The 43,419-nt window shown below is 43.0% G+C and carries 42 protein-coding genes and 1 pseudogene; 15 read left to right on the top strand and 28 right to left on the bottom strand.

What is annotated here, in order from left to right; genetic code table 11:
* Positions 1-147 (top strand): annotated as a pseudogene (locus tag NI469_RS09715) (IS5/IS1182 family transposase); the annotation flags it as partial.
* A gap of 84 nt (positions 148-231) precedes the next feature.
* On the opposite strand, the gene NI469_RS09710 reads toward NI469_RS09715, so the two are convergent.
* Both NI469_RS09710 and yaaA read right to left on the bottom strand, forming a co-directional pair.
* A complete protein-coding gene (locus NI469_RS09710) occupies positions 232-1,164 on the bottom strand; it encodes an IS5-like element ISAlw1 family transposase (protein WP_004278954.1) in 933 nt (310 codons plus the stop codon).
* Between the two features lie 517 nt (positions 1,165-1,681).
* The gene (yaaA, locus tag NI469_RS09705) at positions 1,682-2,464 is read right to left on the bottom strand and encodes a peroxide stress protein YaaA (protein WP_247144057.1); all 783 of its coding nucleotides are present in this window, start codon (positions 2,462-2,464) and stop codon (positions 1,682-1,684) included.
* A 123-nt stretch (positions 2,465-2,587) separates the two neighbouring features.
* On the opposite strand from yaaA, the gene NI469_RS09700 reads away from it, so the two are divergent.
* Entirely contained in the window at positions 2,588-3,220 is a 633-nt protein-coding gene (locus NI469_RS09700) for an alpha/beta hydrolase (RefSeq protein ID WP_004645565.1), read from the top strand.
* Positions 3,221-3,253: 33 nt separating this feature from the next.
* On the opposite strand, the gene NI469_RS09695 is transcribed toward NI469_RS09700, so the two are convergent.
* The 5 genes from NI469_RS09695 to pheA form a co-directional block, all read right to left on the bottom strand.
* Positions 3,254-3,796, bottom strand: coding sequence for a GNAT family N-acetyltransferase (locus tag NI469_RS09695; protein ID WP_253101652.1), 543 nt, complete (start codon positions 3,794-3,796; stop codon positions 3,254-3,256).
* Entirely contained in the window at positions 3,784-4,146 is a 363-nt protein-coding gene (locus NI469_RS09690) for a hypothetical protein (RefSeq protein WP_253101649.1), read from the bottom strand. Before NI469_RS09690 ends, NI469_RS09695 begins: the two co-directional genes overlap by 13 nt.
* 99 nt (positions 4,147-4,245) lie before the next feature.
* Positions 4,246-6,492 (bottom strand): bifunctional prephenate dehydrogenase/3-phosphoshikimate 1-carboxyvinyltransferase, encoded by a 2,247-nt coding sequence (locus tag NI469_RS09685; protein WP_253174998.1) that lies wholly within the window; start codon positions 6,490-6,492, stop codon positions 4,246-4,248.
* 3 nt (positions 6,493-6,495) lie between these two features.
* Positions 6,496-7,587 carry a histidinol-phosphate transaminase gene (gene hisC, locus NI469_RS09680; protein ID WP_004645569.1) on the bottom strand — a complete coding sequence of 364 codons (1,092 nt, stop codon included), beginning with the start codon at positions 7,585-7,587 and terminating at the stop codon, positions 6,496-6,498.
* A 66-nt stretch (positions 7,588-7,653) separates the two neighbouring features.
* Complete coding sequence (pheA, locus tag NI469_RS09675; RefSeq protein ID WP_004645570.1) at positions 7,654-8,763, bottom strand: prephenate dehydratase; 1,110 nt, start codon at positions 8,761-8,763, stop codon at positions 7,654-7,656.
* Between the two features lie 488 nt (positions 8,764-9,251).
* On the opposite strand from pheA, the gene NI469_RS09670 reads away from it, so the two are divergent.
* Positions 9,252-9,770 (top strand): DJ-1/PfpI family protein, encoded by a 519-nt coding sequence (locus NI469_RS09670; RefSeq protein ID WP_253174997.1) that lies wholly within the window; start codon positions 9,252-9,254, stop codon positions 9,768-9,770.
* Between the two features lie 83 nt (positions 9,771-9,853).
* Here NI469_RS09670 and NI469_RS09665 read toward each other — a convergent pair whose 3' ends face one another.
* Positions 9,854-10,996, bottom strand: coding sequence for an acyl-CoA dehydrogenase family protein (locus NI469_RS09665; protein ID WP_004731607.1), 1,143 nt, complete (start codon positions 10,994-10,996; stop codon positions 9,854-9,856).
* Positions 10,997-11,155: 159 nt separating this feature from the next.
* Positions 11,156-12,499 (bottom strand): dicarboxylate/amino acid:cation symporter, encoded by a 1,344-nt coding sequence (locus NI469_RS09660; RefSeq protein WP_253174996.1) that lies wholly within the window; start codon positions 12,497-12,499, stop codon positions 11,156-11,158.
* 409 nt (positions 12,500-12,908) lie between these two features.
* On the opposite strand from NI469_RS09660, the gene NI469_RS09655 reads away from it, so the two are divergent.
* Entirely contained in the window at positions 12,909-13,910 is a 1,002-nt protein-coding gene (locus NI469_RS09655) for a glycosyl transferase family protein (protein ID WP_253174995.1), read from the top strand.
* 82 nt (positions 13,911-13,992) lie between these two features.
* Here NI469_RS09655 and NI469_RS09650 read toward each other — a convergent pair whose 3' ends face one another.
* Together NI469_RS09650 and NI469_RS09645 are read right to left on the bottom strand one after the other, a co-directional pair.
* Complete coding sequence (locus NI469_RS09650) at positions 13,993-14,265, bottom strand: YeaC family protein (RefSeq protein WP_004278992.1); 273 nt, start codon at positions 14,263-14,265, stop codon at positions 13,993-13,995.
* A gap of 3 nt (positions 14,266-14,268) precedes the next feature.
* Complete coding sequence (locus tag NI469_RS09645; protein ID WP_004645573.1) at positions 14,269-15,207, bottom strand: NAD(+) kinase; 939 nt, start codon at positions 15,205-15,207, stop codon at positions 14,269-14,271.
* A 191-nt stretch (positions 15,208-15,398) separates the two neighbouring features.
* On the opposite strand from NI469_RS09645, the gene mrcB reads away from it, so the two are divergent.
* Positions 15,399-17,789 carry a penicillin-binding protein 1B gene (gene mrcB, locus NI469_RS09640; protein ID WP_253174993.1) on the top strand — a complete coding sequence of 797 codons (2,391 nt, stop codon included), beginning with the start codon at positions 15,399-15,401 and terminating at the stop codon, positions 17,787-17,789.
* A 14-nt stretch (positions 17,790-17,803) separates the two neighbouring features.
* Positions 17,804-18,349, top strand: a complete 546-nt coding sequence (locus NI469_RS09635) for a tetratricopeptide repeat protein (protein ID WP_253174991.1) — start codon at positions 17,804-17,806, stop codon at positions 18,347-18,349.
* A 56-nt stretch (positions 18,350-18,405) separates the two neighbouring features.
* Here the strand turns inward: NI469_RS09635 and NI469_RS09630 are convergent, their stop codons facing one another.
* Entirely contained in the window at positions 18,406-19,305 is a 900-nt protein-coding gene (locus NI469_RS09630) for an NUDIX domain-containing protein (RefSeq protein ID WP_253174989.1), read from the bottom strand.
* 138 nt (positions 19,306-19,443) lie between these two features.
* On the opposite strand from NI469_RS09630, the gene hemP reads away from it, so the two are divergent.
* Positions 19,444-19,614, top strand: coding sequence for a hemin uptake protein HemP (gene hemP, locus NI469_RS09625; RefSeq protein ID WP_004645578.1), 171 nt, complete (start codon positions 19,444-19,446; stop codon positions 19,612-19,614).
* An 87-nt stretch (positions 19,615-19,701) separates the two neighbouring features.
* On the opposite strand, the gene NI469_RS09620 is transcribed toward hemP, so the two are convergent.
* From NI469_RS09620 to tfpB, 4 genes are all read right to left on the bottom strand, one after another.
* A complete protein-coding gene (locus NI469_RS09620; RefSeq protein ID WP_253174987.1) occupies positions 19,702-21,024 on the bottom strand; it encodes a sensor histidine kinase in 1,323 nt (440 codons plus the stop codon).
* 4 nt (positions 21,025-21,028) lie between these two features.
* The gene (locus NI469_RS09615) at positions 21,029-21,694 is read right to left on the bottom strand and encodes a response regulator transcription factor (RefSeq protein WP_253174983.1); all 666 of its coding nucleotides are present in this window, start codon (positions 21,692-21,694) and stop codon (positions 21,029-21,031) included.
* A 135-nt stretch (positions 21,695-21,829) separates the two neighbouring features.
* Positions 21,830-22,195 carry a NirD/YgiW/YdeI family stress tolerance protein gene (locus tag NI469_RS09610; protein WP_004645581.1) on the bottom strand — a complete coding sequence of 122 codons (366 nt, stop codon included), beginning with the start codon at positions 22,193-22,195 and terminating at the stop codon, positions 21,830-21,832.
* 93 nt (positions 22,196-22,288) lie between these two features.
* Positions 22,289-24,046: a type IV pilus assembly ATPase TfpB gene (gene tfpB, locus NI469_RS09605; protein ID WP_253174981.1), complete on the bottom strand. Its 1,758-nt coding sequence runs from the start codon at positions 24,044-24,046 to the stop codon at positions 22,289-22,291.
* A gap of 209 nt (positions 24,047-24,255) precedes the next feature.
* Here tfpB and NI469_RS09600 point away from each other — a divergent pair, with 209 nt between their 5' ends.
* The gene (locus NI469_RS09600; RefSeq protein ID WP_253174979.1) at positions 24,256-25,506 is read left to right on the top strand and encodes an MgtC/SapB family protein; all 1,251 of its coding nucleotides are present in this window, start codon (positions 24,256-24,258) and stop codon (positions 25,504-25,506) included.
* A gap of 1 nt (position 25,507) precedes the next feature.
* Here NI469_RS09600 and tsaA read toward each other — a convergent pair whose 3' ends face one another.
* On the bottom strand, positions 25,508-26,227 hold the full coding sequence (gene tsaA / locus NI469_RS09595; protein WP_253174978.1) for a tRNA (N6-threonylcarbamoyladenosine(37)-N6)-methyltransferase TrmO: 720 nt from the start codon (positions 26,225-26,227) through the stop codon (positions 25,508-25,510).
* Between the two features lie 105 nt (positions 26,228-26,332).
* Here tsaA and NI469_RS09590 point away from each other — a divergent pair, with 105 nt between their 5' ends.
* Positions 26,333-27,112: a ferredoxin--NADP reductase gene (locus NI469_RS09590; RefSeq protein ID WP_004279005.1), complete on the top strand. Its 780-nt coding sequence runs from the start codon at positions 26,333-26,335 to the stop codon at positions 27,110-27,112.
* Positions 27,113-27,176: 64 nt separating this feature from the next.
* Here the strand turns inward: NI469_RS09590 and NI469_RS09585 are convergent, their stop codons facing one another.
* The 3 genes from NI469_RS09585 to NI469_RS09575 form a co-directional block, all read right to left on the bottom strand.
* Entirely contained in the window at positions 27,177-27,359 is a 183-nt protein-coding gene (locus NI469_RS09585) for a YgdI/YgdR family lipoprotein (RefSeq protein ID WP_085064142.1), read from the bottom strand.
* Positions 27,360-27,377: 18 nt separating this feature from the next.
* Positions 27,378-27,629 (bottom strand): hypothetical protein, encoded by a 252-nt coding sequence (locus tag NI469_RS09580; protein WP_071851683.1) that lies wholly within the window; start codon positions 27,627-27,629, stop codon positions 27,378-27,380.
* 171 nt (positions 27,630-27,800) lie between these two features.
* Positions 27,801-28,424: a cation efflux transmembrane domain-containing protein gene (locus tag NI469_RS09575; RefSeq protein ID WP_005247456.1), complete on the bottom strand. Its 624-nt coding sequence runs from the start codon at positions 28,422-28,424 to the stop codon at positions 27,801-27,803.
* 86 nt (positions 28,425-28,510) lie between these two features.
* On the opposite strand from NI469_RS09575, the gene NI469_RS09570 reads away from it, so the two are divergent.
* The 3 genes from NI469_RS09570 to NI469_RS09560 all read left to right on the top strand — a co-directional run bounded on the left by NI469_RS09570 (position 28,511) and on the right by NI469_RS09560 (position 30,721).
* A complete protein-coding gene (locus tag NI469_RS09570) occupies positions 28,511-28,921 on the top strand; it encodes a Cd(II)/Pb(II)-responsive transcriptional regulator (RefSeq protein ID WP_044112990.1) in 411 nt (136 codons plus the stop codon).
* Positions 28,922-29,054: 133 nt separating this feature from the next.
* Positions 29,055-30,464 carry a prephenate-dependent tRNA uridine(34) hydroxylase TrhP gene (gene trhP, locus NI469_RS09565; RefSeq protein WP_253174976.1) on the top strand — a complete coding sequence of 470 codons (1,410 nt, stop codon included), beginning with the start codon at positions 29,055-29,057 and terminating at the stop codon, positions 30,462-30,464.
* 2 nt (positions 30,465-30,466) lie between these two features.
* On the top strand, positions 30,467-30,721 hold the full coding sequence (locus tag NI469_RS09560) for a YfhL family 4Fe-4S dicluster ferredoxin (protein WP_253174974.1): 255 nt from the start codon (positions 30,467-30,469) through the stop codon (positions 30,719-30,721).
* Positions 30,722-30,971: 250 nt separating this feature from the next.
* Here the strand turns inward: NI469_RS09560 and ahpF are convergent, their stop codons facing one another.
* From ahpF to NI469_RS09525, 7 genes are all read right to left on the bottom strand, one after another.
* Complete coding sequence (gene ahpF / locus NI469_RS09555; RefSeq protein ID WP_253174972.1) at positions 30,972-32,537, bottom strand: alkyl hydroperoxide reductase subunit F; 1,566 nt, start codon at positions 32,535-32,537, stop codon at positions 30,972-30,974.
* A gap of 245 nt (positions 32,538-32,782) precedes the next feature.
* Positions 32,783-33,700, bottom strand: coding sequence for a hypothetical protein (locus NI469_RS09550; protein WP_195725805.1), 918 nt, complete (start codon positions 33,698-33,700; stop codon positions 32,783-32,785).
* A gap of 37 nt (positions 33,701-33,737) precedes the next feature.
* Complete coding sequence (locus NI469_RS09545; protein WP_129716469.1) at positions 33,738-34,871, bottom strand: toxic anion resistance protein; 1,134 nt, start codon at positions 34,869-34,871, stop codon at positions 33,738-33,740.
* Positions 34,872-34,887: 16 nt separating this feature from the next.
* Positions 34,888-35,679: a hypothetical protein gene (locus NI469_RS09540; RefSeq protein WP_004279021.1), complete on the bottom strand. Its 792-nt coding sequence runs from the start codon at positions 35,677-35,679 to the stop codon at positions 34,888-34,890.
* 341 nt (positions 35,680-36,020) lie between these two features.
* The gene (gene rnk / locus NI469_RS09535) at positions 36,021-36,425 is read right to left on the bottom strand and encodes a nucleoside diphosphate kinase regulator (protein WP_004279022.1); all 405 of its coding nucleotides are present in this window, start codon (positions 36,423-36,425) and stop codon (positions 36,021-36,023) included.
* 505 nt (positions 36,426-36,930) lie between these two features.
* The gene (glyA, locus tag NI469_RS09530) at positions 36,931-38,181 is read right to left on the bottom strand and encodes a serine hydroxymethyltransferase (protein WP_004279023.1); all 1,251 of its coding nucleotides are present in this window, start codon (positions 38,179-38,181) and stop codon (positions 36,931-36,933) included.
* 154 nt (positions 38,182-38,335) lie between these two features.
* On the bottom strand, positions 38,336-39,580 hold the full coding sequence (locus NI469_RS09525; protein ID WP_253174970.1) for an alpha/beta hydrolase family protein: 1,245 nt from the start codon (positions 39,578-39,580) through the stop codon (positions 38,336-38,338).
* A gap of 331 nt (positions 39,581-39,911) precedes the next feature.
* Here NI469_RS09525 and NI469_RS09520 point away from each other — a divergent pair, with 331 nt between their 5' ends.
* The 3 genes from NI469_RS09520 (at position 39,912) to NI469_RS09510 (ending at position 41,928) form a co-directional block, all read left to right on the top strand.
* A complete protein-coding gene (locus NI469_RS09520) occupies positions 39,912-40,610 on the top strand; it encodes a DUF3820 family protein (RefSeq protein WP_004279026.1) in 699 nt (232 codons plus the stop codon).
* A gap of 101 nt (positions 40,611-40,711) precedes the next feature.
* Entirely contained in the window at positions 40,712-41,377 is a 666-nt protein-coding gene (locus NI469_RS09515) for a hypothetical protein (RefSeq protein WP_004279028.1), read from the top strand.
* Positions 41,378-41,577: 200 nt separating this feature from the next.
* Complete coding sequence (locus tag NI469_RS09510) at positions 41,578-41,928, top strand: hypothetical protein (RefSeq protein ID WP_004731641.1); 351 nt, start codon at positions 41,578-41,580, stop codon at positions 41,926-41,928.
* Between the two features lie 252 nt (positions 41,929-42,180).
* Here the strand turns inward: NI469_RS09510 and NI469_RS09505 are convergent, their stop codons facing one another.
* The gene (locus NI469_RS09505) at positions 42,181-42,399 is read right to left on the bottom strand and encodes a hypothetical protein (protein ID WP_004645598.1); all 219 of its coding nucleotides are present in this window, start codon (positions 42,397-42,399) and stop codon (positions 42,181-42,183) included.
* Between the last annotated feature and the right edge of the window lie 1,020 nt (positions 42,400-43,419).

Below are 43,419 nucleotides of genomic sequence, written 5' to 3'. Positions count from 1 at the left end.
ATTTAGTTGAAAATATGTTTTGTAGATTAAAGCAATTTAGAGGAATAGCTACTCGATATGACAAGCTCAAAAGAAATTATCAAAGTTCTGTTGCTTTAGCCTGTATATTTTTATGGCTACCTTTATAGGGTTAATTATGAACAGTAAATGTCAACAGACCCTATTAATACTTAATTAATTGGCTTTGTTGCACAAAGATTTAAAATTAAAGCTATTCTGAGCTAGTCAAATTTAAGACACAACTCGGGTATGAGGTCGGCCTAATTCCGTAAATTTATTTAATACTGCCACACGTGCATGAATCTCATTGACTTGGCTTTGAAAGTTTCTCGCACTGAGTTTATCCCCCAATAATTTGATGCAATGCATCTTGGTTTCAACCAAACTGCGCCGATGGTAACCTGACCATTTTTTCCATATTATTCTTCCTAAATGCTTAACTGTTCGAAGTAATTCATTTCGCTCTCGCGAATGAACTTTTGTATCTTTCCAAGGTCTCGCATTTTTCCTAGGTGGAATCACTGCATGCGCTTGCCGATCTGCAATGACCTGACGGCATTGTTTTGTGTCATAAGCCCCATCTGTATAGACTGAATCAATCTGTTCATCCAATGGGATTTGATTTAGTAAATCACCAAGGACTTGCGAATCACTCACATTGTTGGTCGTGAGTTGAACTGATCGTATTTGTAGGGTTTCAGCATCTATACCGATATGAAGTTTTCGCCATTGGCGACGATATTCAGGCTGATGTTTCTTGCGTTTCCATTCACCTTCACCTAAAAACTTTAAACCAGTAGAGTCCACAAGTAGATGTAGTCCATCACTACTTTTTTGATAGCCAATTACAAGATCAATATGCTTTTGTCTTCTGCAAATGGTGGAATAATCTGGCGCTGTCCAATCTAAACCACAAAGCTTAATGAGACTTTTCACAAAGCCAGTGACCATACGTAAAGAGAGTCGAAATAAGGATTTAATCATTAAACAGCATTGGATGGCTGTATCTGAATAAGTTTGATTTCGACCATGTTTACCTTTGGGTTGAGCGTACCATTGAGTCTTGGGATCAAACCAAATCGAAATGTTTCCTCGATTAATTAAGGCTTGATTGTATTTGGACCAGTTGATTGTACGGTAGATATTAGGTGGAGGCTTCTTCATTCGGAAATTATATTGCTGAATTAGACCTTACGAACAGCTTTGTGCAACAAAGCCTAATTAATTTATAATTCTTTTTTCAAAAAATCGATCCTATTAAAAATCCTTTTAAAAAAAACTAAATAATTGAATTTAATATATTTTTTAAACCACCTAAAAGAAGTTTATTCAAAATTAAGATATGGAGATAAATGAAATCTAACCTATTCAATAGAAATTATTTCGATTTATTTTATCGGCCTTTTCCAAGAATGCTCAACTTTAATTTTTAGAATAAAATGATCTAAATAAGGGAGATTTTGCTAGGGATTTCAAGATGTTTAGCGATATTTTTTATTTTTAATTACCTTGAAGCTCTACCTGATATTCAAGAATTACAGATTTTATAGTTGTCATGATGCTGTCTATTATTCCCTACTCACATCACATGCATGTACATAGTTCAAGAACCTAACCATAATAACGACATCCCAATATCCGGCATATATATCCTCATGCTGAATACTGGGAATCATCTCATTTATGCACTCAGTTGTTCATCACGTTTGAACACCAGTTCTCCCTTAAGTGAACTGTCTGCATCGAAATAATAGCCATCGCTATTAAAAGCTTTCAACTCTTCGACACAATCAATTTTATTTTCAATCATAAAACGCGCCATGAGACCGCGTGCTTTTTTGGCATAGAAACTAATCACTTTATATTTGCCATTTTTCTGATCCAGAAATACCGGCTTGATAATGTCTGCCTGAATTTTGCACTCGTTGACTGATTTGTAATATTCATCAGAGGCGATATTCACCAGGATTTCAGAATTTGCTGCTGCTAGATCCTGATTAATCAGATCAGTAATGTGATGTGCCCAGAAGTCATATAGGTTATGCCCGCGGGAATTGGCCAATTTGGTTCCCATTTCCAGACGGTACGGCATCATCAAATCCAAGGGACGTAAGAGTCCATATAATCCAGACAACATGCGTAAACGGTCTTGTGCATAGTGCAGATCTTCATGTTTTAAACTATAGGCATCCAGACCTGTATAGACATCGCCTTTAAATGCAAAAATCGCCTGACGGGCATTGGCTAAATTAAAATCCGGTTGCCAGTCATTAAAACGTGCGGTATTTAAAGTGGCAATTTTTTCACTAACACTCATTAAGCTGGAAATTTCTGTTGCAGAAAGTGTGCGACAAACGTTGATCAAGTCCTGTGAATGTTCTAATAATCTCGCTTGAGTAAATTGGTCAGTCGGTAATGGAGTATCGTAATCGAGAGTTTTGGCTGGAGAAATTAAAGCGAGCATGGCAACCTGGTCAAAAAATGATTAATCAAACTATATCAGTCTGCTTATTTTAATTCCAATTCATGTTTTTATTCACCATAATCGTTAAAATGCACGATTCTCCTGTTAATCATCGGTTTTTATATGCCCGAGCAAATTTTTCTTCAAGGGCCTGCGGGTCAGATTGAAGTTTTTGTGGATTATCCTCAGGGTGAAGTGAAAGGATTCGCGGTAGTTTGTCACCCCCATCCATTGCAAGGCGGTACACCACAACATAAGGTTCCGGTTTTACTGGCACAAATGTATCTGGAACGTGGCTGTATTGTGTATCGTCCAAGTTTCCGTGGTTCTGGTCAAAGTGAAGGTATACACGACGAGGGCTTCGGTGAGACGGATGATGTATTAGAAGTCATTCGGTTCGCTCGCAACCAGCATATTGCCCTGCCTTTTTATGCAGGCGGTTTTAGTTTTGGTGCGCATGTCATGGCAAAAAGCTATGCAGCCTTACCGGTAGAACTGCAACCAAAGCAAACCATTTTATGTGGTCTGCCGACTGCAACAGTAGCTGGTATTCGTCATTATGTGACACCAGCCATCAAAGGCGACATTCTGTTCATTCACGGTGAAGCCGATGAAGTGACTTTGCTCTCAGATATGATTGAATGGGCAAAGCCACAACGCCATTTAGTGACCGTATTACCTGGTGCCAACCATTTCTTTACCGGCTATTTAAAGCAATTACGGATCGCAATGACCCGGTACTTAGCGCTTGGCTAAATAAAAAAACCCATCAGATGATGGGTTTTTTTATTAAAAGACAAAATCTTCTGCAAAAATTTCATACATCACAGCCCGATATTTAGGCTTATCGATGTAACGGAGAATTTTTCCACCCAAGCGTTCTGCAATTTTACGGCTAGCCCAGTTTTCTTCTGCTACCGGGTAGCTTAAGACTTGAATCCCTAATGTATTAAAAGCATAGGCCACAACACAATGCACTGCCTCATGTCCATAATGATGACCATGCGCAGTTTCACGAATCCAAATACCGACTTCAGGTATTTCATCATGAAGTCGATGCAAACCACATAGCCCAATAAATTCTTGTGTTTCAATATGACGGATCACAAATACATATTCTTTATAATCAGTCATATTTTCCAGCCAATTTTGCCAGACTGTTGCAAATCCCTGTTCAGATTGTGGTGGGTCCCACGCCATAAAACGTGTCAAACTCGGCGTAATTGAAGCATAAGTTTCTTTGGCATCGGCTGATTTAAAACAATTCAGGATCAAGCGTTGACTTTGCAGTGTAGGCAAAGCTGATTGATTCTGTTGAATTAGCTCTTCCATTCAAACTCGCTAAAGCTTTCCTGCTCTTTTAGAGAGGTTTCCACTGCCTGTGCAAGCTGATTAAGCAAACTTCTTTCGGTGATACGATCCAGCCAGTCCTGTTCTTCTTCAGGATATGAGGCAATTTCACAAACCAGATGCCCTTGTTCATCTCTGGTTTCGCAACTCACAGATAAAGGCAGCGCATGGTCTTCCACGCTGACGGCAACCTGAGCTCCACTTTGGCTTAAGGTCTGAAAACCATATTTGCCTAATTTTTCGGCAAGTAAATGTGCTACATATTCCTGGGTTTCCTGACCATCCCGTGGTGTTTGGCTCTGGGTATTGGCCATGAATTTTAATTTTCGCATCGCTACTTCCAAATGGCTTTTTTCTTATATGGGTTTAGCATAAGCAATATAAACAAAACAGCCAAGCAAAAGCTTGGCTGTTTCACATAATTTTAAAAATTATTCTGACACTTGAATTGGCAATCCTGCGATTGAGGTCAATTCTGTGAAGGTCGGGAAACTGGTTGCGACCGTTTCAGTACCGACAATCTTGATCTGCTCCGAATTACGCAAACCGGCAATCGAAAAACTCATCGCGATACGGTGATCGTGATGCGATTCAATTTCACCACCCGTAAAGATTGGCGACCAGTCACCAGACTTGCCCTTACCTTCAATGATGATGCCATCGTCCGTTGGGGTACAGTCGATGCCCATGGTTTGAAGACCGTCGGCCATCACTTGAATACGATCCGATTCTTTTACGCGAAGCTCGGCAGCACCGGTCAGGATGGTTTGACCTTCGGCACATGCAGCCGCAATGAATAGCGCCGGGAATTCATCAATTGCCAATGGCACCTGATCTTCCGGCATATGAATGCCTTTTAAGGTACGTGTACCACGGATACGAATATCGGCAATCGGTTCACCGCCTGCAATACGCTCGTTTTCAACTGTAATGTCCGCACCCATTTGCTTGAGGATTTCGACCACACCAGTACGGGTCGGGTTAATGCCAACTGCTTCAAGGGTCACATCCGAGTTTTCAGTAATGGCCGCACCGACCATAAAGAAAGCAGCAGAAGAAATATCTGAAGGCACCTGAATATTGGTTCCAACCAGCTTTCCGCCACCTTGCAGTGAAATTCGATTACCTTCGGTTTTCACTTCATAACCAAAGGCACGTAGCATACGTTCAGTATGGTCGCGTGTTGGTTCTGGTTCAGTCACCGAAGTTTCACCTTCTGCCCATAGACCTGCAAGTAAAATCCCTGATTTCACCTGAGCAGAGGCCATTGGCAAATCGTACTGAATCCCTTTCAGGTTTTGGTTGCCGGTGATGGATACAGGTGGCGTACCTCGCTCACCAGTGGTCTGAATTTGCGCACCCATTTCACGTAAAGGCTTGGCGATACGCTCCATTGGACGCTTGGATAAAGATGCGTCACCAGTCATGACTGAATCAAATTTCTGTGCTGCTAGCATACCCGACAGCAAACGCATTGAAGTGCCTGAGTTGCCCATATAAATGGCAGACTGCGGCGCTTTTAAGCCTTGCATGCCAACACCATGAATGGTGACTTCACCATTTTTAGGGCCTTCAATGCTGACTCCCATATCACGGAAAGCTTGCAGTGTCGCTAGAGCATCCTCACCTTCCAAAAAGCCGGTCACATGTGTGGTACCTTCTGCAATCGCACCAAACATGATCGAGCGATGTGACACAGATTTGTCACCTGGCACGGTAAATTTACCCTGAAATTTCTTGGCACCCGGCTGAATGGTAAATTGTTGTGTCACTTTATTTTTCTCCATGAAAGGTTTCTTGGCGAGCATATGGTTGAAATGCTGGCGAGCTGCCTGCGCATGACCCAATAAGCCCATCAATGCGTGGGAATCTTCATCTTCAATCAATTTGCGAATAATCGCGAGCTGCTGTTCAAAGCCATCAACAGCATTCAGAACTGCTTTTTTGTTGGCAAAAAAGATGTCATGCCACATTTGTGGATCGCTAGCGGCAATTCGCGAGAAATCCCGGAAGCCACCGGCAGCATAACGAAATATATCTAAATTGTCTTCACGCTTGGCCAATTGCTCAACCAAGTTGAATGCCATGAGATGCGGAAGATGACTGGTATGCGCCAGCACTTCATCGTGCTTGTCGACATCCATACAAATCACTTCGGCTTTCGCCGCTTGCCACAGCTGAATCAGTTTATCGACGGCCCAGTCTGCACTGCTTGGCAGTGGCGTCAAGATCACCTTGTGATTGGCAAATAAATCAACTTTACCTGCATGCACCCCGGTATGCTCGGCACCTGCAATCGGATGGCCCGGTACAAAACCTTCAGGCAGTTCATCGCCAAAAACCACTTTCGCTGCATCGACCACATTACCTTTGGTACTACCCACATCAGTAATAATGGTATTGGCAGATAAATAAGGCTTGATAGCTTCCAGCACCTTTTGCGTGGCACGTACCGGCAATGCCAGTACCACCAGATCAGCGCCTTTGACCGCCTCTACAGGATCGGCATAGCCTTCGGAAATCAGGCCAAGAGATTTAGCATCTTCCAAAGTCTTTTGTGAACGTGTCGATGCAACAATGTCATTGGCCAAATGCTCGGCTCGAATGACACGCGCCAGACTTGAACCAATCAGTCCAAGCCCGATAAATGCAACTTTTTCAAACAGTGGCTGCGACATGGTTTAAGCTTTTGCCTCTAAACCGAGTACTTTAGCCAATGCGCTCAAGAATTTCGCATTTTCTGCTTCAGTACCAATCGATACCCGAATGTGATTAGAAATACCGACCGGACGCACAATCACCCCTTGCTTGAGCAGACCATTGAAGGTTGCTGATGGGTCTGCCTGTACATCTACCAAGATAAAGTTGGCACGTGAAGGCACATAGTTAAGACCCAAAGCCTTAAAACCAGCTTCAAGTTGCGCCATACCGGCTTTATTCACTTCACGAGAACGCGCGATAAAATCTTCATCTTTCAGTGCAGCCACCGCAGCCACCATCGCAAGATGGTTGACATTAAATGGCTGACGAATACGATTGAGATAATCCGTCACTTCTACTGAAGCCAGAGCAAAACCAACACGTAGTGCAGCCAAACCATAGCACTTCGACAAAGTACGGCTAACGATCAGGTTTGGATATTGCGCGAGGAATTTCAAGCTGTTGAAGTTTTCCGGGAAATATTCCACATAGGCTTCATCCAGAACCACGATGACATTGGCAGGAACTTTTTGCATGAACGCTTCAAATTCAGCTTCTTCAAACCAGGTTCCTGTTGGATTATTCGGGTTTGCAATGAAGACGAGTTTGGTATTGTCCTGAATGGCAGCCGCCATTGCTTCCAAGTCATGCGAAAAGCCTTTAGCTGGTACTTCAATCGCTTGCGCATTAATGGCTTGAGTTACCAATGCATAAACCGCAAAAGCATGCTGGCTATACACCACCGAATCATTTTCTGAAACGAATGCACGGGCAAACATTTCCAGTAAGTCGTTTGAACCATTCCCCAAGGTAATCTGATCATGATTAAAACCAAACTGGGTTTTGATCTGATCTTTCAGGATAAAACCACCACCATCTGGATAACGGCCAATTTCAGCAATTTCCGCAGCGACCGCTTCTTTGACTTTATCTGAACAACCCAGCGGATTTTCATTTGAAGCCAGTTTGACGATATCGGTAAGACCCAACTCGCGCTCAAGTTCACTGATCGGTTTACCCGGTTGATATGGCTTTAATTTTGAGATGCCTGAATTGGCTGGAACAAACGACATTTTAGACTTCCAATTTTAGGTATAAAACAGTGGTCAGCACCCTCGCCCTGACCACGTATAGCTGACTTAAAGTACAGCTGCAGGATATGAACCGAGCACGCGAACTTCTTTAACCAAAGGACGAATTTCTTCAATGGCTGCTTTCACGTGTTCCTGCTCAATATGGCCTTCAAGATCAATGAAGAACACATAAGCCCATTTTTCAGGAAGTGCAGGCCGGGTTTCAATACTGGTCAGGCTGATATTGTGCTTGGCAAACGGCGCCAGAATTTCCAGCAAAGCTCCGGCACGATCATGCGCTGAGATTAGTAATGAAGTCTTGTCATTACCACTTTGCGGCACTTTTTCACGACCAATCACCAGGAAGCGTGTGGTATTTTCCGGATTGTCCTCGATATTGCTATGCATGATTTCGAGGTCATAGATACTCGCGGCAATTTCAGAAGCAATTGCAGCAGAATGCCATTCATTACGAATACGGCGTGCTGCTTCCGCATTGGAACTTAAAGCGACACGTTCCACACCTGGATAATGAGCATCCAGCCACTTACGGCATTGAGCCAAAGTCTGCTGATGCGCATAAATCTGTTTGATGCTGTCTTTACGGGTATTTTCAGAAATCAGGAACTGATGGTGAATCGGTAATTCAACTTCGCCAATCACATTCAGGTTCGATGTTTTAAAACAGTCCAAAGTATGGTTGACCACGCCTTCAGAGGAATTTTCTACCGGCACCAGACCATAATGGGCACTGCCTGCTTCCACGTCACGGAAAACTTCATCAATGGTCGGTAAAGGACGAACCACAGCATCATGGCCAAAGTGCTTGAGTACCGCAGAATGAGTATAGGTCCCGACTGGTCCCAAGAAAGCAATGCTTTGCGGAGCTTCAAGTGCAAGACAGGCCGACATGATTTCACGGAACAGACGTGCCATGGTGGTATCAGACAATGGCCCTTCATTACGTTCCATGACATTACGCAAAACCTGAGCTTCACGTTCTGGACGGTAAAACAGCGGATTCTCTTCTGAGGCAAACTTTGCTTTTGCCACAGCTTCAGCCAAACGTGCCCGACGGTTAATCAATTGCTGAATTTGCTGATCAACAGAATCGATATCTTCACGAATTTTTGCCAAATCAAGAGAAGTCGTGGTGTTTTGATCGTCGTTGATCATTGTTCTGTCGCCCTTCATAAACCTTATCTGTTCAGTATAACAATAGTGAGCTTTCAAATGTTACGCAATATGACATTGGTAGATTAAGTCTTAAAAACATACAGTTGATTTTAACCGTTTATCGCTTTTGGTCATATCTGGTAACATTTACTTCAGCTTTTCTGCTTGATTTACATTATTAAATTGTAAACTTTGCCTGTCCATATTAACTGATTTTAAGGAAGATGAAATATCACTATTTCTTAATCTATATAGCGGTTTTAAACATAAGAAAATTAAAATAATTGCTTTTCAAACGTCATTTTTGAACCATTCATATCTAAGATAGATTTCACAATAAAATGCACACTCTGCAATCCCATTTTTATCGACTTCTCTTTGATTTCACTTATTTTTTTACATTAAATCACTACTCAATTACAAAGCAGAGACGATTTTTTAACCAATCATAGATAGTCTAACTTAAAACAAGCGTTTGGGTGTCAGTCATGCCAAAAAGAATAGCTGTACTTTTGACGAATAATTTTGAAGATCAGGAATATCTTGAACCCGTTGCAGCCTTGCTGGAAGCAAAGCATAGCATCTGTAATATTGAGTTTAATGCAGGAAAAGTGGTCTATGGTCTGCATGGCTGTTCTGCAGTGACGATTGACCGGGACATCGAACAAATCAGTATTGATGATTTTGATGCCTTGCTGATTCCTGGCGGTGAATCTGCAGTTTCTTTATCTACCGATATGCGGGTGCTGCAATTTATCCAGGCTTTTAATCAAGCCAAGAAAACCATCTTTAGTTTATGTGATGCATCATTATTACTGTGTGAAGCAGATGTGCTGAAAAATCGAATTATTGCCAGTATTCGCGCGCATGCCAGTCGCGTACAACGTGCCGGTGGAACGTATTATGATGCAGAACTGGTGAATGACAATAATCAGTTGATTTCATCGCGCCTACCCAATGATTTACCCATTTTTATTCATGAATGTTTGGATGTTTTAAAATCATAAAGTCTTAAAAAATATTTCCCATCTTGGCCATGTTCTCCCCTATAAAAAAGAGTCCTTCGGGACTCTTTTTTATGGTTGAGCTATTAACGCCCTAACAGACCGCGGGCCACAATCTCCTTCATGATTTCATTGGTACCCCCATAAATCCGCTGGATCCGCGCATCAACGAAGAAACGTGAAATTGGATATTCAGTCATATAGCCATAACCCCCAAATAATTGCAGGAGATTGTCCGCGATTTTCATCTGCATATCGGTAGAAAAGCTCTTCAATGCCGCTGCAGTTTCTACATCCAGTTTCCCTTGCATATAAAGCTCAAGATTCTGGTTATAAAATGCTGCGGTCGCCAATTCATCAATTTTCGCTTGCGCAAGCACAAAACGGGTATTCTGGAATTGACCGATCGCCTGACCAAAAGCCTGACGCTCTTTCACATACTGTGTGGTCACATCAATAGATCCACGAATGGCGCCTAGAGCGGTAGCAGCAATGGCGGTACGCTCACGCGGCAATTCCTGCATCAGGTAAGCAAATCCCTGTCCCGGCTGACCCAGTAATTGCTCCTTTGGCACTTTGACATTGTCGAAGAACAGTTCAGACGTATCCTGAGCATGCAGACCAATCTTGTCCAAATTGGTGCCTTTTTTAAAGCCTTCCAGATGGGTATCGACCAGCAACAATGAAACGCCTTTGGCACGGGCTTGCGGATCGGTTTTGACGGCAAGCACCACTAAGTCAGCATGCTGACCATTGGAAATGAAGGTTTTTGAGCCATTTAACAGATAATGTTCATCCTGCAAGATGGCACTAGTACGCATGGCTTGCAAATCTGAACCTGCACCTGGCTCGGTCATGCCAATCGCACCGACCACTTCACCGGTGACCATTTTTGGTAACCAGTATTTTTTCTGTTCTTCAGTACCAATATGCAGGATATACGGTGCTGCAATATCGGAATGACAAGACAGACCTGTGGCGATAGCACTGTATCCGGCACGTGCAGATTCTTCGATCAGCATCAATGAATAATCGGTCGGCACCCCATAGCCACCATATTCTTCTGGAACATCGACACACAAGAAGCCATTTTCACCGAGTGCATTCCAGACTGAACGCGGCATCAGACCTTCACGTTCCCACTGGTCGTAGTACGGTGCGACATGTTCGTTCATAAAGCGTTTAAAATTATCGCGGAATAATTCTAGATCGGCATCGTAGGCAAGCATTCTATTGTCCTTGTTGTTTATCATTTTAGTTTCCTTTTCACAGACTATCGACTTTCCTGCTCCCTGTCATGTGCCGGCATTCATCTTTTTACTAACTTCACAGTCAATAAAAAAGGGAAGCCGAAGCTTCCCTTTTAGACATGAAAGACAGACTCAAAATTAGTGAGCGTTATTGCCTTCTTGTGCCATTTTTTCGTCAATTTCTGCAGGATTTGCTAAAGCATAGTTCAGCTTGTCCATATCTAACTGGCCCACCCATTTCGCAACCACTAAAGTCGCCAAAGAGTTACCGACCAGATTGGTCAAGGCACGAGCTTCAGACATGAAACGATCGATACCGAGAATCAATGCCAGACCTGCAACAGGAATATTCCCTACAGCAGCCAAAGTTGCCGCCATCACAATAAAGCCTGAACCAGTCACGCCTGCCGCACCCTTAGATGAGATCAGAAGTACCAGAAGCAGGGTAATTTGATGAGACAAGTCAAGTTGCGTATTGGTTGCTTGCGCAATAAAGATTGCAGCCATCGTCAAGTAAATCGACGTACCATCCAGGTTAAATGAATAACCAGTTGGAATCACCAGACCTACCACCGACTTCTCTGCACCGGCAAGTTCCAGTTTCTTCAACATACGTGGCAGTACTGATTCTGAAGATGACGTCCCCAGTACAATCAGAAGTTCTTCGCGAATCAGGCGGATCATCTTCATGATGCTGAACCCTGCGAAACGCGCAATTGAGCCCAATACGATGAAAATAAACAGTACGCAGGTAACATAGAAACAAATGATCAACTGTGCCAGCTGAGCAAGAGAACCAATACCATATTTACCAATTGTAAATGCCATCGCACCAAATGCACCAATTGGAGCAAGTTTCATGATCATATTCACGATATTGAAGAACACATGTGAAATCTGGTCGATGAGTTTCAGGACTGGCTTGCCTTGATCACCTAGCTTATGCAGTGCAAAACCAAAAATGATCGCGAACAATAGAACTTGCAGGATTTCGCCTTCTGCAAATGCGCCCACAACCGTATTTGGAATGATGTTCATCAGGAAGTCGATAGTCGATTGTGACTCACCTGAAGCGACATATTTACTGATGCCAGTGGTATCCAGTGAAGCAGGATCAACGTTCATGCCCACACCAGGCTTGACGATGTTAATCACGACCAGACCGATGACCAAAGCAATCGTGGATACGATCTCGAAGTAAAGTAAAGCCACACCACCAGTTTTACCGACTGATTTCATGCTTTCCATACCTGCAATACCGCTCACTACGGTACAGAAAATTACAGGTGCGATAATCATTTTAATCAGACGGATAAATGCATCACCAAGCGGTTTAAGCTGTTCGCCCAAGCCAGGGACATGCTGTTCTACGCCATTGATAATTTGCGTACCACTAGGCGAAAAATGCCCGACCAGAATACCTGCGATAATGGCCACAATCACTTGAAAATACAGTGACTTATAAATTGGTTGTTTCGCCATAATAAATCTACTTGAACGATATCAAAAATAAGAAAGACCATTTTGAGAAATATACTGACCTCTTCATCCCTTCTCAGGATGAACCGGATCAAGTCTCAAAAGGCTCAAGAGAATGTTCAAAAATGATAATCAGCCATGCATTGAATCTGACACTCAAGTATCAGACCAAAGTATTAAATGGGAGAAAGAGATTAAGAAAAATTAAACAGACTCTAAAAATTGCCTAAATTTTACCGAATATTCAGACTAAATGTGCATAACTTATTATGCGCTTGTTTATGTTTTAAACAGAATAGATTAGACATTAGTCGATAATCAGATTTAACTGATTGTTTTACGTATACTGAAATGTTTATGGATTTTCACCCTCTCCCTTGACATTAATATTTTCTGCAAGCTGTAAAAAGTTATGAATACCGAAAGAAATATTTATAAAGATTTCGAACATCCCTTTGCCCAATATGTACGCATTGTGGGTAAAGGGAAAAATGGCGCCCGCTCTCTCTGCTATGATGAAGCCTATCAAGCCTTCAGTATGATTTTGAAAAATGAAGTGCTGGATGTGCAGTTAGGTGCATTCTTGATGTTATTGCGGGTCAAGGAAGAATCTGTAGATGAGTTGGCCGGTTTTGTACAGGCGACACGTGACCAGCTGAGTTTCAAAAAACTGGATGTCGATCTGGACTGGTCTTCATATGCGGGCAAGCGCAAGCATTATCCATGGTTTATTCTGGCAGCCCTGACACTGGCCAAGCATGGTTATAATATTGTGATGCATGGTGCCTCGGGCCATACCATGAACCGCGTTTACACCGAACAGGTGCTGACTTACTTAGGCTATCCAATCTGTCAAAATGATGCCGAGGTTGAACAGCAACTTCTACAACAGCATTTTGCTTACATACCGTTAGAAGTAATTTCTCCGATTCTTGCAGACTTGATTGCGCTGCGTAATGTCATGGGCTTACGCTCCCCAATTCATACCCTGGCGCGTCTGATCAATCCCTTTAATGCCAAAGCGACCCTGCAAGCCATTTTCCATCCAGCATATCGTGGTTCGCATCAGCAAGCAGCTTTCCGCTTGGGCTATAAAAATAGTGCCGTGATTAAAGGTGAAGGGGGCGAATTCGAGCGTAATCCGGATGCCAAAACGCTCATCTGTGGCATTAAAGATGGCCTGCTCTATGAGCATGAATTGCCAAAGCTCACTGACAACCGCAGTCCAATTGAAGAAGAACTGGATCTGGCGCTATTTAAGGCTGTCTGGGACGGTCAGCAAAGCCATGATTATGGCGAGATTGCAGTGATAGAAACTATGGGCATTGCGCTATATACCATGGGCGTGTGTGACAGCTTTGAAGCTGCGATGCAAAAAGCCAAAATCTTATGGGCGAATCGCCACACGGTTTAATCTTGTGCAAAAGAAAAAAGCATTGTTCAGTGAATGAACAATGCTTTTTTTAATTGTATTGCTATTGGCTGGGAATTAAGCCTTAAACAAAACGAATCGGCTTGAATTCAGGTTCATTCTTGTGATGATCATCATCACACTCTTCACCCTCTTCTTTAGTACCGCGATCGATATAACCGCTGCGCTCATTTTCAGGCAGGTTTTTCATTTCCCAGGCATAGACTGCCTGCATACAGGTCTGACGTTGTTCTGGTGTCAAGGCTACACCGTTTGGCCACTTTCCAATTTCGACTGCTGTTCTTAGGCGTTCAACAATCTCAGGATTGAGTACGGCAAGCATTTGTTCAATATTCATGATTTAATCCTGCTTAAAATAATCAAAGTCCTGATTCCACCCCAGTTTGGTTCGACAGGCATTATAAAAGTCATAACCCGGTGGATGCAGAAGATTCAGTTTAAAGGGATGCTTGCGAATATGGACGCTATCACCCACATTCAAAGACACACTGTGTTGTCCATCCGCACTAACCATCGGCAGTACGCGATTTTCACGAATCAGTAATTTAATTTCACTATGTCCACCGACCACAATCGGGCGTGAAGACAAGGTATGCGGATGCATCGGTACCAAGGCAATCGCATCCATACTTGGATGTACAATCGGGCCACCACCAGAAAGCGCATAAGCCGTAGAACCAGTCGGCGTAGAGACTATCAGGCCATCGCTGTGCTGACGATAGACATATTGTCCATCAATATTCAGTTCAAAATCGATCATATGTACCGATTTCCCTGAATGTAGCACCACATCATTCAGGGCAATGGCATCGTAAATCACTTCGCCTTTGGAGCGAATTTCGACTTCGAGTAAAAAGCGTCGCTCAGTCTGAAAGTCACCCTTTAATACTTGATCCAGCTTGAAGATCACTTCGGTCGGCTTGATATCCGTTAAAAAACCCAGACGACCACGGTTAACCCCGATCACTGGGGTATTGTACTTGACCAAGGCACGTGCTGCATGTAATAGCGAGCCGTCGCCGCCCACGACAATCACCAGATCCACCACCTCACCCAACAAGGCACGACTGACGGTTTGGGTATTTTGATAGGGAACAAGTTCAGCTGTCGCTGCATCAAAAACTGGATGTAGGCCTAAATTGAGAAGATGATCGTGAATAAGGCATAAGGTTTCAACCACCGACGATTTATCAGGACGTCCTATTAACCCGATATTTCGAAAGGTCTTATGGGAAATTTGCACCAGTGTCGTCGCTCCGCTACGAATCCTGCTTATCATAACATTAAGCTATACCTGGATGAAAATTTATAACAGTGCTTCATAGGTAGGAAATTATTTGAAATATATTCGAATTAAGGAGAAATTGTGGGGTTTCATTTTAATTTTAAGCGCATTTCTTGATTAAATATTGCAAAATAATGAAAAGCTTCGCATGATTAGCACAATTTCACAGGATCTTATAAGTATTTATGAAATCTGAACGTGGCATGGGGTTTCTTGCCTTAATTTTTTCCATTATCGTCATTTCTATCTTTGTAGCATTTAGTATCTATTTGATTAGATTAGACAATATTGTACGCGACAAGTTTGAAGGTCAGCGCTGGGATATTCCGGCCAAGGTCTTTGCACGTCCGATGGAAGTGTATGTGAATGCCCCAGTCAGCCTGCAGGATTTCCAACAAGAATTAAAATTACTCGGTTATAAAAATTCGGATAGTTATACCAAATCAGGCAGCTTTGTCACCACGGGTAATACCCTGTATGTGCATACACGCGGCTTTGATTTTGGTGACCGGGTTGAACCGGAACAAATATTAAAAGTCAGTTTCAGCGATGAACAGATTGCAGAAGTCAGCGCGACCAAACCCTCTTCAAGCGGGATTGCGCGTTTAGAACCTTTATTAATAGGCGGGATTTATCCGCAGCATAACGAAGACCGTGTGCTGATCAAGCTAAATAAAGTGCCTAAGCCCTTGATCGAAGCGCTGATCGCGACTGAAGACCGCAAGTTCTATGAGCATCATGGGGTTTCACCGCGTGGTATTGCACGTGCCGTGGTCAGCAATATTACCGGTGGTAAACGTCAGGGTGGCTCAACCTTGACCCAGCAATTGGTTAAAAATTTCTATTTAACCCCTGAGCGCACCTTAAAACGTAAAGTGAATGAAGCCTTTATGGCGATGCTGATTGAATTACATTATGACAAGAATGAAATTCTGGAAGCTTATCTGAATGAGGTGAATCTGGGCCAGAATGGTAACTATTCCATTAATGGTTATGGTCTGGCATCGCAGTTTTATTTTGGCCTGCCACTGCGTGAACTGAATATTTCCCAGCAAGCATTTCTGGTGGGTTTAGTCCAAGGTCCGAGTCTATATAACCCATGGCGCAATCCTGAAAGTGCGAAAAAACGCCGTGATATCGTCCTAAATAATATGCTGGTGATGGGCTATCTGACTCAGGAACAATATGAAAAAGAAACCGCACGTCCGTTAAATGTCATTTCAAAACCGACTTTAGGCCCTGCCCGCTTCCCGGATTTTCTGGATATTGTACGTCGTCAATTACGCACAGATTATCAGGAAACCGATCTGACCAATCAGGGTCTGCGAATTTTCACTACTTTAGATCCTTTGGCCCAAACCAGAATTCAGGACAGCTTTAAAGAGACGGTGGCGCGTTTAAGCAAATCCAATCCGGGTCGCCTGAAAGATTTACAGGGTGCGGTATTGGTATCGCATCCGGAAAATGGTGAGCTGGTGGCCGCAGTAGGTTCTACTCAAGATTTTACCGGCTTTAACCGTGCAGTCGATGCCAAGCGTCAAGTCGGTTCCCTGCTAAAACCGGTGATCTACCTGAGTGCCCTGGAATCAAACCGTTATCACTGGGCAAGCCCAATTGAAGACAGTGAAATCAGCATCAAGAGTGATGGCAAAACCTGGACGCCGAAAAACTATAGTGGTCGTGGACATGGTGTCATTCCAATGTCACAAGCCTTATCGCAATCTTATAACCTGTCCACTGTGCGTTTAGCACAAGAATTTGGTCTGTCCACCTTTATTAATCATCTGAAAAAATTTGGTGTGACCTCAGATATTCCATCTTATCCATCGATTTACTTGGGTGCGGTAGATATGTCCCCGATGGAAGTGATGAATATTTACGGCAACTTTGCTACAGGCGGCTTTAAATATCCAACTAAAGCCATCCGCTCTGTGGTGGATGCCAACGGCCGCTCTCTGGATCGTTATAGCCTGAGTGTACAACCGACTATTGATCCTGCTTCCGCTTATGCCCTGAATTATGGCTTACAACAGGTCATGTCGAATGGTACAGGCCGTGCAGCCTATAACAGCTTGCCACGCAGTCTGAATCTTGCCGGTAAGTCCGGTACCACGAATGACAGCCGTGACTCATGGTTTGCCGGATATTCAGGTAATTATATGACCGTGGTCTGGCTCGGTCTGGATGACAACAAAGTCACTGGCTTGACCGGTTCATCGGGTGCCCTGCCCGTTTGGACCAATGTCATGAAACAGTTGCGCCAGAAACCGGTGAATCTGCCACAGCCGAATGAAATCGAATGGCATTGGCTAGATCGTCATACGGGTTTGTTGTCTGCACAAGGCTGTGAAGGCGCCATGTATATCCCGATTTCGCGTCATGCCCTGCCAAATCAGGCGACTGCCTGCGGCATCTCGCATTATGCGACGGAACCTTATGATATTGATTCAGAACCTGCGCCATCTGATGCTGAACAGGATGATATGAGTCGCTACATACAAGAAAGTGAAACAGAAATAGAACGCGATCTTGAGAGCGAAACCCGTATTATCGCCAGTGGAAGTTATAGCCATTAATTGAGTCTATGTTTATGTTAAGAAAAATCCTCCCTGGTTTGCTCATCCTCAGTCTGGTGGGCTGCCAAAGTATATCTGAGCCAGAAAAGCCAGTTACCCCTGCCAAGCCTGCGGTGGAAAAACCTAAGGCAAAAACGCCAGATGGCGTAGTGATTACGCCTTATGACCGTCCTGACATCAAACGTCAGAAAATTGTCATTCCTGAACAGAAGCCGAAAAGCCAAAAGTTTGATGATGGACGTAATCTGCCGGCCTTCAAGAGTCTGATGCAGCAAACCCAGCAGGCCTATACCAAGCAGCAGTTTGCTCAAGCTGAAGCTTCTGCAACTCAGGCACAGCGACTGGCCCCTCAGGCACCGGAAACCTATTTATACTTGGGCATGATCGCCAACCGTAAAAATCAGCCAGCAAGCGCCGATGCTTTTGCCTTACGTGGCCTGAGTTATGCACAATCTAGTGCCATGAAAAAGCAGCTTTGGCAAGTGCGCCTTAAATCTGCTCAGTTGCGGAAAAACGCTAAAGCAATTCAGCAAGCTCAACAGGCACTGAAAAGACTTTAAGATCTTTTTATAGAAACTGACTTACCAATAGAAAGTTTATTTTCTAAATAAAGTGTTTAAATATAGCGAATGCCGGCAATGCCATAAGCATGTTGGCTTTTTGCATAATCGAGCTCATCAGCCTTCATTCCGCCTAAAGCAAAAACCGGAATCTGTACCTGCTCTGCCATTTGCTTGAATTGTTCCCAGCCTAGCGCAGGTGTTTCTGGATGAGTCGCTGTCGCCAGTACCGGACTGAGTAAAGCCGCTTCACAGCCGATCTGTTCTGCATGCATTAAAGCGGTCAGGTCATGACAAGCTGCCAGATAACGATAGCCAGATTTAAGTTCGCCTTGTTTCAAGTCCATCAATTGAGTCTGTTTTAGATGAATCGTGCGAATCGTCTGCTGCTGCAATTCATTCAGTTGTGACCAAAGCTGCTGATTAATGATTAACTTGGAGAGTTGATCTACCGGATATTGCTGTACTTGCATGATCCGTTCAGGCGTTGCTTCCACGCGCCAATACAACATTTGATCTGTATCCAGACTTGATAAGATATCCAGATCTTCAGCAATCTTGATGCGCTGCGGCCATTGCAGCTTTTGAATTATGGACTGATTGGCTTTCGGAAAATTCAGCTGACCAAGTTCTTCCCGGCTGTACCAGCGCCAAGGCTGTTTGATTTCAGCCAGTTGAGCAGGCTGTACTAAAGCATGGAAAATATGCAAATTGACGATGAGATCTTCATATTCATGAGAAATAAAATCAGAGGCATGCCAGCGTTCAATATCAACACCGACCTCTTCAATCACTTCACGGCGGCAAGCTTCGACTGGTAATTCACCCTGTTCAACTTTTCCGCCTGGAAATTCATATTTATTGCCCTGATGCTGCTTGGCCTCACGCCAGCCGACTAGAACCTGATTTTGATGAAATAAAAGCGCAATTGCGACATGAATCGTAGCTTTAGTCATGATGTACAGAACCGTTGAAGTTTTACAGATTGTAAGCAAATTAGAGTTTTTTATAAATTGCTCAATATTTCGTTGACAGACCTATTCGATAATGATTATCATTTAAATCAATCCAAAACACACCACGGAGTCGACGGAATGAACGCCCCATTTAGCTTATTTACCCGTAACAATGATACTCACCATGCTTTGCCAATGCTGCACTCCAACAATCTTTTTGCACTGGGTCGTGAAATCCGGATCATGCATGCCGGCGAAGAATACCGCTTGCGTCTGACCCGCAATAACCGTCTTATTCTGACCAAATAATTAAATCAGTTCTAATAATAACAAACGTGGGAAGCAGCAGTATGAATCAGCGCATACTGCTTTTTAATCTTCTGATCATGAGATTTGCTATTCAAGCTTAAAACTCAATAACACTTTAAGTCCGCCCAGATCCGACGGCGCATAGTCAATTTTAGCTGCATGCAGTGCCATAATTTTCTGGCAAATGGACAGGCCTAAACCTGAACCCTGAGTGCGAGTCCCTAAGGCTCGATAGAAACGCTCACCTAAACGCTCCAGCACCTCAGCGCTCATTCCCTCTCCTGAATTTTCAATCAACAGCTGTATCTGATGCTGCTCAATAACCGTTCGGATCTCGACCTGTCCCTGCGGCGGCGTATAACGGATGGCATTGTCGACCAGATTGCGGATACAGCTAAAAATCAGTTCTGGATTCGCTTCAATCACAGCATCCTCAAGGTTTAGATTCCAATGAATGTCTTTTTCTTCTGCAAAAGGCTGCAAGGCCTGCAAAGCCTCCTGAACCAAATTTTTAAGATTAATCGTTTGCGTTGGTAATTGCTCTGTGCGCTCCGGATCGAGTCGTGCCATCAAGAGTAAATTTTCCAGCACCTGCGTACCGCGGTTGACATCATTCTGGATCAACTGCAATGCCTGAGGTAGTTGTGGATCATCTTGATATTTGCGTTTTAAAACCTGTAGACACATTTGAATCGCAGACAGGGGCGAACGCAGCTCATGTGAAGCATCTGCAGTAAAACGCTGTTCAGCAGCCAGTGATTTCTCCAACCGGCCGAGCATGGCATTCAGCTGACGAATAATCGGTTGCAGTTCAGTGATTTCAGGATCAGGCGTTTTAATGGGACTCAGATCCTGAGCAGTTTTGGAACCAATCGCCTGGGAAATCTTGTTTAATGGTCTTAGCTGGCGTCTGATCGCAACACGCAAAATCAGCCATTGCACTAGCCATAAAATGAATAAAATCCCGGCAAAGCCCAATGTGGTTTGCCAGAGTTCATCGAAACGTACTGAAAGTGGCTGTACGATTTTGACCTGAAGGTCGTCATCTTCTGCAGTCAATATCCGGATAAAACGGCCATTCTCATAATCAAACTGGAAGCCGTTGTTCTGTGCTTTTGGAATGGTATTAATTAATTCATCATCAATCGAAGTAGTCAGTACCTGCTGACCCAGCAACAAGGCATACTGGATATCAAACTGTTCACTGAGTTCATCCACTTGGGCGTCTTTAGTCTGGGTGACATCGCCAAGCAGCAACTCAGAAATCTGCTCCATTAATTCATCATGCAGCTGACTGGCCTGATAACTGGAAATTCCCAATAACAGCAGCCAGGCCAATATTCCGGCCAAGATGGAACTGAACAGCGCATGTTTAATTAGCCGGGTTTGCAGGGAAATAGCAGCCGACATGGGGTTAAGCCTCAGCCTTATGCATGCGATAGCCCAGACCGCGAATGGTCTTGATCATCTGGCTGCCAATTTTTTTACGCAGCTGATAGATAAATACTTCAATGGCATTACTTTCAATTTCATCGCCCCAGGCATACAGCGATTCTTCCAGCTGTTCACGGGTGACGATATGTTCAGGTTGCTGCATCAGCTTGTATAGAATCTGAAATTCTTTCGCAGTGAGATTAATCGCTTGACCCGCTTTCGTCAGGGTTTTGGCTTGAGTGTCCAGACTGAGATCCTGCCAGTGCAGGATATGATTGGGTGTTTGCTGTTTCAGCCTGAGCTGGGCACGAACCCGGGCCGAAAGCTCTTCCAGACTAAACGGTTTGACCAGATAATCATTGGCACCCAGATCCAGCCCTTCGACCCGGTCATCAATACTGTCTTTAGCCGTAATAAAAATCACCGGTGTATCTTGCTGTTGGCTGCGCAAACTTTTTAGAATGTCATCTCCAGTGGCATTCGGCAGGCCACGATCCAGCAGAATACAGTCATATTTATGCTGCTCAATCGCTAGGATCGCATGATCACCACGCTCTACCCGATCAATCACATAACCGTCCATTTCCAGCCAAGTCTGGATACTGTCTGCCTGAGACTGATCATCTTCCGCCAAAAGAATACGCATATTCTGCTCCGTTTGCTTCCTTGTTCTATCTTGCCTTGAAAAAGTTCCAGACTCAAAAAAACCACATGCTTTTTGGTAACTTGCATGTGGTTTTTTGTTGCTATGTTCAAACTGATTTCAGCAAATCAGGCGATATTAGAAGCGAACCTGATCAACCTCAATTTCAACACGTTTTGCCGGTTTATAATCAATGTCGATTTCACCTGTGATGATTACCGGTGTTTTGGCTGAAATCGGTTTGCCTTGCCAAAGTTCGTCATCAATCTCAACCGTAATGGTGCCTGTACTGTCGCGGAACTGGTATTTTTCATCACCGACTGCTTTCACGACATAACCTTTGAGCTGAACTTTGCTGTCATCTTTCATGGCCAGTGCCTGTTTGACTGTAGTCGATTTAGCAAAAGCGGCCTGATTCACAGCCGTGTCACTACTTGCTATCGTAGCTGTCGCGATAGAACCCATCAATGCAGCTGCCAAAACCGTATTTATCATCATTTTCATCGCAGTTACCTCTTTAAAGTCTTGCCTTGTTTCGATGATGCTATTAAAACAGCCAAAGATGAATTGAATCTTAAGATTGCTTCATTTTCAAAATTAATTTAAGGGCACCACTCTCAGGACTTCTTCAAGCGTGGTCACACCTTCCAGAATCTTGCGCGCCCCGGCAATTCTGAGCGGCTCTACGCCTTCTTTTTTCGCCTGCTGACGCAGCTGGTTCAGGTTAGCATCCGCACCAATCAACTGTTTGGTGGTCAGACTCAGTGGCATAAACTCATAAATCCCGATACGGCCTTTATAGCCGGTATGCCGGCATTCTTCACAGCCTACCGCCTTAAAGACAAATTCCGGTCGCGGCAAAGGATAATCCGTAGCTAGATGCTGCCATTCCTGTTCATTCAGGAAGCTTTCCTGTTTGCAGTGCGGACACAGCTTACGTACCAGACGTTGAGCCAGAACACCCAAGATGGTTGCTGCTGTCAAAAATGGCTGTACGCCCAGATCATGCAGACGGGTCAGACTCGACGGCGCATCGTTGGTATGTAAAGTTGAGAGAACCAGGTGACCGGTCAATGCGGCCTGAATCGCCATATTGGCAGTGTCCTGATCACGGATCTCCCCGACCATGATAATGTCCGGATCTTGACGCATCAGTGCGCGCACGCCGTCAGCGAAGCCAAGATCGATACCATTATTGACCTGCATTTGGTTAAAGCTGGGTTCCAGCATCTCGATCGGGTCTTCAATGGTACAGACGTTGACCTGTTCAGTCGCCAGCTGCTTCAAGGTTGAATAAAGCGTAGTAGTTTTACCGGAACCGGTTGGGCCGGTCACCAGAATAATACCATGACTGTGACTGGTGAGATTATTCCAGTCATTGAGCAAATGGCCTTCAAAACCGAGTTGCTGGAAGCTTCTCACCAGCACTTCCGGATCGAAAATACGCATCACCAGTTTTTCACCAAAGGCGGTCGGCAAGGTCGACAGACGCAGTTCAGTTTCCTGTCCTTTAGGTGTCCGGGTTTTCAGACGGCCATCCTGTGGCTTACGTTTTTCCGCCACATTCATCCGGCCCAGAATCTTGATTCGGGAAATGACGGCGGTCAATGTATTGGCCGGCATGTTGTAAATCGTATGCAGCACCCCATCAATCCGGAAACGGATCTTGCCCGTATCTTTACGCGGTTCCATGTGAATATCACTGGCGCCCTGCTCAAAGGCAAATTGCAACACCCAGTCTACCAGTTTGACAATATGCTGGTCATTGGCATCCGGATTCTGTGAGTCACCCAGCTGTAGCAAGGCTTCGACGCCCTTATTTTCCCGGTCATAGGCAGAGGATTTTTGTGAACCACTGACTGCACGACTGACCTGATAATATTCAGTAATATAACGTTGTAATTGTTCTGGATTCAGTAATACCCGTTGTATTTTTTTCGGGGAAATATTTTGCTCGAGATTCGACACCCATTCGGTTTTATAAGGCTGATCCGTGGCGATCAGAACTTTGTCTGCCTGAATTTCTACTGCCAAAATATGGTTGCGCAGTGCATATTCCTGCGACATGACATGGGTCAATGCCTGTACATCAGCTTTAAGCGGATCAATAATATAGAACATCAATCCGGTTTTTTCTGCCAGCCACTGACATAAACGGTTCAGGGTCAAAGTCGTTTGGGGATGGGACTGATCGACCAGATTAAAATTGGCAATCCACTGTAAAGGGTGCCATTTTAATTGTTCACGTTGCCGATGAGTGGTCTGTACCAGCATCCGGTCGCGTTCACTGATTTTACCGTCTTTAAAGAGTTGGTCTAGACACCATGCCGTATCAATTTCAAAGTCAAATTTCATTATTATCAGTCCCCAAACTTGCCTCCACTATAACAAGTTTTTGCAGTTTTTCGCATGCTCCCGACCTATCGAATGTACGTTTCTATTTCAATCTCAAAAAGAAAGTAAAGAATGGATTTGATCACTACTGCAACATTTTTGATCTATGCAAACCTGATCTCATCACATATATTTTTAAATAATCAACTCTTAGCTTGCTGAGGTCACAGATGGATTTGACTGCGGTTCCCCTGCATGCGCATTCTTTTCATGAACTGCTCACGATACTCACCTCGGCATTGGGCTGCGGCCTGCTAATTGGTCTGGAGCGGGAACGGCATAAGCAACGTGAGCAGCAGCCGAGTTTTGCCGGCTTACGTTCCTTTGCGATCTGTGCTTTATTGGGCGCACTGTGTTTCCTTTTTGGAATCGTGATTGCTGTAATAGGTGCTTTGATCGTGGGTGGTATGGTCATTTTATCCATAAAAAATCAACCAGATGATCCGGGCATTACCACAGAGCTTGCATTTGTGATGACCTATTTTGTTGGCGCCATGTGTTTGTGGAATATTCCTCTGGCAGCCGGTCTTTCTGTGCTCTTAACCGGTATTTTGATGGCCAAACATACCATGCACAATATTGCCGGAAAATGGATTAAAGAAGCCGAATTTAGGGATGGACTATTATTACTGGCCTTAATTTTGATTGGTCTGCCGCTGACCCCTGACCGGCCTTTTTGGGGCGAAGTGCTTAACCCTTATCTTATTTTAAAATTACTGACCTTAATTTTAGTGGTACAAGCTTTGGCGCATATTGCGAAACGCTTTTTCTCGACTAAAAATGCCCTGATGCTGTCCTCCATCGCTTCCGGTTTTGTTTCCAGTACGGCGACCATCGCTCAGTTGGGCTTACAGGTCCGTAAAGGTGAAATGGATGCACGATCGAATGCCGGTGCCGCGCTGATGTCCTGTATCTCGACTATTGTGTTGCTATTGATTGTGGTCGGGGGCGTATCCTGGAGCTGGCTTAAAATCCTGCTCTTACCCTCTTTAGTTGCCGTAATCCTTCTGGCAGCCTGTGCGTTTTTATTATTGCGCAAGGCAAAACCTGCGCCGAGCATGGAATCATCAGACAGCCAGATGTTCAGTTTAAAAGAAGCGGTGATTATTGCAGTCACATTAACATTGATTCAGGCTGGAGTTTACGGACTGGAGGTCTGGCTCGGGGATGCCGGCTTACTGGCCGGGACCTTGCTCGCCTCTTTATTCGAGATTCATGCCGCGATGGCCAGTGTCGTCGTTCAAGGCGATCCCTCCAATATACGTCTGATTTATGCCCTGCTTTTAGGTCTGGGTGCTCATGCCCTGGCCAAGTCAGCCAATGCCGCTTTGACCGGTGGCTGGAAGTTTGTCCTTTATTTTGCGCCTGTGCAGATTTTGCATATGGCGGCGTTGATCGGCTTGTTGTGGTGGAACCTATAATCTAGGAAGGAATATGCTGGATAGCAACAATGAGCACTTGCTGAGCATGAATTTTGAAATGGATATCAACATTTGCAAACTTCATCCCATATACCCGTTCTTCATCTTCCTGATATGCAGGTCTTGGATCTAGAGATAAGACAGCTTCTAATTCCTGAATAGTCTGCACAGAAATTTTTCCATTTCCTAGTAATTGTTGCTTTTGCTGCTCCGCTTCATCGCTCCAAATGACGGTTTTACGTGATGGTTCATCCTGTGCATAACCGCTTTGTGCTTCAATGATAGCATCCGAATATTGAATATAAGGTTTGATATCCATAATTGGCGTGCCATCGAGCAAGTCACTCCCCGTGACATACACCTGAACATGCTTGCCAACCTTTCTCACTTCTTTGAGTTTGACCACAGATAAACCAATCGGTGATGGACGATACATGCTGCGTGTAGCAAACACGCCTATTTTCTTGTTACCGCCCAAACGTGGCGGACGCACTTGTGGACGAAACTGGCTATTGTCCTGGTTTTTATTGTCATGAAATTGCCAGATCAGCCAAAGATGACTAAATTCCTCAATCCCCTCGAAGGCGAGCAGATCATTATAAGGCCCGACCATTTCAATATAACTTTCGACCTGAACCAGATTCGGCTGACGAGGAATACCAAATTTTTCTTTATAGGGAGAACGCATATAACCAATAATCGGCAGCGTCAGTTCAGTCATCATCACTTTTTTTGATAAGCTCAATTAAATATATTCAGTTTATCGAGAATGAATTTAGATTAGAATAGCAAGCTGTTCTAATTTGATAATTTATTGAGACCTTTAATGGCTGCTTTTAACGTCGAAAAGATTACTCACGTCCACCACTGGAATGATACTTTATTCTCTTTTAAAACGACTCGTGACACTGCTTTGCGTTTTAAAAACGGTCAGTTTGTAATGATCGGCCTTGAAGTCAATGGCAAGCCGTTAATGCGCGCATATTCAATTGCAAGCGCCAACTACGAAGAAGAGTTAGAATTTTTCTCAATTAAAGTGCCTGATGGTCCACTGACTTCGATTTTACAGAAAGTAAAAGTCGGCGATGACATTTTGGTTTCTAAAAAGCCGACAGGTACATTGGTACTGGATGACTTGAACCCAGGTAAAAATCTGTACCTGTTGTCTTCTGGTACTGGTCTTGCACCGTTCCTTTCGACTATTCGCGATCCTGAAACTTACGAGCGTTTTGAAAAGATTATCGTAGTTCACGGTACCCGTTTCATTTCAGAACTGGCTTATCAAGATTTGATCCTGAATGAAGTTCCAAATCATGAATTCTTCTCTGAACTCGGCGCGAAAGAAAAATTGGTATATTACCCAACCGTAACCCGTGAAGAATATCCAAATCAAGGTCGTGTAACCACTGCGATTGAAACCGGTGAACTGTTTGAAAAAATCGGTCTGCCACGTTTCAACCCGGAAACTGACCGTGCCATGTTATGCGGTAGCCCTGCATTCCTAGATGACGTTGCTGCGCTTCTTGACCAACACGGTCTGAAAGAATCTCCAAAAATGGGCGTTCTAGGTGACTACGTGATTGAACGTGCATTCGTAGAAAAATAAGATTTTCTAAAATAAAAAACCGGACTTTTAAGTCCGGTTTTTTATTGGAATAATCACTAAATAATTAACGATCACGACCTTCCTGATTTGCAGAACCTGAACAGCCTGCGCCACCTGCAATGATGAAACCCGTTTGCGCTTTACATGAACCAATCATACGGCCATGAGAGTCAAATGTAGTCACTGACGATGCGCAGCCCGTCAATATAACAGTCGCTACGAGTGCAATAAGTGCTGATAATTTCATGATCTTCCCCTTTATTATTTACGGTTTTAAATTAATCTGATTTTGGCTTGGTGGCGTTGGTAATAGGCCTGTAGCAGCATTTGGCGTATTATAATTCACACCCAAGGCATCCCCTGAACCACTACAATGTGCACTTGCGGTCGAAAGTAGGCCACGCGTCGCCATACATGAACCGATGATTTTTCCTGTTGCATCATAAGTCACGACTTTGGAACTACAAGCGGCTAGCCCCGATATTGCCAATATTGAAAAAATTTTAATTAAATTCACATTAACCCTCGCACGATGCAAAAAACTAAATTATTAAAATTTATGTATATTTTCTGAATTTCGCCAGAGATTCTAATTTAATTTGTTTATTTGTAAAGCTTTATTTTTCAAATATTATAAAAATGGAAATAAATAAAAAGCTGCCCTGCAGGACAGCTTTAAATATAAAAATTAGCTGGATTTATGTTTAAGTGATCTTTCTTCCAGAGACTGCTTAATTACTTGATAACCTGATGTGATGCCGAGTGTAGCGATAATTACAGCCACAATAATATCCGGCCAAAGACTGCCTGTACCAAATACGCCTACGGCTGCCAAAATGACCGCAAAGTTGCCAATTGCATCATTGCGACTACAGAGCCAGACCGACCGCATATTGGAATCACCTTCACGAAAAGCATAAAGAATTGCTGCTGTAAATACATTCGCTACTAAGGCCAGCACACCAATCAGGCCCATTGTCAGTGCTTCAGGTGGAATACCTTGCAGATAGGCGTAAATCACTTTGCCAATCACTACCAGACCAAACAACGCCATGGTCATTCCCTTCACCAAAGCGACTGTTGCCCGCCAATAGAGGCTCGCACCTAGTACAGCCAAAGAAATCCCGTAATTGACGGCATCACCAAAGAAATCTAGCGCGTCTGCCCACAAGGCTGATGAATGTGCATATGCACCACCGATCAGCTCCACTACAAATAAAGTGAAGTTTACCAGCAAGGCAATCCATAGCGCTGCTCTAAATTTGCTGTTGGGCTTGATGGGTGCCGGTTCAGGACTACAACTACAGGCCATATAACTCCCCCGATGATTTTTTATCTAAAATACGATAAATTGATTAGAAACTATGGACTAACTCCAAGGTCAAGCATGAGGACGATATGTCAGTTTATTTGATTTCAGAAATGGCCAAAAAGACTGGTCTAAGCACCGATACCTTACGTTTTTATGAGAAAAAAGGCTTTATTCAGCCGAATTTTCGAGCAAGTAATCAGTATCGTTATTATGGTGAAGACGCATTAAAAAGACTGCTTTTTATCAAGCGTTGTCGGGCCTTGGACATGTCGTTAAAAGAGATTGAAACCCTGATTCAACTTGAACAAAATCCGGAACAGGACTGCTGTGCCGTCAACCAGCTGATTGATCAACATCTTTCGGATATTTCAAATAAAATTAAAGAATTACAGATATTTGAACGACAACTGATCACACTGAGAGAAAGTTGCAATACCCCGACCACCATTGATCATTGCCAGATTTTAAAAACGCTTGAAAACTCTGAAAATGACTGAATATTGAAGACATTTTATGGAGGATTCCCTACTTAAAAAAGAACCTTGTTTTACATCCAAATCGCGTATTTCCGAGTGATTTACTAGGTTGAATCCAAATTCCAGATGATTAGAATAAAGCCGTACTTTTTATATGTCTTTCGATTTGATCATGAGCATTACCACCGTTACCGAACTTCTCTCACCAGCTGGCTCACTCAAAAATATGCGCTATGCTTTTGCTTATGGTGCAGATGCAGTCTATGCCGGTCAGCCGCGTTATAGCTTGCGGGTTCGGAATAATGAATTTGACCATGACAATCTCGCCATTGGCATTAAAGAAGCACATGAACTCGGCAAAAAGTTCTATGTGGTGGTCAATATCCAGCCGCATAACTCCAAGCTGAAAAATTTTATTCGTGATTTAGCGCCTGTAGTGGCGATGCAGCCAGATGCGTTGATCATGTCCGATCCAGGTCTGATCATGCTGGTGCGTGAACATTTTCCAGAGATGGATATTCACCTGTCGGTTCAGGCCAATGCCGTGAACTGGGCAACCGTGAAATTCTGGAAAAACATGGGGCTGACCCGTGTCATTCTGTCACGTGAACTGTCGATTGAAGAAATTGCAGAAATCAAACAGCAAGTGCCCGATATGGAGATTGAGGTTTTTGTTCATGGCGCATTGTGTATGGCCTACTCTGGCCGTTGCATGCTGTCTGGCTATATGAACAAACGTGATGCCAATCAGGGTGCCTGCACCAATGCCTGCCGCTGGGAATATAAAGTTCTGGATGCCAAGGAAGATGAAACCGGTGATGTCATTCCAGTAAAAAATCTGGATTCAGGCTGCTGCTCTAAAGATGCTGATGAACAGCACATGCAAGAACAACATCAGTTTGATGAGCCTGTGCTATTGCAGCGGAATGATGAAGATATGTTTGCCGCAGAAGAAGATGAACACGGCACTTATTTCATGAATTCTAAAGATCTACGTGCAGTCCAGCATATAGAGCGCTTAACTAAAGTGGGTGTGCATTCACTGAAAATCGAAGGCCGTACCAAGTCTTATTTCTATTGCGCCCGTACTGCTCAAATTTACCGTAAAGCGATTGATGATGCGCTTGCGGGTAAACCTTTTGATCCGTCACTGATGACACAATTGGAAGGCTTAGCGAATCGTGGTTATACCGAAGGTTTTCTACGCCGCCATGTGCATAGTGAATATCAGAATTATGAACATGGTTCTTCCAGTTTTGATCATCAAATTTTCTGTGGCGAAGTGCTGGAGCGTAATGGAGATTACATCAAGATCGATGTGAAAAACCGTTTTATCGTCGGTGACTCACTCGAACTGATGACGACTAAAGGCAATATCACTTTCACTTTAACCGAAATGAAAGACAAAAAAGGTAATCTGATCGAAGATGCCAAAGGTTCAGGTCACATCGTCGAGATTCCGGTTCCGGCAGATGTTGATATGCAATATGCCCTGCTGATTCGTAATCTGCCAAGCTCGACTGCGGATATTTCGGCATCTTCACTGGCTTATCAGGCGAGTTAAATATGGCACTGCTAATTACCGACAAATGCATCAATTGCGATATGTGTTTACCGGAATGCCCGAATGACGCGATTTATGAAGGTACAAAAGTCTATGAAATTGATGTGAACCGTTGTACAGAATGCGTCGGTTTTTATGAGCATCAGACCTGTGTAGATGTCTGTCCGATTGAATGCATTGTTCCACATCCGGAGTATCGGGAAACACAAGAACAATTACTGGAAAAATTTAAGGGTTTGAACTTATTTAAATCTTAAAAATGAAGCGATGGAATAAACATTGCTTTATATAAAAACAACCTTGGGGAAAGTATAAAAATAAGGGTTGAAAACAAAAACTGTGCAGAGGAAAGGAACAGCTGAAAGTGCGTGGGGACACTTTTGGCTGTTCCAATAATAAATATAAAAAAAGGAACTCGGGTGTTAGCGTCCTGAGTTCCTATAAAGCGATAATAATGTATTTATAAGATATAGCACCTCGGTTTTGGGGAACCCAGGTGCTATTTTTTTATTGTCCTGAACGGATGATGTAATCAAAAGCAGACAGTGACGCCTTGGCACCTTCACCGGTGGCAATGATGATCTGCTTGTACGGCACTGTGGTACAGTCACCCGCTGCAAATACACCTTTGACATTGGTTTCGTTGCGGTCGTTAATCACAATCTCGCCACGGTTGGTTAGCTCAACTTGGGTTTCTTTCAGGAAGTCCGTATTTGGCAACAAACCGATTTGCACGAAGATCCCCGCCAGCTCAACCACATGCTCTTCATCCGTAGCACGGTCTTTGTATTTCAGTGCAGTCACTTGTGAACCATCACCAACCACTTCCGTAGATAAAGCATTTTTGATCACGGTGGTATTCGGCAAGCTGTTCAGCTTGTCTTGCAACACCTGATCCGCACGCAATTTGGTATCAAACTCCACCAGGGTGACATGCTCCACAATCCCCGCCAGGTCAATCGCCGCTTCGACACCCGAGTTACCGCCACCGATGACCGCAACACGTTTACCCTTGAACAAAGGACCATCACAGTGCGGGCAGTAGGCTACACCACGAGTTTTATATTCCTGCTCACCCGGAACGTTCATCTCTCTCCAGCGTGCGCCGGTCGACAGAATCACGGTTTTAGATTCCAGTTTGGCACCATTCGCTAAAGTCACTTCCACCAGACCATTGGCCGTTTCGTCTGCCCCTTTGATATCAGACACACGTTGCAGGTTCATGATGTCGACACCATATTCACGCACGTGGGCTTCCATCTCGGCAGCAAATTTAGGACCTTGGGTCTTCTGTACAGACGTAAAGTTTTCAATGTCCATGGTATCCATGACCTGACCGCCCATGCGTTCAGCCACGATCCCGGTTTTAATGCCTTTACGTGCTGCATAGATCGCAGAAGTATTCCCTGCAGGACCACCACCGATCACCAGGACATCAAAGGCATCTTTGGCATTCAGCTTTTCCGCATCTTTGGTAGCGGCATTGCTGTCCAACTTGGCAATGATTTCTTCCAGCGTCATACGACCCTGACCTATATGCTGGTTGTCCTGGAACACCATCGGAACCGCCATGATTTTGCGTTCTTCTACTTCTTCCTGGAAGAAAGCCCCATCAATCATGGTCGCTGTAGTGCCTGGGTTATAGATGGCGATCAGGTTAAGTGCCTGAACCACATCCGGACAGTTATGGCAGCTTAAGGATACAAATACATCGAAATTAGATTGAACACCCAGGCTCTTGATATTCGCCAGAACTTCATCAGAGACTTTCGGTGCATAACCTGAGGTTTGCAACAATGTCAGGATCAGTGAGGTGAACTCATGGCCCATTGGCAAGCCTGCAAAGAATACACGTGGTTCCTCACCAGCTTTTGCAATCCCGAAACTTGGCGCACGTGCATTGGTCCCGTCAAAGCGTGCAGTCACCAGGTCAGACAGTGCAGCCACTTCGGACACCAGTTCCTGGATTTTGGCTGATTTGTCAGAGCCATCCAAAGTCGCCACCAGTTCAATCGGGCCTTCTAGGCGTTCTAATAAGGTTTTAAGTTGGGCTGAAGTATTTTGATCTAACATTGCTAACGTCTCCAAAGGAGTAAATGTTTATTTGATACAGCCATGATAGGACAATCGACTGAATAGGTAAAACAGGTTGTTTTTATTTTATTGATCGATATTTTAGATTATTAAGCTAAACCTAGTTTTTTTTACTGCCTTATTTAAATTTTTGAGCTGTGTTAAGCAAGTTGAATAGGTTATCTTAAAAATAGCATTGAAATTTTATCAAAAAAATGCTCCCTATTCAGGAGCATTTTGGGAAATTAATGAATCCGCTGTTCGATACGGAGTGATCGACCCTTGATTGAGTTGGCCAAGAAAAACAAGATTAGGCTAAGTAGTGCCGATAAAATAGCAACACCAATAATAACCAGATTCGTGATCTGATTTAACTGATCCGCCTGTTGCACCTGTGTATTTACACTCTTGGCGACTGGTGTCATGGCTTGACCATAGACCTGTTGCTGCATGGTCCAGATTTGTTCAGGCTTGAAACCATATTGTTCAAATTTAGGATCCTGTTTTTCTGCTTCAACCAGGTTTAAAACATAAGGTTTTGCGGCAGATAAATCCTGCGGCTTATGCAGCAATGCCGTTTGCGCTAGTAAATAAGATTTCACCGGTGCTGCAATCTCTGAATCGGCCAGATAACGGGCAATTTCACTGTCATTGATATTGCTGTCGTAATACACCACTTGCTGATAAGCATCATCCCGATCATTACGTAGATCATGCTGCCAGTAAGTTAATCCTGACCAGATCACGATAAAAGCGATCAGCCAGGCGACAAATTTCAGTACAAAAGACTGAAAGCGAACATAAAAGAAACGCAACTTTTTCAGTAAGCCAATCACAAAGAATGCGCCGATAAAAGAGGCAAAAATTTTAATAATCAGCCAGCCAAACCAGCTCAGCAAACTAAAAAAATAATCCGGACTATCACCAATGCTGGCCAGTGTGGCATCTACACTGACCGGTAAATGCAATTGCTGTACTTGGGTACTCAGGCCAAAAAAGCCATAGACCAGTTCCTGCTGGAAAAATAGGCTGATCAATGAGGCTATAAATATGGTAGAACTAGTCAAACCCAATAGCATCAAATTGCGTTGACGTTTCTTGAGTGCAACTACCCCCTGCTTGATGTCCTGAGGCTTAACGGCATATTCATCTAAGGGCGGCAATCTCTACTCCTTCTTTCAGATTTTGGCCCTACCTGATTTAGTTGGGCTTGGATCCACTGGTACTTGATTCAATCACCAAATGATTTAGATTATCTTGCAAAGCTTTCAAACGCACGGTTGCTTCTGTGCGTTTTTGTACACCTTCTTTCTGGATCTGAATCACATCATTTACAGTTTTAATGAGGGTATTTTGCACATGTTCAAGCGTTTCGATGTCAATCACCGAGCGCTGGTTGGCTTTAGCAGTATCGACCGAGTTCTGATGTAACAGGTCAGCATTACGGCGCAGCAGCTCATTGGTAGCATCATCAATGGTATTGGCCAGCTGCACACTGTTCTTCTGTTCGCTCAATGAAATCGCCAGACTGATCTGGTTTTTCCACGCTGGTAAAGTAATATTTTTGATCGCATAAAACTTGTCGACTAGCATCAGGTTATTTGACTGAATAATCCGGATCATTGGCAAGGTCTGCATGGCAGACTGCTGCAGTACCTGTAAATCACTGACACGTTTTTCCAGATTATTGGCCAGATGGTTCAGGTCATAAATTTTCTGGGTGGTGCTCTGATCTTGCGGTAAGGCGGTTAAAGCGGAAATTTCCTGCTGCAGCTCCTGTTCGCGTAAACGGCCTGCGGCGATATGTACCCCGAGCTGTTTATATTCATCCTGTACCCCGTCAAACATTTTATCCAGGGTATCAACACGTGCTTTCAAACCGGATTGCGAGGTTTCAATCTCTTTCACCAGTACATCTAGCTGCTCTTTAGTGGTATTGAAATGCGCATCAAAGTTATCTTTCGCACCTTTGAATTTGCTAATGATATTGCCAAAAAAACCCGAACTTTTCTTTTTATTGAGAATACTGCTGGTATTCAGCTGCTGAGCCACCTGTACCACCTGATTCAGCTTCTGTCCTGTCGCATCCAGATCTCTATTTTGCACCAGATTCAGTAATTCATCGGTATAGGTCGAAGTTTTGGTCGCAATATTTTTGCCATATTCAGCCACGCTGTTATGACTCATGTTCTGCAACTCTTTACGTGCAGCCAGCACCTCCTGAAAGTCAGCAGGCTGTAAGCCCAGTTCTTTCAGGTCCATTTGCTGGAATTTTTGTTCGACCAGTTCATTCGAGCTTTCAACAGGTAAATTTACTAAATCAGACTTGGTCATAGTTCACCTTATATTGTTATGTTTTCGAGGGTTTCTCGAGGGATTTTTTTAACGTTTTAATCAGACTCTCACGGCTATTATCAAGTTTTTCCAGATCACTTGTCGAGTGTTTCGTCTGGCTTTGTTTGACATGATATTGCCAGGCCGGAATCAAGACCTGCTGTGCTTCCTTAAAGCGATCCAGCAGGCTAAAGGAAAGCTGCTGCGAAAGCTGCATCTGGGTAATGGCGATGTCATTACTGCTTTGCAAGGTACGTAAGGTATTAATTTTCTTGGAGAGGCGTTCTGAAAAATTATCCAAGGGATGCTGGTTTTTGACGAATAGCGGATATTCAGACAGAAACTCGTCTGCTGCGACAATGTGCTTGGCCATCTGTTCGCGCAACCCCAAAAGCTGCTGAAAACGTGACTGCGATTTCTGAATTTCAATCTGCAATTTACGGCTTAAGTGATCGGCCTGATCGAGCAAACGGTCTAGCCGTTGATAATATTCCACCTGACTTGAGCCATAATCCAGATCGATGCCTAGCCATTTCTGTAGGGCATTAAATTTACGTTTTTTCAGATATTTTTTAGATTCTGCCAAAGCCTGAATCAATTGCTCAATGGTATGGCTTAACTGTTGGGTCAAGTGCGGGTCTACACCATTCAGTAGAACGGACTGTGCCTGAATCAAAGCATCTGCATAATGATTCAGCCCATATTGATTATCCAGTACAGGCACAAGCTCATTACGCTTAATCGCCAGAATTTCCTCACGATCAAGCATCATGTCAGTCAAGGCAGGTAGAGCTTCAAAGCGCGACATGGTTGAGGCGATATCCTTTAAAAAAAGTGAAACAAAGAAGTCTAGAACATCTTCGAATGTAGCAAAAAAACAGACTGCGTTGTGTATATTTATCCAGAAATTCGTTACATCACTTTAACTAAATGCATGTTTTATCTTTATTTTAATTATGATTTTGGCAAGACAATCCAATTACAGAGATAAATGGCTACGTAGCATCTTGAGAATTGTTTAACTTTAAGCATTTAGAACTTTAAAATGTATTCAATCTGATCTAAATGCTTACAACACCAGGTTTTACTTAAAATCCATATACAAAAAAGCCATATTGCTATGGCTTTCAAGGATGATCCAACGCTGGCTTAAAGATAATCCCCTTCGCTCTCCGGCTGAAACAGCACTTTTTCAATGGTCACTTTCATGGTATTACCATCCGGTTGTGGCCATTCAATGGTTTGACCTTCTGCTAAGCCCAAAATGGCTGCACCTATCGGTGCGATGACATTGACCTGCCCCTTTTCACCTTTAAATTCGTGTGGGTAAACTAGTGTCACCTCAACAGCTTCCGTAGAAGGTGCAATGGTCAACAACACACGGGAATGCATGGTCACGATATTGCTTGCGATCGCTTGCGGCTCGACCACTTCGGCACGTGCCAATTCATCCTCTAAGCGGATCATGGTTTCGCTCAGCTTGCTCTGATTCTCCAGCATCGTTTCCAGACGATGTAAATCTTGCTCAGATAAAATAATGTTGGGTTTAGTCATCCTTATTACCTTGTTTAATGCATAAATGAAAAATTAATCAATCAACCGCCAGCAGCATTTTTAAATACAGGATTTACCCATATTCAAATGATACCGATCCATATAACGTTTAAATAAAAAGAATGATGTCATTCACGGCGCTTATATCAGCACCACCTTACAGTAACATGGGATTCACTCAAGCGCTTCATCTACCATGATCTTCAGCTCAATAACCTATTATTTTTAAAGTGTCAGGTTCTGAAAATAATTCCTGTAAATAATTTCAAGCAAAGCATGCAACGAATGCATTCATTCTTTTAAAGCATTTAAAAATACAAATAGTTGATAAAAGACTTTAAGCCAGATTGAGAAAAACTCAATATGATTTTATTGATGACTCAATCTCTTACGGCATGGAAATTGATCTATATAAGCCCGATCAAGTCTAAACATCTTTTACATCGTTATTTTTACAGCTATAAAAAAAGCTCCCGGTTGGGAGCTCCTTTCCGTTTATAAGCGATTATGCATAAACTGGGAATTTAGCACATACCGCTGCAACTTTCTCTTTCACCGCGTTGATAACAGCTTCATCGCCTTTAGCATCTAGGATGTCAGCGATCCAGCCTGCAAGTTCACGCACTTCAGCTTCGCCAAAACCGCGAGTTGTTACTGCAGGTGTACCGATACGGATACCTGAAGTGACGAACGGAGAGCGTGGATCGTTTGGTACAGAGTTTTTGTTCACAGTAATGTGAGCAGCACCTAACCAAGCGTCAGCTTCTTTACCTGTGATGTCTTGTTTGATTAAAGACAACAAGAACAAGTGGTTTTCAGTACCACCAGAAACTACGTCATAACCACGAGCGATTAATACTTCAGCCATTGCTTTCGCATTCACAACTACTTGTTGCTGATAAGCTTTGTATTCAGGTGCCATTGCTTCTTTGAAGCAGATTGCTTTCGCAGCAATCGCGTGAACCAAAGGACCACCCTGGTTGCCTGGGAATACAGCCGATTGAAGTTTCTTCTCGATTTCTTCGTTTGCTTTCGCAAGGATCAGACCTGAACGTGGACCACGAAGTGTTTTGTGAGTCGTAGTCGTAGTAACGTCAGCGATTTGCACCGGGCTTGGGTAAACGCCAGCGGCAACCAAACCTGCAACGTGAGCCATATCAACAAACAGATAAGCGCCAACTTTGTCCGCGATTTCACGGAAACGCTGCCAGTCAACGATTTGGCTGTATGCAGAGAAACCAGCAACGATCATGCGTGGCTTGTGCTCAAGCGCCAAACGCTCAACTTCTTCGTAATCGATCTCGCCAGTTACAGGATTTAAACCGTACTGAATCGCGTTATATGTTTTACCAGAGAAGCTTACTTTTGCACCGTGAGTCAAGTGACCACCGTGAGCAAGGCTCATACCCAGAACTGTATCGCCTGGGTTAAGAAGCGCTAAGTAAACTGCTGAGTTTGCTTGTGAACCAGCATGTGGCTGAACGTTAGCATAATCAGCACCAAAGAGTTCTTTAGCACGGTCAATCGCCAATTGTTCGATAACGTCTACATACTCGCAACCGCCATAGTAGCGTTTACCTGGGTAGCCTTCCGCATATTTGTTAGTAAGTTTTGAACCTTGAGCTTCCATAACTGCTGGTGAGCAGTAGTTTTCAGAAGCGATTAGCTCAATATGAGCTTCTTGACGAGCATCTTCATTCGAGATTGCTTGAGCTAATTCTGGATCAAATTCAGCGATAGAGATATTGGCAAACATTAGCGAGGTCCTATTGATTTAGGGCTTTTAAGCCGTGCTAAGATTGGCGCGTATTGTAGCATGAAGTTTTAAATTTTCGATCATGAACTTTATTCAGTTTGCAATAAAAATGGCTCATATCTAAAAAAACATGAGCCATTCAGATAAAAATAAGTTATTGAATTGGCATTAGAGATTTTACATCTGAAATAATATTAGGAATATTCAGTGCATAGACGCTACCATGATCCCATTTAGTCGCATTTGACTCATCCGTAATATAACGTACTGAAGTTTGTTTCTGATTGGCGAGTGCAACCAAAACATCTGTTGCTGCTTTCGGAACGGTACTATCTGCTGAACCCTGATAAATAATCACTGGCGTAGAAACTTTAACAAGTAAAGGCTGAGAATCTTTTTCCAAGAAGCTCTTTACGACTGGAATACTCATAAAGTTAGTTTGAGTACGAGGATATCCTTCTAAAGTTCCGTTATTTTGAGCATACTGTCCCATTGCAGCACCAAATTTATTACCCAGTACATCATAGCAATCAGTTTCCGCATTCTTAGCGATCTGGTCAGTCGGTGTTTTAAAAATCTGGCTATATTGCAGATTTGGGTTTGGATTACGTAAACCGGCAGTAATCAATGCCGTGAACGTATCTAAAGACGCCAAAGTTTCAATCTTTTTACCCAGATCGGTTTCTTGTCCAGCTTGCGTCTCACCACCTGACAAAATCAGGCTAAAATTAGAAGCAGGTGCTAAAGCTACCGTACCTTTATAGGTCATCTTAGAAGCACGTGCTGCATATTGCGCAGCGCCTAAAGCTGCCTGGCCACCTTGAGAATGCCCTACTGCAACCCATTGATTGGACGCTTGTGAACCTAAATAATTTCGTGCAGCCACAACTGCATCAGTAATAGAATAAGCTTCACTTTTCAGATTCAAGAAAGGATGAAGTTCTTTTCCACTTGGCTCTCCTAAACCTTCATAGTCAGGTGCCACTACAATATAGCCAGCTTGGAGAAACCCGCCAATCATGGCTTTAATATAATCATTCAGCGCTTTTCGACTCGGCGCACACTGATCAGCTACACCGGTAGTTCCATGTGCCCATGCCACAATTGGCCAGCCTGTAGCTGGAGGCGTTCCCTCGGGTGTGAAAACTGATGCAGTAGCTTGTGTTTCCTTACCATTAATTCCTAACATCTTATAAGTCATGATCACACTTTCGTCAGCGATCCCGGAGAAATCCGTTTGAGTATAGGCTACAGGTGTTGCCACGACTGGATTATCGATATTATTTACTGGAACAGCAGGTTTGGACTCGTAAAAACGATCATTATCACTATCATCGTTACAAGCAGTTAAGGCTACACTTAATGTGAGAAGAGCACAGGTCAATACTTGACGTTTCATCGATCTTATCCTTATCTTATTTATTATCGTCTCTAATGAGTTTTTCTGGTTTTATCTTTAACAAACGATAAAACTACATGTAATTTCCCAATTTATCTAAACAATATCAAGAAAAGAATGCGTTATTTTTTCTATTAAATTCGCGTCAGTTTATATTTATTATGAAATCAGCAAACTTAAAAATAGAGAATTTCCCCTTTTCAGAACTATACAAATAGTCGTCATACGTTAAAAAGCCTGCAATTAATACAGAAATAAAGCAATTCAATTGTCAGTTGCAAAATAATAATGTTAGATTTTACTCTCCTCTCTTTTCAGGCACATTTCCGACATGCAGGCCATTATTCTTGATACCGAAACGCATACTTTAAATGGTCAACCCATCGAAATTGCTTATGCGCCTGTCGAAATTGTAGAGCATAAAATCAGTCTGGATAAAAGCCGCCTGTTTGATCAGCTTTATTCATGTGACGAAGCCATTTCTTTTGCTGCCATGGCCGTGCATCATATTCTGGAATCGGATCTGGAAGGTCAGCCGCATTACACTACCTTTCGCCTACCTGATGAAACCGTCTACATGATCGGCCATAATATTGATTATGACGTCCGTGCCATCGAAAAATGTGGCGTAGATACTTCAAAAATCAAGGCAATTTGCACCTTGGCTTTAGCTCGTCGGGTCTGGCCAGATGCGGAAGCACACAATATTTCTGCACTGATCTATATGATCACCAAAGGCAGCGAAAGAGCGCGTGAAATGATCCGTAAAGCACATCGTGCCGATATGGATATTATTTTAACTGCCAATATTTTGATGCATATTGTGCATCATTTAAAAATCAACAGTATGCAGGAATTATTCGATGCTTCTGAAGATGCCCGAATTCCACGTACGATTAATTTTGGCAAACATCGCGGCACCGCTATTGCAGAACTTCCTACTGACTATGTGCAATGGCTATTGCGTCAGGATGAACTGGATCCTTATTTACGTAAGGCCCTTGAAAATACGGCGATCACGACATTATAGGTTTTATCAAAACAAACCTCAGTATTTTAATAAATACTTCATATTAATGTAATTTTCACAGACTATGCTCTAGCTGAATTTTAGCAACAATCTATTCAGCTATGATGCATTTTTATAAAACTCAACGTGGGATCGAGGTGCTACAGGATCGCTCCATCCCACTGACCGCACGCCAACGCCGCTTACTGGTTCTGATCGGCAGCCAGGATTTCAACTTATTAAATGATGGCTTAAAACAACAGCTTGCTCCTGCCGAACTCTTAGATCAGCTTTATGCCATGGATTTAATTATTCCAGCTGAAACGGGCGAGGTAGCCATCAGTCAAAAGCAGGCTGATGCAAGAACAGATACAAAAGTTGACCTGGCACACTCCGAGATTCACCGATCGTTGGACTCATCGATAGCAGCAGCTTCTGCGACAAAAGAACTCCATCCTGAGATGGAATCCATTAAAGTAGCGCAGGACATTCCATCTGCTGAAACGGATTCAAGCCATGCAAAAAAGCTGCCTGAACTGCAACCTATGTCTTTTGAAGACCTTAAATATATGATGATGGAAAGCTTACAAAAATATTGTGGCTTGATGGCCAAGCAGCAAATTCATCAGATTTTACAGGCGCCGGATACGCGCAGTTTAAAACTGTGCCAAATGCAATGGATTACGTCCCTTCAGGAAAGCCGTATTGCTCCCCAAGAATTGAATCACATTCTGAAGCAGATCAATTTTGCTTTAGACCAATTGCAGCAAAATGAAGCGCCTGAATAAGAATATCTTAGTCTTTTAAACTCTTAAATAAGCGAGTTTAACAATGAGGCAGCTTTAATTATTTAAGATAACTAATTGGTTATTTGATATATTTATATTTAAGCAAAATTTAAAGCTCGAAATATCCGACTTAAGCGTGATAGAAAAAGAATTATAATCCCGCCATATAGTGAGCATAGACATCCGATTGGATCATGTATATGTCACATTATTTAGAATTCGATGCGTTCGATAATCCCATGCAACTGAGTAAAGTTGGCAATTGGGTAATTACCTTTTTAAGTCCGGTTGAAGAACTGCAATTTGTGCAACTGGCGATCACCTATGTACTTCCCCGCCAGATCAGTGACAGCTTGCAACCGCGCCGTGTGTTGATTCAAAAAAGTCCCATTGAGCATCATTGGCTGATCCAGGCCATTGAATGTTTTGACAGCACGACTCGTCAGGAAATTTCTTTAAGCCCTGAGCATACAATCGCACAGCAAACTTTAGTGCAGATTCTAAAAGATTTTGAAAAATATGATGTGAATCTGCAGCTTAAACAGATTTAAATATTTGCTCACTCCAGCGAGCTTTTTTATTGTTATGGGATATTTCTTCGGCCAATTAAAGCCCATTATCACGTTGTCTTCTCTTAGATATTGAATCAGAAGCTGATTATAGCTGCATACAGTAGTATCCAAGCTAGCAAACACCAAAGTATAAAAAACTCACCTAAATGGTGAGTTTTTTATCTGCTGAATCGGTGATTTCGGATAAATAAGTTCAATTTTTTTCTACCTATCTGAAGTTCACTGATTAAATTATTCGATAACGCGATAAATATTTGAAGATTGTTGGCTTTCAAACAACAACTCAATACTCGGCAGAATGGTTTCACCATCCACCACGATGTGTTCAATTTTTTTGACCAACTCAGCTGCATGATGAATGTTGTGCTCTGCAAAGGAACGCAGCATCGCTTTCGCTTCAGTCACTTGGCTAAATTGATCTTTCACTTTGATATCAATCATCTTTGACATTTTTCCTTCCTCTCTCATTATCCAATTTGCAGTTTTTTATACCATAATTAGCCAAGCGATTAATCTTCAAGATGTTAGCGAATTTGGCAATGTAAACTTTTTTATCTGAATGGATTATAAGAAAAAAAATATTAAACTGAATGAATTGTGCAGACATTAAAAAAGCTCGCATTTCTGCGAGCTCTGTGTTGGATGGCTAGTGCTAGATTTATTGTCTGGTGATAAACATCAAACTCAACTAACTGTCATTGATCCGTCCAACTTATCGGTAGCGTCTTATTGATTTTACGACCTACCATGAGTTGAATATAACAGTATTTTTTTAGCCGACAATACCCTTTTACACTTCTAAAAGAAGACTTATACAAGATTTCAATTGTCATTTTTTTAAAGCAGATTAGAATATTTATGGCTTGCCATCCGAAGAATTTTGTATTTATATCATCTTTATTTAATTCATTGATTTCTAGAAAAATATCTTATTAAGTATACGATTTCCGATTGAATAGCCCGCTCAATACTTTCTTTCCTAACCTCTAATAAGCGCTTCAAAATTTAAACTCGAATATGATTTTTTATGAAAAAATACTTCCGGAAAAGGACGCAATATTCAAAGAAACTGCTGTCATAGAATCTATACGACTAATTTTAAAAGGTTATTTTCAAAAATTGGCGATAATTCAATCTCCTCATTAAGGTCAATTAACCATATTTTTGTCTGAGTACTTCATCATGTAGAGGGACGGATCAAAATTATTGAATAGATTTTCTGAACGTTAAATGTCATATTTTTATTTGTAGCATAGTTAAATATTCAGAACCTTACTCAGCTTTTCAAAGCTACCCTATTTACATGCAATCGATCTGTAAACTCTAAATTTGATCAAAATAAAAACTCCTACTTAATAGAATAGGACTTACGCATTGACGGATTTAAAAAAGTCTCAAACTACTTTATAACGTATCTGTGATCAGACGAACTAAACATGCTTCTACAGCAACTTGTACATTACCCATTTA

This window comes from Acinetobacter lwoffii (assembly GCF_024129735.1).
GTDB lineage: Bacteria > Pseudomonadota > Gammaproteobacteria > Pseudomonadales > Moraxellaceae > Acinetobacter > Acinetobacter lwoffii_H.
Note: the sequence above shows the minus strand (reverse complement) of the source record. Positions and strands in the feature narration are given on the sequence as shown.

Bases quoted from the DNA above. Each gene is read 5' to 3' on its own strand.
- NI469_RS09710 (WP_004278954.1), bottom strand. From the start codon at position 1,164: ATGAAGAAGCCTCCACCTAATATCTACCGTACAATCAACTGGTCCAAA.
- yaaA (WP_247144057.1), bottom strand. From the start codon at position 2,464: ATGCTCGCTTTAATTTCTCCAGCCAAAACTCTCGATTACGATACTCCA.
- NI469_RS09700 (WP_004645565.1), top strand. From the start codon at position 2,588: ATGCCCGAGCAAATTTTTCTTCAAGGGCCTGCGGGTCAGATTGAAGTT.
- NI469_RS09695 (WP_253101652.1), bottom strand. From the start codon at position 3,796: ATGGAAGAGCTAATTCAACAGAATCAATCAGCTTTGCCTACACTGCAA.
- NI469_RS09690 (WP_253101649.1), bottom strand. From the start codon at position 4,146: ATGCGAAAATTAAAATTCATGGCCAATACCCAGAGCCAAACACCACGG.
- NI469_RS09685 (WP_253174998.1), bottom strand. From the start codon at position 6,492: ATGTCGCAGCCACTGTTTGAAAAAGTTGCATTTATCGGGCTTGGACTG.
- hisC (WP_004645569.1), bottom strand. From the start codon at position 7,587: ATGTCGTTTGTTCCAGCCAATTCAGGCATCTCAAAATTAAAGCCATAT.
- pheA (WP_004645570.1), bottom strand. From the start codon at position 8,763: ATGATCAACGACGATCAAAACACCACGACTTCTCTTGATTTGGCAAAA.
- NI469_RS09670 (WP_253174997.1), top strand. From the start codon at position 9,252: ATGCCAAAAAGAATAGCTGTACTTTTGACGAATAATTTTGAAGATCAG.
- NI469_RS09665 (WP_004731607.1), bottom strand. From the start codon at position 10,996: ATGCTTGCCTACGATGCCGATCTAGAATTATTCCGCGATAATTTTAAA.
- NI469_RS09660 (WP_253174996.1), bottom strand. From the start codon at position 12,499: ATGGCGAAACAACCAATTTATAAGTCACTGTATTTTCAAGTGATTGTG.
- NI469_RS09655 (WP_253174995.1), top strand. From the start codon at position 12,909: ATGAATACCGAAAGAAATATTTATAAAGATTTCGAACATCCCTTTGCC.
- NI469_RS09650 (WP_004278992.1), bottom strand. From the start codon at position 14,265: ATGAATATTGAACAAATGCTTGCCGTACTCAATCCTGAGATTGTTGAA.
- NI469_RS09645 (WP_004645573.1), bottom strand. From the start codon at position 15,207: ATGATAAGCAGGATTCGTAGCGGAGCGACGACACTGGTGCAAATTTCC.
- mrcB (WP_253174993.1), top strand. From the start codon at position 15,399: ATGAAATCTGAACGTGGCATGGGGTTTCTTGCCTTAATTTTTTCCATT.
- NI469_RS09635 (WP_253174991.1), top strand. From the start codon at position 17,804: ATGTTAAGAAAAATCCTCCCTGGTTTGCTCATCCTCAGTCTGGTGGGC.
- NI469_RS09630 (WP_253174989.1), bottom strand. From the start codon at position 19,305: ATGACTAAAGCTACGATTCATGTCGCAATTGCGCTTTTATTTCATCAA.
- hemP (WP_004645578.1), top strand. From the start codon at position 19,444: ATGAACGCCCCATTTAGCTTATTTACCCGTAACAATGATACTCACCAT.
- NI469_RS09620 (WP_253174987.1), bottom strand. From the start codon at position 21,024: ATGTCGGCTGCTATTTCCCTGCAAACCCGGCTAATTAAACATGCGCTG.
- NI469_RS09615 (WP_253174983.1), bottom strand. From the start codon at position 21,694: ATGCGTATTCTTTTGGCGGAAGATGATCAGTCTCAGGCAGACAGTATC.
- NI469_RS09610 (WP_004645581.1), bottom strand. From the start codon at position 22,195: ATGAAAATGATGATAAATACGGTTTTGGCAGCTGCATTGATGGGTTCT.
- tfpB (WP_253174981.1), bottom strand. From the start codon at position 24,046: ATGAAATTTGACTTTGAAATTGATACGGCATGGTGTCTAGACCAACTC.
- NI469_RS09600 (WP_253174979.1), top strand. From the start codon at position 24,256: ATGGATTTGACTGCGGTTCCCCTGCATGCGCATTCTTTTCATGAACTG.
- tsaA (WP_253174978.1), bottom strand. From the start codon at position 26,227: ATGACTGAACTGACGCTGCCGATTATTGGTTATATGCGTTCTCCCTAT.
- NI469_RS09590 (WP_004279005.1), top strand. From the start codon at position 26,333: ATGGCTGCTTTTAACGTCGAAAAGATTACTCACGTCCACCACTGGAAT.
- NI469_RS09585 (WP_085064142.1), bottom strand. From the start codon at position 27,359: ATGAAATTATCAGCACTTATTGCACTCGTAGCGACTGTTATATTGACG.
- NI469_RS09575 (WP_005247456.1), bottom strand. From the start codon at position 28,424: ATGGCCTGTAGTTGTAGTCCTGAACCGGCACCCATCAAGCCCAACAGC.
- NI469_RS09570 (WP_044112990.1), top strand. From the start codon at position 28,511: ATGTCAGTTTATTTGATTTCAGAAATGGCCAAAAAGACTGGTCTAAGC.
- trhP (WP_253174976.1), top strand. From the start codon at position 29,055: ATGTCTTTCGATTTGATCATGAGCATTACCACCGTTACCGAACTTCTC.
- NI469_RS09560 (WP_253174974.1), top strand. From the start codon at position 30,467: ATGGCACTGCTAATTACCGACAAATGCATCAATTGCGATATGTGTTTA.
- ahpF (WP_253174972.1), bottom strand. From the start codon at position 32,537: ATGTTAGATCAAAATACTTCAGCCCAACTTAAAACCTTATTAGAACGC.
- NI469_RS09545 (WP_129716469.1), bottom strand. From the start codon at position 34,871: ATGACCAAGTCTGATTTAGTAAATTTACCTGTTGAAAGCTCGAATGAA.
- NI469_RS09540 (WP_004279021.1), bottom strand. From the start codon at position 35,679: ATGTCGCGCTTTGAAGCTCTACCTGCCTTGACTGACATGATGCTTGAT.
- rnk (WP_004279022.1), bottom strand. From the start codon at position 36,425: ATGACTAAACCCAACATTATTTTATCTGAGCAAGATTTACATCGTCTG.
- glyA (WP_004279023.1), bottom strand. From the start codon at position 38,181: ATGTTTGCCAATATCTCTATCGCTGAATTTGATCCAGAATTAGCTCAA.
- NI469_RS09525 (WP_253174970.1), bottom strand. From the start codon at position 39,580: ATGAAACGTCAAGTATTGACCTGTGCTCTTCTCACATTAAGTGTAGCC.
- NI469_RS09520 (WP_004279026.1), top strand. From the start codon at position 39,912: ATGCAGGCCATTATTCTTGATACCGAAACGCATACTTTAAATGGTCAA.
- NI469_RS09515 (WP_004279028.1), top strand. From the start codon at position 40,712: ATGATGCATTTTTATAAAACTCAACGTGGGATCGAGGTGCTACAGGAT.
- NI469_RS09510 (WP_004731641.1), top strand. From the start codon at position 41,578: ATGTCACATTATTTAGAATTCGATGCGTTCGATAATCCCATGCAACTG.
- NI469_RS09505 (WP_004645598.1), bottom strand. From the start codon at position 42,399: ATGTCAAAGATGATTGATATCAAAGTGAAAGATCAATTTAGCCAAGTG.